The organism is Luteococcus sanguinis (assembly GCF_039527675.1).
Lineage (GTDB): Bacteria > Actinomycetota > Actinomycetes > Propionibacteriales > Propionibacteriaceae > Luteococcus > Luteococcus sanguinis.
Map to the genome: position 1 here is coordinate 12069 of NZ_BAAAKI010000024.1, position 57389 is coordinate 69457.

The 57389-nt window shown below is 68.1% G+C and carries 55 protein-coding genes, 1 tRNA gene and 1 pseudogene (1 of these 57 only partly in view); 21 read left to right on the top strand and 36 right to left on the bottom strand.

What is annotated here, in order from left to right:
• The 4 genes from ABD089_RS12410 to ABD089_RS12425 form a co-directional block, all read right to left on the bottom strand.
• The coding region (locus tag ABD089_RS12410; protein WP_343886746.1) for a type 1 glutamine amidotransferase domain-containing protein at positions 1-720 on the bottom strand (720 nt) is incomplete at its 3' end.
• A gap of 126 nt (positions 721-846) precedes the next feature.
• Positions 847-1551: a DUF5134 domain-containing protein gene (locus tag ABD089_RS12415; protein WP_343886747.1), complete on the bottom strand. Its 705-nt coding sequence runs from the start codon at positions 1549-1551 to the stop codon at positions 847-849.
• Positions 1552-1636: 85 nt separating this feature from the next.
• Positions 1637-3133 (bottom strand): HAMP domain-containing sensor histidine kinase, encoded by a 1497-nt coding sequence (locus ABD089_RS12420; RefSeq protein ID WP_343886748.1) that lies wholly within the window; start codon positions 3131-3133, stop codon positions 1637-1639.
• Positions 3134-3799, bottom strand: coding sequence for a response regulator transcription factor (locus tag ABD089_RS12425; protein ID WP_343886749.1), 666 nt, complete (start codon positions 3797-3799; stop codon positions 3134-3136).
• Between the two features lie 142 nt (positions 3800-3941).
• On the opposite strand from ABD089_RS12425, the gene ABD089_RS12430 reads away from it, so the two are divergent.
• From ABD089_RS12430 to ABD089_RS12445, 4 genes are all read left to right on the top strand, one after another.
• Positions 3942-5255, top strand: a complete 1314-nt coding sequence (locus tag ABD089_RS12430) for a sensor histidine kinase (protein ID WP_343886750.1) — start codon at positions 3942-3944, stop codon at positions 5253-5255.
• Between the two features lie 30 nt (positions 5256-5285).
• A complete protein-coding gene (locus ABD089_RS12435) occupies positions 5286-5954 on the top strand; it encodes a response regulator (RefSeq protein WP_343886751.1) in 669 nt (222 codons plus the stop codon).
• A gap of 289 nt (positions 5955-6243) precedes the next feature.
• A complete protein-coding gene (locus ABD089_RS12440; RefSeq protein ID WP_343886752.1) occupies positions 6244-7125 on the top strand; it encodes an ABC transporter ATP-binding protein in 882 nt (293 codons plus the stop codon).
• On the top strand, positions 7122-8288 hold the full coding sequence (locus ABD089_RS12445; RefSeq protein WP_343886753.1) for an ABC transporter permease: 1167 nt from the start codon (positions 7122-7124) through the stop codon (positions 8286-8288). The genes ABD089_RS12440 and ABD089_RS12445 overlap by 4 nt, the downstream gene beginning before the upstream one ends.
• 64 nt (positions 8289-8352) lie before the next feature.
• Here the strand turns inward: ABD089_RS12445 and ABD089_RS12450 are convergent.
• The 7 genes from ABD089_RS12450 to gnd all read right to left on the bottom strand — a co-directional run bounded on the left by ABD089_RS12450 (position 8353) and on the right by gnd (position 17450).
• A tRNA-Ile gene (locus ABD089_RS12450) sits at positions 8353-8426 on the bottom strand.
• Between the two features lie 144 nt (positions 8427-8570).
• Positions 8571-9257 carry a DUF3566 domain-containing protein gene (locus ABD089_RS12455; RefSeq protein ID WP_343886754.1) on the bottom strand — a complete coding sequence of 229 codons (687 nt, stop codon included), beginning with the start codon at positions 9255-9257 and terminating at the stop codon, positions 8571-8573.
• Positions 9250-11997 carry a DNA gyrase subunit A gene (gene gyrA / locus ABD089_RS12460; RefSeq protein ID WP_343886755.1) on the bottom strand — a complete coding sequence of 916 codons (2748 nt, stop codon included), beginning with the start codon at positions 11995-11997 and terminating at the stop codon, positions 9250-9252. The genes ABD089_RS12455 and gyrA overlap by 8 nt, the downstream gene beginning before the upstream one ends.
• 199 nt (positions 11998-12196) lie before the next feature.
• A complete protein-coding gene (gyrB, locus tag ABD089_RS12465) occupies positions 12197-14182 on the bottom strand; it encodes a DNA topoisomerase (ATP-hydrolyzing) subunit B (protein WP_343886857.1) in 1986 nt (661 codons plus the stop codon).
• Positions 14183-14495: 313 nt separating this feature from the next.
• Positions 14496-15086: a DciA family protein gene (locus ABD089_RS12470; RefSeq protein WP_343886756.1), complete on the bottom strand. Its 591-nt coding sequence runs from the start codon at positions 15084-15086 to the stop codon at positions 14496-14498.
• Positions 15079-16371 (bottom strand): DNA replication/repair protein RecF, encoded by a 1293-nt coding sequence (gene recF, locus ABD089_RS12475; protein WP_343886757.1) that lies wholly within the window; start codon positions 16369-16371, stop codon positions 15079-15081. The genes ABD089_RS12470 and recF overlap by 8 nt, the downstream gene beginning before the upstream one ends.
• A gap of 74 nt (positions 16372-16445) precedes the next feature.
• Positions 16446-17450, bottom strand: coding sequence for a phosphogluconate dehydrogenase (NAD(+)-dependent, decarboxylating) (gene gnd, locus ABD089_RS12480; RefSeq protein WP_343886758.1), 1005 nt, complete (start codon positions 17448-17450; stop codon positions 16446-16448).
• 358 nt (positions 17451-17808) lie between these two features.
• Here gnd and ABD089_RS12485 point away from each other — a divergent pair, with 358 nt between their 5' ends.
• A complete protein-coding gene (locus tag ABD089_RS12485; protein ID WP_343886759.1) occupies positions 17809-18342 on the top strand; it encodes a YbaK/EbsC family protein in 534 nt (177 codons plus the stop codon).
• An 84-nt stretch (positions 18343-18426) separates the two neighbouring features.
• Here ABD089_RS12485 and ABD089_RS12490 read toward each other — a convergent pair whose 3' ends face one another.
• The 3 genes from ABD089_RS12490 to dnaN all read right to left on the bottom strand — a co-directional run bounded on the left by ABD089_RS12490 (position 18427) and on the right by dnaN (position 21774).
• On the bottom strand, positions 18427-18912 hold the full coding sequence (locus ABD089_RS12490) for a DUF779 domain-containing protein (RefSeq protein WP_343886760.1): 486 nt from the start codon (positions 18910-18912) through the stop codon (positions 18427-18429).
• A complete protein-coding gene (gene exaC / locus ABD089_RS12495; RefSeq protein ID WP_343886761.1) occupies positions 18912-20435 on the bottom strand; it encodes an acetaldehyde dehydrogenase ExaC in 1524 nt (507 codons plus the stop codon). Before exaC ends, ABD089_RS12490 begins: the two co-directional genes overlap by 1 nt.
• Positions 20436-20613: 178 nt before the next feature.
• Positions 20614-21774: a DNA polymerase III subunit beta gene (gene dnaN / locus ABD089_RS12500; protein WP_343886762.1), complete on the bottom strand. Its 1161-nt coding sequence runs from the start codon at positions 21772-21774 to the stop codon at positions 20614-20616.
• A gap of 386 nt (positions 21775-22160) precedes the next feature.
• Here dnaN and ABD089_RS12505 point away from each other — a divergent pair, with 386 nt between their 5' ends.
• Both ABD089_RS12505 and ABD089_RS12510 read left to right on the top strand, forming a co-directional pair.
• Positions 22161-22352 carry a hypothetical protein gene (locus ABD089_RS12505; RefSeq protein WP_343886763.1) on the top strand — a complete coding sequence of 64 codons (192 nt, stop codon included), beginning with the start codon at positions 22161-22163 and terminating at the stop codon, positions 22350-22352.
• Between the two features lie 31 nt (positions 22353-22383).
• Positions 22384-23007 (top strand): TetR/AcrR family transcriptional regulator, encoded by a 624-nt coding sequence (locus ABD089_RS12510; protein WP_343886764.1) that lies wholly within the window; start codon positions 22384-22386, stop codon positions 23005-23007.
• 39 nt (positions 23008-23046) lie between these two features.
• On the opposite strand, the gene dnaA is transcribed toward ABD089_RS12510, so the two are convergent.
• The gene (dnaA, locus tag ABD089_RS12515; RefSeq protein ID WP_343886766.1) at positions 23047-24495 is read right to left on the bottom strand and encodes a chromosomal replication initiator protein DnaA; all 1449 of its coding nucleotides are present in this window, start codon (positions 24493-24495) and stop codon (positions 23047-23049) included.
• A gap of 489 nt (positions 24496-24984) precedes the next feature.
• Between dnaA and rpmH the strand changes: the two genes are divergently transcribed.
• The 5 genes from rpmH (at position 24985) to ABD089_RS12540 (ending at position 27594) form a co-directional block, all read left to right on the top strand.
• The gene (rpmH, locus tag ABD089_RS12520) at positions 24985-25122 is read left to right on the top strand and encodes a 50S ribosomal protein L34 (protein ID WP_343886767.1); all 138 of its coding nucleotides are present in this window, start codon (positions 24985-24987) and stop codon (positions 25120-25122) included.
• 9 nt (positions 25123-25131) lie between these two features.
• A complete protein-coding gene (gene rnpA / locus ABD089_RS12525; protein WP_343886768.1) occupies positions 25132-25500 on the top strand; it encodes a ribonuclease P protein component in 369 nt (122 codons plus the stop codon).
• Positions 25497-25886, top strand: a complete 390-nt coding sequence (yidD, locus tag ABD089_RS12530) for a membrane protein insertion efficiency factor YidD (RefSeq protein WP_343886769.1) — start codon at positions 25497-25499, stop codon at positions 25884-25886. The genes rnpA and yidD overlap by 4 nt, the downstream gene beginning before the upstream one ends.
• On the top strand, positions 25880-26995 hold the full coding sequence (gene yidC, locus ABD089_RS12535; RefSeq protein WP_343886858.1) for a membrane protein insertase YidC: 1116 nt from the start codon (positions 25880-25882) through the stop codon (positions 26993-26995). The genes yidD and yidC overlap by 7 nt, the downstream gene beginning before the upstream one ends.
• An 83-nt stretch (positions 26996-27078) precedes the next feature.
• Positions 27079-27594, top strand: coding sequence for a Jag family protein (locus ABD089_RS12540; protein WP_343886771.1), 516 nt, complete (start codon positions 27079-27081; stop codon positions 27592-27594).
• Between the two features lie 139 nt (positions 27595-27733).
• Here the strand turns inward: ABD089_RS12540 and ABD089_RS12545 are convergent, their stop codons facing one another.
• Positions 27734-28567, bottom strand: a complete 834-nt coding sequence (locus tag ABD089_RS12545; protein ID WP_343886773.1) for a uracil-DNA glycosylase — start codon at positions 28565-28567, stop codon at positions 27734-27736.
• Between the two features lie 418 nt (positions 28568-28985).
• Here ABD089_RS12545 and ABD089_RS12550 point away from each other — a divergent pair, with 418 nt between their 5' ends.
• From ABD089_RS12550 to ABD089_RS12570, 5 genes are all read left to right on the top strand, one after another.
• Entirely contained in the window at positions 28986-29111 is a 126-nt protein-coding gene (locus ABD089_RS12550) for a hypothetical protein (RefSeq protein WP_343886774.1), read from the top strand.
• A 136-nt stretch (positions 29112-29247) separates the two neighbouring features.
• Positions 29248-29850 carry a TetR/AcrR family transcriptional regulator gene (locus ABD089_RS12555; protein ID WP_343886775.1) on the top strand — a complete coding sequence of 201 codons (603 nt, stop codon included), beginning with the start codon at positions 29248-29250 and terminating at the stop codon, positions 29848-29850.
• Between the two features lie 26 nt (positions 29851-29876).
• The gene (rsmG, locus tag ABD089_RS12560) at positions 29877-30485 is read left to right on the top strand and encodes a 16S rRNA (guanine(527)-N(7))-methyltransferase RsmG (protein ID WP_343886776.1); all 609 of its coding nucleotides are present in this window, start codon (positions 29877-29879) and stop codon (positions 30483-30485) included.
• 210 nt (positions 30486-30695) lie between these two features.
• On the top strand, positions 30696-31472 hold the full coding sequence (locus ABD089_RS12565) for a ParA family protein (RefSeq protein WP_343886859.1): 777 nt from the start codon (positions 30696-30698) through the stop codon (positions 31470-31472).
• On the top strand, positions 31462-32391 hold the full coding sequence (locus ABD089_RS12570) for a ParB/RepB/Spo0J family partition protein (protein WP_343886777.1): 930 nt from the start codon (positions 31462-31464) through the stop codon (positions 32389-32391). Before ABD089_RS12565 ends, ABD089_RS12570 begins: the two co-directional genes overlap by 11 nt.
• A 99-nt stretch (positions 32392-32490) precedes the next feature.
• Here ABD089_RS12570 and ABD089_RS12575 read toward each other — a convergent pair.
• The 4 genes and pseudogenes from ABD089_RS12575 to ABD089_RS12590 all read right to left on the bottom strand — a co-directional run.
• Positions 32491-32823: pseudogene (locus ABD089_RS12575) on the bottom strand (DUF3817 domain-containing protein); the annotation flags it as partial.
• A gap of 30 nt (positions 32824-32853) precedes the next feature.
• Positions 32854-33552, bottom strand: a complete 699-nt coding sequence (locus ABD089_RS12580; RefSeq protein WP_343886778.1) for an SURF1 family protein — start codon at positions 33550-33552, stop codon at positions 32854-32856.
• Positions 33549-34520, bottom strand: a complete 972-nt coding sequence (locus ABD089_RS12585; RefSeq protein WP_343886779.1) for a D-alanine--D-alanine ligase family protein — start codon at positions 34518-34520, stop codon at positions 33549-33551. Before ABD089_RS12585 ends, ABD089_RS12580 begins: the two co-directional genes overlap by 4 nt.
• Positions 34521-34531: 11 nt before the next feature.
• On the bottom strand, positions 34532-35848 hold the full coding sequence (locus ABD089_RS12590) for an aminotransferase-like domain-containing protein (RefSeq protein WP_343886780.1): 1317 nt from the start codon (positions 35846-35848) through the stop codon (positions 34532-34534).
• A gap of 66 nt (positions 35849-35914) precedes the next feature.
• On the opposite strand from ABD089_RS12590, the gene ABD089_RS12595 reads away from it, so the two are divergent.
• Entirely contained in the window at positions 35915-36499 is a 585-nt protein-coding gene (locus tag ABD089_RS12595; RefSeq protein WP_343886781.1) for a hypothetical protein, read from the top strand.
• A 237-nt stretch (positions 36500-36736) separates the two neighbouring features.
• On the opposite strand, the gene ABD089_RS12600 is transcribed toward ABD089_RS12595, so the two are convergent.
• From ABD089_RS12600 to ABD089_RS12635, 8 genes are all read right to left on the bottom strand, one after another.
• Entirely contained in the window at positions 36737-37324 is a 588-nt protein-coding gene (locus ABD089_RS12600; protein WP_343886783.1) for a transglycosylase family protein, read from the bottom strand.
• A 217-nt stretch (positions 37325-37541) separates the two neighbouring features.
• Entirely contained in the window at positions 37542-37949 is a 408-nt protein-coding gene (locus tag ABD089_RS12605) for an OsmC family protein (RefSeq protein ID WP_343886784.1), read from the bottom strand.
• 51 nt (positions 37950-38000) lie between these two features.
• On the bottom strand, positions 38001-38606 hold the full coding sequence (locus tag ABD089_RS12610; protein ID WP_343886785.1) for a hypothetical protein: 606 nt from the start codon (positions 38604-38606) through the stop codon (positions 38001-38003).
• Positions 38607-38609: 3 nt separating this feature from the next.
• Positions 38610-38933 (bottom strand): thioredoxin, encoded by a 324-nt coding sequence (trxA, locus tag ABD089_RS12615; RefSeq protein WP_343886786.1) that lies wholly within the window; start codon positions 38931-38933, stop codon positions 38610-38612.
• A 36-nt stretch (positions 38934-38969) separates the two neighbouring features.
• On the bottom strand, positions 38970-40127 hold the full coding sequence (trxB, locus tag ABD089_RS12620; protein ID WP_386769761.1) for a thioredoxin-disulfide reductase: 1158 nt from the start codon (positions 40125-40127) through the stop codon (positions 38970-38972).
• Positions 40128-40353: 226 nt separating this feature from the next.
• Positions 40354-40626, bottom strand: coding sequence for a hypothetical protein (locus ABD089_RS12625; RefSeq protein WP_343886787.1), 273 nt, complete (start codon positions 40624-40626; stop codon positions 40354-40356).
• Between the two features lie 118 nt (positions 40627-40744).
• A complete protein-coding gene (locus ABD089_RS12630; protein WP_343886788.1) occupies positions 40745-42493 on the bottom strand; it encodes an alpha/beta hydrolase in 1749 nt (582 codons plus the stop codon).
• A 173-nt stretch (positions 42494-42666) separates the two neighbouring features.
• The gene (locus tag ABD089_RS12635) at positions 42667-43644 is read right to left on the bottom strand and encodes a sugar-binding transcriptional regulator (RefSeq protein ID WP_343886789.1); all 978 of its coding nucleotides are present in this window, start codon (positions 43642-43644) and stop codon (positions 42667-42669) included.
• 149 nt (positions 43645-43793) lie between these two features.
• On the opposite strand from ABD089_RS12635, the gene glpK reads away from it, so the two are divergent.
• A complete protein-coding gene (gene glpK / locus ABD089_RS12640; RefSeq protein WP_386769784.1) occupies positions 43794-45293 on the top strand; it encodes a glycerol kinase GlpK in 1500 nt (499 codons plus the stop codon).
• 261 nt (positions 45294-45554) lie between these two features.
• Here glpK and ABD089_RS12645 read toward each other — a convergent pair whose 3' ends face one another.
• The 6 genes from ABD089_RS12645 to ABD089_RS12670 form a co-directional block, all read right to left on the bottom strand.
• Positions 45555-45866 carry a hypothetical protein gene (locus ABD089_RS12645; protein WP_343886792.1) on the bottom strand — a complete coding sequence of 104 codons (312 nt, stop codon included), beginning with the start codon at positions 45864-45866 and terminating at the stop codon, positions 45555-45557.
• Positions 45863-46549, bottom strand: coding sequence for an RNA polymerase sigma factor SigM (sigM, locus tag ABD089_RS12650; RefSeq protein WP_343886793.1), 687 nt, complete (start codon positions 46547-46549; stop codon positions 45863-45865). The genes ABD089_RS12645 and sigM overlap by 4 nt, the downstream gene beginning before the upstream one ends.
• Positions 46546-48420, bottom strand: a complete 1875-nt coding sequence (locus ABD089_RS12655; RefSeq protein ID WP_343886794.1) for a protein kinase family protein — start codon at positions 48418-48420, stop codon at positions 46546-46548. Before ABD089_RS12655 ends, sigM begins: the two co-directional genes overlap by 4 nt.
• 8 nt (positions 48421-48428) lie before the next feature.
• The gene (locus tag ABD089_RS12660) at positions 48429-50453 is read right to left on the bottom strand and encodes a DUF6049 family protein (protein ID WP_343886795.1); all 2025 of its coding nucleotides are present in this window, start codon (positions 50451-50453) and stop codon (positions 48429-48431) included.
• Positions 50454-50462: 9 nt separating this feature from the next.
• Positions 50463-51905 (bottom strand): CCA tRNA nucleotidyltransferase, encoded by a 1443-nt coding sequence (locus ABD089_RS12665; protein ID WP_343886796.1) that lies wholly within the window; start codon positions 51903-51905, stop codon positions 50463-50465.
• Positions 51906-51967: 62 nt separating this feature from the next.
• The gene (locus tag ABD089_RS12670) at positions 51968-52840 is read right to left on the bottom strand and encodes an EamA family transporter (protein ID WP_343886798.1); all 873 of its coding nucleotides are present in this window, start codon (positions 52838-52840) and stop codon (positions 51968-51970) included.
• A 437-nt stretch (positions 52841-53277) separates the two neighbouring features.
• Here ABD089_RS12670 and ABD089_RS12675 point away from each other — a divergent pair, with 437 nt between their 5' ends.
• Positions 53278-54405 carry a calcium:cation antiporter gene (locus ABD089_RS12675; protein ID WP_343886800.1) on the top strand — a complete coding sequence of 376 codons (1128 nt, stop codon included), beginning with the start codon at positions 53278-53280 and terminating at the stop codon, positions 54403-54405.
• Between the two features lie 33 nt (positions 54406-54438).
• Here the strand turns inward: ABD089_RS12675 and ABD089_RS12680 are convergent, their stop codons facing one another.
• Positions 54439-55236 (bottom strand): SH3 domain-containing protein, encoded by a 798-nt coding sequence (locus ABD089_RS12680; RefSeq protein ID WP_343886801.1) that lies wholly within the window; start codon positions 55234-55236, stop codon positions 54439-54441.
• Between the two features lie 116 nt (positions 55237-55352).
• Positions 55353-56216 (bottom strand): mechanosensitive ion channel family protein, encoded by an 864-nt coding sequence (locus ABD089_RS12685; RefSeq protein ID WP_343886803.1) that lies wholly within the window; start codon positions 56214-56216, stop codon positions 55353-55355.
• A 108-nt stretch (positions 56217-56324) separates the two neighbouring features.
• On the opposite strand from ABD089_RS12685, the gene ABD089_RS12690 reads away from it, so the two are divergent.
• Positions 56325-57389, top strand: partial view of an asparagine synthetase B family protein gene (locus tag ABD089_RS12690; RefSeq protein WP_343886804.1) — the start only. The gene runs 1350 nt beyond the window's last position; 1065 of the gene's 2415 nt are visible here — the first part of the coding sequence; the start codon lies at positions 56325-56327; the stop codon falls past the right edge of the window.

Genomic DNA, 57389 nt, shown 5'->3' on the forward strand with positions numbered 1-57389 from the left:
GGCGCGCAGTTCCTCGGCGGCCTCGGCCTGTTCGGCCTTCTCGGCGCGGACGAGCGTCGTCAGGATCTTGACGACCTCCTTGGCGACGCCAGCAGCGGAAGCAGGGTTCTGGCCGGTGACCAGGTTGCCGTCGACGCTCACGGCCTCCTCGAAGTCCTCGCGGGCGGCGACCAGCTCGGCGCCTTGGGCCTCCAACTCGCTGGAGAGCAGGAAGGGGACGGCGTCGCTGAGGCCGATCGCGGCTTCCTCGGAGTCGGTGAAGGCCGAGACCTTGCGTCCCTCGACGATCCGCAGGCCGTTGGTCAGCTCGACGTCCAGCAGGCCGGACGGGCCGTGGCAGACGGCCGAGACCACACCGTCGGTCTCGAAGACCTCTCGGACGAGGCGCTGCAGGTGCGGGTTGCCGCGGAAGTCGACCATCGTCCCGTGTCCGCCGACCAGGTAGATCGCGTCGTACTGGTCGGCCTCGACGAACTCGATCTTGGCCGTGTTGCGCAGCCCGGCCTGGACGGTGGCGTCGTTCTCGTAGAGCTCGGTGATCTCGTCGCGCTCGCTGTTCGGGTCGATCGGCGGGGTGCCGCCCGTGATGGACGCGAAGTCGACGGCGTGGCCAGCGTCGCGGAAGACCTTCCACGGGTCTGCGGCCTCGCTGAGCGTGTAACCGGTGGGGTGCCCCGACATGTCGTCGGCGCTGGTCAGGACAAGCAATACCTTCTTCATCCCTCCAGCCAAGCGGGTCGGTGTTCGGGGCGAAAGGGATTCAGCGCCCCGCGAAGTTGCTTTCGTGGCGCTCGCCGACTGGTTGGCCAGAGTGCTCGGGCAAGGTGGTTGACCGGACCGACAAGCTCAGAAGGAAAGGTGGGCGAAGGCCGGGATCAGCGTCACCATCAGGCCGGTTGACATCCAGAACATGCCGAAGTTCATGGCGAAGTCGTTCAGGTCGGACGGGCGGTTGACGGACGAACGGATCGCCCGCACCAGCGCGGACAGACCGGCCCACAGCAGCCACGCCATCAGCGGGAGGCCGACGACGGCGATCCACCAGGCGCTGGAGTGGCCGCTGGCCATCGCCGAGGAGTGGTGCATGCCATGGGCTGCGGTGGCTGACGCGGACGGGGTGGCACCCATCGACGCCATGGCCGGCATCGAGGGCATCGGGCTCATGGACGAGCCGACAGGAATCGAGGCCATGGAGTGCATCATGATCGACATGCCGACCAGGTGCCAGACCATAGCTGCGAACATCAGCGTGCAACCGGCGGCATGGGCTCGGTGGCCCGGCTTGGCCTGGATCGCGCGCCACGCGAACCACACGACGCCGATCGCCATCAACGCGATGAAGACCCACAGCGGCACCACCTTCACCAGCGGACGCCAGACCGAGCGCGGCACCATCACCAGCATGACCAGCGCCATCAGCAGGTGCAGGCCGTGGGAGACCCGTCCCGCTCCCTTGGCTGTCGCCAGCGCCCGTGACTCCCACAGCGTGGAGAAGAGGAAGAGGACGAGCAGTGAGACGAACTTCACGGGGATCGCGGTCAGGGTGAACATCGGGTCGCTTCCGGACGGGGACACTGGTCACCCAGTAGTCGTCGGCAGGGTCGGCAAAGTTCCCAGGACTTTCGCGGACGTGCGCTCAGACCCCGGTTTCGGCGTAGCGGGCGGATGTCTCCGGATGTTCCGCCGCCCCCACACTCGCCTCGACCGGTGAGACCTCGTTCACGGTGGCGGGCATGGCACGCGGCAGGAAGAACTCGAAGACGGCACCCGTGGGCGGGATGTCACCGTCCTCGTCGCGGGGAAGCTCGAAACCGGTCGCGTCCAGGCACACCACGTCCCCGCCGTGGGCTCGGGCATAACCACGGGCGATCGGAAGTCCCAGGCCGGATCCCTTCGTGGTAGAGGCCGTGGCCGCCAGCCGCACCAAGCGGTCGAAGACACGCTCGCGGTCGTCCGGGGCGATACCGGGGCCCGAATCGACGACGCGCACCACGGCCATCTCCTGCTCGGCGATCGGGTCGACGCGGCTGGACAGATCCACCACCACGGTCCCCTCGGGTCCAGCAGCCCGTGCGGCATTGTCGACCAGGTTGCGCAGCACCGAGGTGATGCCCTGCCGGTCGCCCTTCACCAGCAGGTCAGGTCCGCGGACGAGGAAGCGCAACCGCGGCATCGTCAGCGACATGCGTCGGCCCTCGGCTGAGGCAAGGTCCGCCAGGTCTAGGGTCTCGGGGCGCAGCTCCGGGCCGGCGTCGACGCGGGCCGCCTCCAGCAGGGAGTTCACCAGTTCACCGCCCCGATGCGCCTCGCGCGCCAGCAGGTAGGAGAGCTGTTCGCGCTCCTCCACCGCATCCTCCGGCAACTGGATGATCGACTCGGCCGCCGCCTTGATGCCCGCGAGCGGGGTCTTCAGCTCGTGGGCCGCGTCCGAGAGGAAGCTCTTGGTCTGCTCGGCCGACGCACGGGCCTGCTCCTCGGCTGACCGGGCGCGGATCTCGGCGCCCTCCAGAGCGTCGAGCATCTCATCGATGGCGGCCGCGGTGGCACCCACCTCGGTGGTCGTCACCGGCGAGGCCATCCGCAGTCCCCGCTCACCGTCGGCGATGCGGTTGGCACGCTCCACCATCGTCTGCAGCGGCTTCAGGGCCACGTCTGTGATCGCGATCGTCAGCAGGGAAGCCCCAGCCAGCCCGATGATGCCGACGATCATCAACGTGGTGTCCAGTGAGCGTCTGGTGCCGTCGAGTTCGGCGGTGGTCGTCCAGACCTCCACCGTGGCTCCCTGCAGGGCCGGCTGCGTGGTGTCGAGGATCTCGACGACGGTACGAGCGTCCTGCTCGGGCGGGTGACCCATGGTGCGGCCGTCGGCGAGGGTGATCTCGACGAAGACGTCATCGCTGCCACCGAAACGGATCGTCGGCTCGACGTCGGCCATCAGCGCCTCTGCGTCGGTGGCCGTCCGCGCCTTGTCCAGGACATACGACGCGGAACGGTCGAGTGAATCGTCCAGTGCCTGGCTCTGGCGGTTCATGAACAGGGCGTCGACGATGATCCCGACCGTCAGCAGGTTGACGAACAGGACGACGAACATGGCGCCCAGAACTCGCGCCCGGATGGACCGGGTACCGATCATCTACGAGATGCCCAACCGGTAGCCTCGGCCGCGCACGGTGTGGATCAAGCGCGGGCCGTGCGCCTCCAGCCGACGCCGGAGGCTGGAGATGTGAACCTCGACGATGTTCTCGTCGTAGCCGTCATAGCCCCACACTGCCGTCAGCAACTGGGTCTTGGAGACGACACGGTCGGGGTGGCGGGCCAGCTGGGCCAACAGCCGGCGCTCGGTCTCGGTCAGGTCGACAGTGGCGCCACCACGGGTGACGATCGCGGCGTCGTCACCGATCGTCATGTCACCGATCGTCACCGAGCTACCCACCGCCCCGGTGCGGCGCAGGATCGCCTCCACCCGGGCCATCAGCTCGACCATGGCGAAGGGTTTGGCGAGGTAGTCGTCCGCACCTTGGGAGAGGCCGCGGATTCGATCGGTCATCTCGTCGCGGGCGGTGAGCATCAACACGCCGGCGCGCGACAGCTTGCGCACCACGCCCAACAGCTCGAAACCATCCCGGCCACCGGGCAGCATCACGTCGAGGATGACGAGGTCGGGCTGGTTGGCGGTGATCGCCCGTTCCAGCTGGATGCCATCGGCCAGCGCGTGGGCGAGATGGCCCTGCGAGCGCAGCGCTGACACGACTGAGGCGCGGATCACCTCGGAGTCCTCCACGATCAATACCTTGCTCACACAGACATTGTGCCTCCTGACAGTGGAGTCCCGCCATGTGCCATCCACCATTGGGTCAACAGTCCACGAAGCACCTTCCCCCGCGTGGATTCCCCCTCCAGACGGAGGTGGCGGCCCATACCTGACCATAATGTTTGCTCCCGTGAGCTGGTTGGAGTGGTTTGGCGGGGCCGACGGGTGGGTGCGCCCGCGCCCCTCGTTGGCGCGCGCGGATATCGTCACCGGGGTCTTGGTGGCGCTGGGCCTGACAACGACGCTGGAACTGATGCGTTCCTTCGCCGATTTCGAAGGCGCGCGGCCCCACTGGGTCGAGTACCTGGCGCTGGGCACCGTGTCGATGCTCGTCGTGCTGCGGCGGCGCTGGCCGTTGACGGTCACGGCGCTCGTCTTCGCGCACTTCTTCGCGGCCTCCTCGTGGGTGCCCGAGGTGGGCTACACGATGACCTACCAGATGGTCGTCTTCTTCCTGCTCTACTCCGGCGTGGCGTGGGCAGCCGACCGAAGGGTGGTGGCCGTACTGGTGTTGGCGCTGGCGCTGGGCTTCACGGTGTGGCTGGGCTGGGACTTCGCCGTCGGACAGGGCATCTCCCGTGCCCGCGAGGCCTACGGCATGGCCCGTGGCGGCTTCCTGCCACCGGTCACCGCCTATGTCCTGTTCACCGCCTTCGTCAATGCCCTCTTCCTGCTGGGTTCCCTCGCCATGGGCCAAGTGGCCTGGCGGCAGGCAAGCGGCGAGGCCCGGTTGGCGGAGCAGGCGGAACTCATCTCCACGCAGGCCGCTGGCCTGCGCGAACAGGCCGTCGTGGACGAGCGCCTGCGGATCGCCCGCGAACTGCACGACGTCGTCGCGCACCATGTGTCGGTGATGGGGATCCAGGCCGCGGGCGCCCGCCGCTTGATCACCAAGGATCCGGAGCGGGCCACCGAGGCGCTGGGTCATGTGGAGCAATCCTCACGCACGGCTGTCACCCAGATGCGCCAGCTGTTGGGTGCCCTGCGTGGTGCGACCGAGGCAGGCGGGCACGAGAGCAGCGTCGGTGGGTCTGGACGCGACCCCCAGCCCACCCTTGACCAGCTGCCGAAGCTGGTCGACCAGTTGCGGGCCGAGGGTTTCGAGACCGACCTGCAGCTGGTGGAGCACCCTCAAGGGGCTGCCGCGCAGCTTCCGCTGCCCGTGCAGTTGTCCCTCTTCCGGACGGTCCAGGAGGCGCTGACGAACGTCCGCCGGCATTCCACGGCCCACCGGGCCCAGGTGGTGGTTCGGGTCGAGGGGAGTCGCCATGCCGAGGTCGAGGTGCTCGACGAGGGGCGTCCGCGCGGCGGCACCTCGGGCTCAGGCCTGGGGCTGCTGGGGATGCGCGAACGCGTCACCTCCCACGGCGGCGAGAGCGAGATCGGCCCGCGGGTGACCGGGGGGTACCGCGTCCGGGTACGGTTCCCGTTGACGCAGGTGTGAGGGGTGACGCAGGTGTGAGGGGGGCAGGCCATGGTCACGGTGTTGCTGGTGGACGACCAGCCATTGGTGCGCACGGGTTTCCAGATGATCTTGGCGGTCGAGGACGACATCCAGGTGGTGGGCGCCGCCGCGAACGGTGAGGAGGCCGTCGAACTCGCCCGCCGGGAGCGCCCGGACGTGACGTTGATGGACGTCCAGATGCCCGTGATGGACGGGATCGAGGCGACCCGGGCCATCGTCGGCGAGGACCTCTCCCGGGTCGTCGTGCTGACCACCTTCGACCGGGACGACTATCTCTTCGACGCGCTGGGCGCCGGAGCCTCGGGGTTCCTGCTCAAGAATGTCGAACCCGACCGACTGGTGGAGGCGATCCACTGCGCCGCGAACGGCCATGGCCTGCTGTCACCGGAGGTCACCCGCCGCGTGATCGCCCGGATGAGCCCGTCCCAGCAGGAGACCGTGGCACCCGGCGCCCATGTCGCGGCCGCCGGTCAGGTGCACGTTCCCGATCTCACCGAGCGCGAGCGTGAGGTGTTGGCGCTGGTCGCCGAGGGTTTGAGCAATGCCGAGATCGCGGCCCAGCTGTTCGTCGGCGAGGCGACGGTGAAGACGCACGTGTCGAACCTGCTGGCCAAGTTGGGCCTGCGTGACCGGGTGCAGGCGGTGGTCTGGGCCCACCGGGCTGGGTTGGCTGGTTGATCTGTTGCCCCCTTGGTCGAGGGTGGGGCGCAGGGACCGCCGCCCGGCCCTCCCCTCACACCAGCGGTTCTCCCGTGGTTGGGAGCTGGTTCCCCAGTCCGGACTCGCCCGTGGCCACGCATTGGGTGGCGAAACTGCTGTGGTCGGCAGAAAGTCCACCCAGTCCGGGGGCGAGGCTCTCCCGTCCCCCATCTCCATCTGACGGCGGAGGTGGCAAGCTCCGTCCCCCGGCTGATCCCTTGGACCCTCGGCGCTGGTTGGCTGGAACCAGCTCGAAAAGGGAGGCTCGATGCTCGAGGTCAGAAACCTCACCCGCCGTTACGGCGACAATGTGGCCGCCGACGACATCTCGTTCGAGGTGCCGCGCGGCCAGATGATCGGTTTCGTCGGAGGCAATGGTGCCGGCAAGACCACCACGATGCGGATGGTGATGGGGCTGTTGGCGCCCGACGCCGGCGAGGTCCGCTGGGACGGACACCCCGCCACCATGGAGGACCGCTCCCACTTCGGCTACATGCCCGAGGAACGCGGCCTGTACCCCAAGCAGCCGATCCTCGACCAGCTCGTCTACTTGGCCCGGCTCAAGGGGGCCACAACTTCCGACGCGCGTTTGGAAGCAGTCGACATCCTGACCCGCTTCGGTCTGGGTGAGCGCACCAAGGACAAGCTGGAGAAGCTGTCGCTGGGCAACCAGCAGCGCGTCCAGATCGCCGCCGCCGTGATGGCCAACCCGACCTGCCTGATCCTGGACGAACCCTTCAGCGGACTCGACCCCGCGGCGATCGACGAGATGGCCGATTTGCTGCGCGCCCGCGCGTCCGACGGCATCCCCGTGCTGTTCAGCTCCCACCAGCTGGAACTGATCGACCGGCTCTGCGACGGGTTGGTGATCCTGTCCCGGGGACGTGTGGTCGCCAACGGTTCGAAGGCCGATCTGGAAGGACGTGGACGTCTGCGACACCGCCTGGTGGCCAGCACGGACGTCGGCTGGGTGCGTGACCTGCGCGGGGTGCAGGTGGACGACGTCGCGGGGCACACCGCGATCGTCGAGTTCCTCGAGGAGGGCGCCCAGCGGGCACTGCTGGAGGAGGCGCTGCGTCGCGGCGAGGTGTACGAGTTGGGCAGGCTGCGCCCCAGCCTGTCGGAGATCTACCGAGAGGTGACGGCATGACCACGAGGAATGCCTGGCGCATCGTCGCCATGCGCGAGATGTTGGTGAAGCTCACCGACAAGACCTTCATCCTGGGGACGCTGAGCACGCTGGTGCTGGTCATCGTCGCGTCCCTGTTGGGCGGTTTCCTCTCCGACCGGACGACGAGCGTCGACCTCGCCGTCACCGACCAGGCCGGCATGACCCTGGCGCAGGAGGTCGGCCGGAACGCGGGCGAGAAGACCCACGTCGTCCCCCAGCAGGTCGCCGACGTGGCCGCTGCCGAGAAGATGCTGCTGGATGGGGACGTGGACGCGTTGCTCGCCAAGGACGCGTCCGGCGCTTGGCAGCTGACCTTCAAGCGGGAACCGAACGACACCCTGCTTGCGACCACCCAGCAGGTGCTCCAGACCAATGAGCTGACCGCGCTGGCCGACAAGGCCGGCACCGACCTGCCGACGGTGATGTCGCGCAGCGTCGTGCAGACGAAGTTGCTGCAGAGCTCGCAGGACCAGGTGATGGCCAGCCGCGTGCTCGGCTTCGTCTTCGGGATGTTGTTCATGATGTCGGCCCTTACCTACGGCATGCAGATCGCGCAATCGGTGATCGAGGAGAAGCAGTCACGGATCGTGGAGATCCTGACCGCCGCGATCCCGGTGCGGCAGTTGTTGGCCGGCAAGGTGATCGGCAACACCGTGCTCGCGATGGGGCAGATGGTGCTGCTCTCGGTCGTCGGACTGGTCGGTGCCAGCTTCACCCAGTTGGGCGACATGTTCACCGGGATGGCTGGTGCCGTGGCGTGGTTCCTCGTCTTCTTCCTGGCTGGCTTCCTTGCGTTGGCGTGCATCTGGGCCGCCGCCGGGGCGATGGGAACCCGCAACGAGGACCTGCAGCAGACCTCCCAGCCGCTGATCTGGATGTTGATGATCCCCTACATGGCTGGCTTCCTCGCCACCGGCACCTGGCGGGTGATCCTGAGCTATGTGCCGATCGTCAGCTCGGTGCTGATGCCCGCCCGGATCGTCGCTGGCGGCCTCGCCTGGTGGGAGCCGGTGCTCGCGCTGCTGATCAACCTGGTGTTCGCGGCGTTGACGATCCTGGTCGGGGAACGGATCTACCGCCGGGCGTTGCTGCAGACGCAGGGCCGGTTGAGCTTCAAGGACGCCTTCCAGCTCGCCCGCTGAGCGCTGCGGACAACGTCCCAGACGCAGAAGAACCCCGGTCGATGACCGGGGTTCTTCTTGACTGTGGGCCTAACTGGACTTGAACCAGTGACCTCTGCCTTATCAGGGCAGCGCTCTAACCGACTGAGCTATAGGCCCGCACTTCGTTGCGAGCGAACTGGCAACGACGTGGAACTCTACCGCAGGTGGCGCCGCGCGCTCAAATCGGGCGACCCGCGCTCCCGAGCCGTGTTGTTGGAGCTGGCCGAGGGAGCCCTCGGCCACGGAACCACGACCAAGAACTCAGTCCTCGGCGAGCGTGACCTCCAACCCACCCATCACCGATGCCGCCAGGTTGTACAACCAGCTGAACAGCGTCGCGAGGGCGGTGAGCAGCACCACGTTGATGGCACCGATCAGGGCGGTGAATCCGAGCAGGCGTCGGCCGTTGATGTAGTCGTCCAGCCGGAAGCTGTTCTGCGCACCGGGAGAGGCCAGCAATTCATTGACGGCATTGTTGATGGAGTCGAAGACCCCGGACGCATTGACCAGGCCCCAGACGATCCAGGTGGCGACGAACATGATGATGGCGCCCGCGATGGAGAACAGGAACATCGTCTTCATCACCGACCAGGGGTCCAGCCGGGCCAGCCGCAGCCGGGCCTTGCGGGTGCGCCGGGTGATCGACGGCATCCGTCCGGCACCCACGCTGGCTCCGGTGGCCGCGCCGGCACCGGTGACCGCGCCGGCACCAGTGTGGGCGACGTCGTGCGGGTCGTCGTCGTCGGTGAGAGCATCGGAGACCTTGTCTGACACCTTGGCGCCAACGGCGCTGGCGGCGGTGCCGACCCCGGCGGCCGTCTGCGCCATCTTCGCGCGGGCCCGGCTCACGGCCGAGCCGAAGGACGAGGTCTCGGTGGCAACGGAGGCCGAGTCCTCGCCTGTCGCCGCCTTGGCGCCGGTCGTTGCCGCCTCAGTGGGGTCACTCACCGGATTCCTCCTGGTCGTCCTCGGTCACGTCGTCCGTGGCCTGTTCGTCCTCAACCGTAGCGGGATCAACGGCGCCCTCGGGTGCCGACTCGACGGGCGAATCCTGCTCGGTCTCGGTTGCCTCGGCCCCGCCAACCTCGCCAGCCGGCTCCTCATCGGTGGGCTCGGGCTCGTTGTGCTCGGGGTTGAGGGCGATCTGGAGCACCGTGTCGTCACCGCGGACGCCGACGAACTTCACCCCCATCGTGTCGCGTCCCTTGACTGCGACCTCGGCCACGGACGAGCGGGTGATCTGGCCGGAGGTCTTGATGGCGATCACCTCGTCGCTCTCGCTGACCACCAGACCACCAACCAGTTGCCCCCGGTCCTCGTTGAGCTTCATGGCCTTGATGCCCAGGCCACCGCGGCCCTGCTGGCGGTACTCGCTCACGGCGGTGCGTTTGGCGAAGCCACCGTCGGTGACGGTGAACACGTAGCGGTCGTCCTCGGGCATGTCCGCGTTGATGACGGCCATGCTCAACAGCTCGTCCCCCTCGCGGAACTTCATGCCGGTCACACCGGAGGTTGCGCGACCCATGGGGCGCAGCTGGTCGTCACCGGCGCCGAACCGGATCGCCTGGCCCTTTCGGGAAATCAGCAGCACGTCGTCCTCGGCGCTGCACAGGGCGGCGCCGATCAGCTCGTCGTCGTCCTCGCGGAAGTTGATCGCGATGACGCCGGCCTGGCGGGTCGAGTCGTAGGCCGAGAGCTCGGTCTTCTTGACCAGGCCACGACGGGTGGCGAGCAGCAGGTGACTGGCGTCGGAGTAGGAGCGCAGGGTCAGCACCTGGGCGATCTTCTCGTCGGGCAGGAAACTGAGCAGGCCGGCCACGTGGCCGCCCTTCGCGTCGCGTCCGCCCTCGGGCAGCTGCCAGGCCTTGATCCGGTAGACCCGGCCGCGGGTGGTGAAGAAGAGCACCCAGTGGTGGTTGGTGGTGGTGAACAGGTGCGCCATCTCGTCGTCGGAGCGCAGCGTCGCCCCCTTCACGCCCTTGCCGCCGCGCTTCTGGACGCGGTACTGGTCGCTCTTGGTGCGCTTGGCGTAGCCGCCGTGGGTGATGGTGACCACCACGTCCTCGTCGGGGATGAAGTCCTCGTCTGAGAAGTCGCCGTCAGCGGCGATGATCTTGGTACGACGCTCGTTTCCGTACTTGTCGGTGATCTCCTGCAGCTCCGCGGCGATGATCTCGCGCTGGCGGGTCTCGTTGGCGAGGATGTCTTCGAGGTCGGCGATGTGGGCCTCGATCTCGGCCAGACGGGCGCGGATCTTCTCGATCTCCATCGCCGCCAGGCGGCGCAGCTGCTGGTCGAGGATGTAGGTGGCCTGCTTCTCGTCGATCGAGAGCAGCTGCATCAGCCCGTCGCGGGCGGCCTCGGCGGTGCGCGACGAACGGATCAGCGCGATCACCTCGTCCAGCCGGTCGAGGGCCTTGACCAGTCCGCGCAGCATGTGGGCATCGGCCTCGGCCTTGGCCAGCTGCCAGCGGGTGCGGCGCTGGATGACCTCGACCTGGTGCTTGACCCAGTAGGAGATGAACTGGTCCAGGCGCAGTGTGCGCGGCACCTCGTCCACCAGAGCCAGCATGTTGCAGCCGAAGGTGTCCTGCAGCTGGGTGTGCTTGTACAGGTTGTTCATCACCACGCGCGGCTGGGCGTCGCGCTTGAGGACGATGACCAGGCGCTGGCCGGCACGGGCGGACGACTCGTCGCGCAGGTCGGCGATGCCGTTGATCTTGCCGGCGTTGACCAGGTCGGCGATCTTCTCGGCCAGGTTGTCGGGGTTGCACATGTACGGCAGCTCCTTGGCCACCAGCAGGGTGCGTCCGTTCTTGTCCTCTTCGATCTCGATGATCGCGCGCATGGTCACCGAGCCGCGGCCGGTGCGGTAGGCGTCCTCGATGCCGTTGCGGCCGACGATCGTGGCGCCGAGCGGGAAATCGGGGCCCTTGATGCTCTCCATGCAGGCCTCGAGCAGCTCCTCGGGGGAGGCATCAGGGTGGGCCAGTGCCCACTGTGCGGCGTCGTTGACCTCGCGCAGGTTGTGCGTGGGGATGTTGGTGGCCATGCCGACCGCGATGCCCGTCGAGCCGTTGACCAGCAGGTTCGGGAAGCGGGCCGGCAGCACGACCGGCTCCATCTCGCGGTTGTCGTAGTTGGGGCGGAAGTCGACGGTGTCCTGGTCGATCTCGCGCACCATCTCCATCGCCAGCGGCGCCATCCGGCACTCGGTGTATCGCATGGCGGCGGCGGGGTCGTTGCCCGGGGAGCCGAAGTTGCCCTGGCCCTGGACCAGCGGGTGGCGCATCACCCAGGGCTGCGCGAGGCGCACCAGGGTGTCGTAGATCGCCGAGTCACCATGCGGGTGGTACAGGCCCATCACCTCGCCGACGACGCGGGAGCACTTGTTCCAGCCGCGGTCGGGGCGGTAGCCGCCGTCGTACATCGCGTACAGGACGCGACGGTGGACGGGCTTGAGGCCGTCGCGGACGTCGGGCAGTGCCCGGCCGACGATGACGCTCATCGCGTAGTCCAGGTAGGACTTCTGGATCTCGTCGTTCAGGTCGATCGGCTCGGTGCGCCCGTGGTTGGGCGCCTCGATGTCGTCAACGGTGCTGACGACGTCTCCGGTTGCGGGCGCGGCGTCACCAAGGACGTCATCGGCCGGATCGGTGCCCTCGGGCCCCTGGGGGGTCTCACTCATGCGTGTTGTCCCTTGTCAGTTGCGTGTTCTGTGAAGTTCGCTGGTCTCCCCGCCTGGGGAGCAATTCCGTTGTCTGTCGATGCCCACCCCGGTCTCTTCCTGACACGAGCGCGGCTCCGAGCCTGCGAGGAGCGGTGCGCGCGAGTGCCGCGGGGGGTGCAAGGGGGGTCGTCCCCCCTCGCCCCGAAGGGGCGCGGGACTAGATGTCCAGGAAGCGGACGTCCTTGGCATTGCGCTGGATGAAGTTGCGGCGCTGTTCGACGTCCTCGCCCATCAGGATCGAGAACATCTGGTCGGCTCGAGCGGCGTCATCGAGGGTGACCTGCAGCAGGATGCGTCCGTCCGGATCCATCGTGGTGTCCCACAGGTCGGAGGCGTCCATCTCACCGAGGCCCTTGTAGCGCTGGATCGGGTTGACCGTCGGCAGCTTCTTGCCGCTGGCCAGGCCCTCGTCGCGCAGGGCGTCGCGCTCGGCGTCGTTGTAGGCCAGCTCGTGCGGCGAATTGGTCCAGCGGATGCGGAACAGCGGCGGCTGGGCGAGGTAGACCTTCCCCTGTTCGAGCAGCTGCGGCATGAACCGGAACAGCAGCGTCAGCAGCAGGGTGCGGATATGCGCGCCGTCGACGTCGGCGTCGGCCATCAGGACGATCTTGTGGTAGCGAAGCTTGTCGATGTCGAACTCGTCCTGCACGCCGGTGCCGAGCGCATTGATGATCGCCTCGACCTCCTTGTTCTGCAGGATCTTGTCCAACCGGGCCTTCTCGACGTTCAGGATCTTGCCGCGGATCGGCAGGATCGCCTGCGTGCGCGGGTCGCGCCCACCCTTGGCCGAACCACCGGCGGAGTCGCCCTCGACGATGAAGACCTCGCACTCGAGCGGGTTGTTGGACGAGCAGTCGGCCAGCTTGCCGGGCAGCGATCCCCGTCCGAGCAGGCCCTTGCGGCTACGTGCCATCTCGCGCGCCTTGCGGGCGGCGATGCGGGCGGTGGCGGCGGCCTGCGACTTGCGGACGATGTCCTTGCCCTCGACCGGGTGCTCCTCGAACCAGTCGGAGAGCTTGTCGTTGACGACGCGCTGGACGAAGCTCTTTGCCTCGGTGTTGCCGAGCTTGGTCTTGGTCTGGCCCTCGAACTGGGGCTCGGCGAGCATGATCGAGATGATCGCGGTGAGGCCCTCGCGGATGTCGTCGCCGGAGACACGGTCTTCGCGCTTCTTGATCATGCCCCAGGTCTCGCCCCACTTGTTGACCGTGTTGGTCAACGCGGCGCGGAAGCCCTCCTCGTGGGTGCCACCTTCGATGGTGTTGATCGTATTGGCGAAGGTGTGCACCGAGGTGGTGTAGGAGGTGTTCCACTGCAGCGCGATCTCCACGCCCATCCCCTGCTCGGGCAGGTGGGCCTCGACATTGATCACGGTCGGGTGGATCGGCTCGCGAGTGCCGTTGATGAACTTCACGTAGTCGACCAGGCCGTCGTCGTATCTGAACGAGTCGTGCAGCTGGTCACCCTCGGCGTCGACGTGCTCGGGACGCTCGTCGGTGAGGGTGAGCTCGAGGCCCTTGTTGAGGAAGGCCATCTCGCGGAATCGCGTGGCCAGGGTCTCGTAGGAGTAGTTGGTGGTCTCGAAGATCTCCTTCGAGGCCCAGAAGGTGACCTTGGTGCCGGTCTCGTCGGTGGCCTCGAGCTGCTTGAGGTCGTACTCGGGGACGCCCAGGTGGAAGGTCTGCTCCCAGCGGTAACCGTCGCGCTTCACCTCGACGCTGAACTTCTCCGACAGCGCGTTCACGACCGAGGAGCCGACGCCGTGCAGGCCGCCGGAAACCTTGTAGCCGCCGTCGCCGAACTTGCCGCCGGCGTGCAGCACGGTCAGGGCGACGGTGACGGCGGGCTTCTTCTCGGTGGGGTGCATCTTCACCGGGAAACCACGCCCGTGGTCCTCCACGGAGACACCGCCGTCGGCGAGGATCTTCACGTCGATCCGGTCGCCGTAGCCAGCCAGTGCCTCATCGACGGAGTTGTCGACGATCTCGTAGACCAGGTGGTGCAGGCCGCGCTCACCGGTCGAGCCGATGTACATGCCGGGACGCTTGCGGACGGCCTCAAGGCCCTCGAGCACCTGGATCTGGCCAGCGTCGTAGGCACCCTCGGCGACCGAGATGTTGGACGTGGCCTGGAGCCCTTCCAATCGTTCGGTGTCGCCCTCGCCGAGGGCGGGGTCGAGCTCGTCGTAGGCGTCCTCAGTGATGATGGCGTCGCTCACCGGTTGCGCTCCTTGGTCGATCGGGGGCTGGGCAGGTGCCCAACCTCCAGAATTCTACCGCAAAGCACCGGGTCACCCCAGCCTGGAGGGGTGTCGCGGGCCCACGAATACCCTTCAAAGCCCCGCGGTGGCCTCGTGGACGGCCCAGTTGGCCCTGATCCGTGGTCCCCTTCGGGCCCCGGCCCGTCAGAGCCTCTGTGAGCCGTTCCGACACCCGTACCCACCAATCCGCCCGGGCCTAGCCGTAGGTGTCGCGGGGTCCGCGACCGTCGCGCACGGACCGGGGCCCGTGGTTCCAGCTGGGGGCATTGGGGCCGAGCACCTGGATGCGGGTGACGGTTCCCTCGCCCAGTTCCTTGTTCAGCTTGGCCACCAGCGAGGGCGCCAGGGTGCGCAGCGAGGTCGACCACACCGTGGCGTCGGTGCGGATGGTCAACACCGTGTCGGCATAGGCCTCGGGGTGGGAGTGCGCGGCATTCGTCGGCCCGACCAGCGCAGGCCAGCGGTCCAGCAGCAGGCGCAGGCTGACCTCCTTGGCCCAGCCGCGGTCACGCATCAGGTGGTCGAGGGCGGCGCCGAGCAGTTGTGGGTCGCGGGCGTCGGGCCCCGAACCGGAGCGGACGTCCGGGTCGACCGGACGGCGCCGACGCTTCGGCTTCGCCCGCACGCCCCGGGGTGGGGGCAGCATCGACATCGTCCCGCGGGCGATCTGGCTGGCCAGGTCCAGCCCGAGCGGGTCGTGTGCGGCCGCGATCTCGCGCTCCTCCTCGGTGGGTTCGCTCGGTTCCTCGTCCCAGGTCGGCGGTTCGGCGTCCCAGGGCTCACTCATCCACAGCCTCCGGACGCTCATCCACAGCCTCCGGACGCTTGTCCACAGGCTGCGGCGCTGGTTTGGTTTCCTCGTCCTCGTCGGGATCTGGTTCCAGCGGTTCTCCGTCCACACCGGCAGGGACGACCGTCCCGGCCCGGACGCGGAAGCGACGCCCGGTCGGCTGACCGGTCTTGGGGTCGGTGGTCAGCAGCTCTGGCACGTCGGTGGGGACGGCCGCGGTCACCAGCACCTGGTCGGCCCCGCGAACCGACTCGGCCAGCCGCAACCGCCGGGTGGCGTCGAGCTCTGCGAAGACGTCGTCCAGTACCAGCACGGGTTCGATCCCGTCGGCGCGCAGCAGGTGGAAACTGCCCAGGCGCAAGGCCAGCGCCAGCGACCAGCACTCACCGTGGGAGGCATATCCCTTGGCGGGCAGCTCACCGATGAACAAGGTGGCGTCGTCGCGGTGCGGACCCACCAGCGAGACCCCGCGCACCAGTTCGTCCTTGCGACGATCGAGCATCGCCTCGCGCAACCGGCGCTCGAGGAACTCTCGTCCGGGTTCCTCCGCCGCGCCGGGGGTGATGTCCAGCGAGGTCTTGTACTCGGCGGTGGCGACATTGTTGGTCGGCGCGATGGACGCATAGGCCTCGCTGGCGCGTGGCATCAGCTCGGCCAGGGTGTCCAGGCGGGCGCTCAGCAACTCCGCGCCGACGCGCGCCAGGTGCTCGTCCCAGACCTCCAGGGTGATGAGATCAGACTCGTCCACGGACCGCGACCCCTTGCCAGCAAGTGACTTCAGCAGGGTGTTGCGTTGTTTGAGCACGCGGTCGTAGTCGCTCTTCACGCCGGCCATCCGGGGCCAGCGGGTGATCACGAGCTGGTCGAGGAAGGCGCGCCGGTCGGCCGGGTCGCCCTTGACGATCGCCAGATCCTCGGGGCTGAACACCACTGACCGCAGCACCCCGCAGATCTCCCGCGCCCGCGGCAGCGCATTGCGGTTGATCCGGGCACGGTTGGCCTTGCCGGGGTTGACCTCGATCTCGAGCAGCAGCTTGCGGTCGTCCTCGACGGAGGCCTGCACCCGCCCCCGGACGATCGCCTGCCCTGCCCCGGCGCGCACCAGAGGCGCCTCGGAGGAGACGCGGTGCGATCCCATCGACGCCAGGTACTCCACGGCCTCGACGAGGTTGGTCTTTCCCTGCCCGTTCTGCCCGACGAAGATCGTCACGCCCGGCCCGATCGGCACCTCCGCGGACGCATAACAGCGCCAGTCGACGAGGCTCAGGTGGGTGACGAACACGCAGGGAGTCTATGCGTGGACGCGCGGCAGCCCCCGGCATGCACCGGGGGCCGTCGGCCTGGACGGTTTGGCGATCAGTGGTTCTCGGTGGTGGCGTTCGGGTCCTTCGCCTGGCCGATCGTCTTCATGTCGGAGTTGATGACGGGGTTGCCACCCTCGCCCGCACGGACCGGCTTGCCGGGGGTCTTGGCTGCGTGGCCGTCGGCAGCGGTGACCACGGCGTGGCCGCCGAACTCGTTGCGCATGGCCGCGATCATCTTCATCGCCGGCTTGTCCTCCTGCTGGGAGACGAAGCGCGCGAACAGCGAGGCCGCGATGGTCGGCACCGGGACGCCGAGGTCGACGGCCGCGTTGACGGTCCAGCGACCCTCGCCGGAGTCCTCGGCGATGTCGTCGATGGCGTCCAGGTGCGGGTCCTTGTCCAGCGCGTCCACCATCAGGTCAAGCAGCCAGGAACGAATGACCGTGCCTTCCTTCCAGCTCTTGAAGGTGGCCGGGACGTCGTTGATCATCTCGGCCTTCTCGAGCAGCTCCCAGCCCTCGGCGTAGGCCTGCATCAGCGCGTACTCGATGCCGTTGTGCACCATCTTCGCGAAGTGTCCGGCGCCGTGGTCACCGGCGTGGACGAAGCCGTACTCACCTTCGGGCTTCAGCGCGTCGAAGATGGGCTGGACTATCGCGACGGCCTCGGCGGGGCCGCCGACCATCAGCGCGTAGCCGTTCTGCAGACCCCAGATGCCGCCGGAGACACCGGCGTCCAGGAAGTTGATGCCCTTCTGCGCGAGCTGCGCGGCGTGGGGCTTGTCGTTGCTCCACTTGGAGTTGCCGCCGTCGATGACGACGTCACCGGCCTGCAGCAGGTCGCCCAGCTGCTCGATCGTGTCGTCCACGAACTTGATCGGGAGCATCACCCAGACGACCTTGGGGCTGTCGCCGAGCTGGTTGACCATGTCCTCCAGCGAGGACGCGTCCGAGACCTCGGGGTTGACGTCGTATCCGATCACGGTGTGGCCGGCGCGGCGGATGCGCTCGCGCATGTTGCCGCCCATCTTGCCCAGGCCGACGAGTCCGATCTGCATGGTGGAGCCCTTTCATGGGGAGACCGCTGTACGTCAATGAGCGTATTGCGCCCCGGGGCAACGCGGCGCGCAGTTCGCCGCCCGCGCAACAGGGGGCCGGGTTACCGCTGGCAGCGCACTTTCAGCTCGTCCAGGCCCGCTACGAGGACGATGAAGTCCGCCGACCTCGACCCAGCACGGGAATGGGCGGTGCAGGTGGCGCCTGTCCACCGCTGCTGGACTTCGATGCCGCCAGCGAGCTGATGAGCCCCTCGGACGTGGTGAGGACGGGGCGCTGCCCGCGGGCATCAGCAGCTCCCACGGGTGCAGCTGGGTGGATGATGGCCGCGTGCCTGACCGACTGGGTACCGTCAAGGTCATGGCAACCCCCGAAGGAAACCTGACCTGGACCTCGCTCACCGATTCGCTGGATCTCGTCGCTGCCCCGGTGGCAGCGGCGGCCGCAAGGGTGCCGGGAGCGCGGGTGGCAAAGGTGGACCCGGCCCTGGCGGACACCGCCGCCTTCTGCGAGGCCTACGACGTCGCACCCGGGGCCAGCGCCAACTGCGTGGTCGTGGTCGGACGCCGGGGCGAGGACATCCGCTACGCCGCGGTGATGGTGCTGGCCGTCGACCGGGCCGACATCAACAAGACCGTCCGCAAGGCGCTCGACGTGCGCAAGCTCTCCTTCGCCGACCAGTCCGACGCGGAACAGCGCACCGGCATGACCCAGGGCGGGATCACACCCGTCGGGCTGCCGGACGACTGGACGATCCTGGTGGACGAGGCGGTCGTCGCCGCGGGTCCGGTGGTGATTGGCGGCGGTGTGCGGAGCAGCAAGCTGCTGGTGGACGGCGCCGAGCTGGCGGCGCTCCCGAATGCCCGGGTGATGGGCTTGGCCCTGCCTCGCTGAGGTCACGTCGAATCATTGGGGAAACCCACCTACCACCAGTGGAACCGAGTTTCCCCAATGATGCAGGGCCGGCCCCTAATGGATTCACAAGCCAGCTTCGCTCTCCCGCAACAGCCGCGAGCGGGTCAGGAAGCGCAGGCCCTCGGGTGACTCCAGGCTGAACCCGGACCCTCGCCCGGGCACCGCGTCGATCGTCAGGTGGGTGTGGCTCCACGCCGGGAACTGCGCGCGCGAGATGTAGACCGGCACCGTCTCCGACAAGCCCGGGACGTGCACGTCACCCAGGTGGACGTCCGCATCCCCAAGAATCAGGTCGCCCTGTGGATAACACATCGGCGCCGACCCATCGCAGCAGCCGCCGGACTGGTGGAAGATCACCGGTCCGTGCCGATCGACCAGCCGGACGAGCAGATCCGCCGCCTCCTGGGTGAGCCCCACCCGGGAGGGCTCGGGGGCGGGCAACTCCGTCCACCAGGCTTCGGTGGACGGGCTGCACGCCTCCGGTGATCCCGCGACAGGCTCGGGGAGCGTTGAACTCGGTTCGGGGATCGTGCGTGGGTCGGGGTCCATCAGAAGAAGCCCAACTTGTCGGGGGAGTAGCTGACGAGCAGGTTCTTGGTCTGCTGGTAGTGGTCGAGCATCATCTTGTGGTTCTCGCGGCCGATGCCCGACTGCTTGTAGCCACCGAAGGCGGCGTGGGCGGGGTACTGGTGGTAGCAGTTGGTCCAGACACGTCCGGCCTGGATCGCCCGTCCGATCGTGTAGGCGCGGTGCATGTGACGCGTCCACAGGCCGGCACCCAGGCCGTAGATGGTGTCGTTGGCAATCTGCATCGCCTCGGCGTCGTCGGCGAAGCTGGTGAGCGCGACGACGGGGCCGAAGATCTCCTCCTGGAAGATGCGCATCGAGTTGTTGCCCTCGAAGATCGTCGGCTGGATGTAGAAGCCACCGTTCAGGTCGCCACCCAGTTCGGCCTTGTCGCCGCCGGTGAGCACCTTCGCGCCCTCCTCGCGTCCGATCTTGAGGTAGCTCATGATCTTCTCGAGCTGGTCGTTGCTGGCCTGGGCACCCATCATCGTGTCGGTGTCGAGCGGGTTGCCCTGCTTGATCGCCTCGACGCGCTTGATGCCGGCCGGGACGAACGTGTCGTAGATGCTCTTCTGCACCAGCGCGCGGCTCGGGCAGGTGCAGACCTCGCCCTGGTTGAGCGCGAACATCGCGAAGCCCTCGAGCGCCTTGTCGTAGAAGGCGTCGTCGGTCTCCGCAACGTCCTCGAAGAAGATGTTGGGGCTCTTGCCGCCGAGCTCCAGGGTGACCGGAATAAGGTTCTGGCTGGCGTACTGCATGATCAGCCGGCCCGTGGTGGTCTCGCCGGTGAAGGCGATCTTGGAGATCCGCGGGGACGAGGCGAGCGGCTTGCCCGCCTCGACGCCGAAGCCGTTGACGATGTTCACGACGCCTGCGGGCAGCAGGTCACCGATGATCTCGAACAGCTTGAGGATGCTCCACGGGGTCTGCTCGGCGGGCTTGAGGACGACGGCATTGCCGGCCGCCAGGGCCGGGGCCAGCTTCCACACGGCCATCAGGATCGGGAAGTTCCAGGGGATGATCTGCCCGACCACGCCCAGCGGCTCGTGGAAGTGGTAGGCCACGGTGGTGTCATCGATCTGGCTGAGCGAACCCTCCTGGGCCCGCAGACAGCCGGCGAAGTAGCGGAAGTGGTCGATCGCCAGCGGGATGTCGGCGTTGAGGGTCTCGCGGACCGCCTTGCCGTTGTCCCAGGTCTCGAAGACGGCGATCTCCTCGAGGTGCTGCTCCATCCGGTCAGCAATCTTCAGCAGGACGTTCGCGCGATCAGCGGCCGAGGTCTTGCCCCAGGCGGGGGCGGCGGCATGCGCAGCGTCCAGCGCCTTCTCGATGTCCTCCGCGGTACCACGGGCGACGCGCGTGAAGACCTGGCCGGTGACCGGGGTTGGGTTGTCGAAGTACTCGCCCTTGATGGGGTCGACCCACTCGTTGTTGATGTAGTGGCCGTATCTCTCGGCGACGGTGATCTTGCTCTCGGAGCTTCCGGGCGCGGGGTACAGGGTCATCGTTGACTCCATCGTCAGTGGCGGACGGGAGTGCACCACCCCCGTGTGAGCAATGTCACTCTAGGCGCGGTCCGAGCGACCCACAAGGAGGCTTCTGGCACCGAAAAGGTCCCGCCCCACAATGGGACGAGACCTCGGGCCCCTCGACAAGCTCGGGATCGTGATGGGGATCGTGCGATCAGTTGGGCAGGCGCATCAGCATGATGACGTGCTTGTAGTCGGGCAACGGCTCCGCGTCCAGGTCGGCCAGGCCCGTCACCAGGCAGGGCTTGCCGTTGGCGGTGAACGAGAAGTGCGCGTAGGGGGCATCGATCGCGCTCAGGGCGTCCGAGAGGTAGTGCGGGTTGAAGCCGGCCGCGGTGATCGTCGGCTCCCCGCCAGCGTGGTTCTCGATCACGGCCTCGATGGCCTCGGTGCCCTGCGCCTGGTCGCCCGTGGCGGCCGAGAGCACGACGTCGTTCTCGTTGATCTGCATCCGCAGCGGGGTGTTGCGCTCGGCCACCAGCGCGATGCGCTTCAGGGAGGCAACCAAGTCGGCCGTGTTCACGCGCACCGAGACATTCGGCTGGATCGCCATCAGGTGACGCACCTTGGGGAACTCACCGTCCAGCAGGCGGGTGGTGATCTGGCGGGTGCCGCCGGTGCCCTCTCCCTCGAAGCCCATCAGGCCGTCGCCGGCGGTGGCATTCGACAGGCTCATCGTCACGTTCTCGCCCGAGACCATCGACTTGCTGGTCTCCGCGAGCACCTTCGCCGGCACCAGCGCGGCGCCCTGGGCCTGGGAGTTGGCGGGCTTCCAGGGCAGCTCCTTGAGCGCCATCCGGTAGCGGTCGGTGGCCAGCAGCGAGAGGGTCTCGCCCTCGATCTCGACGCGCACGCCGGTGAACACGGGCAGCAGCTCGTCACGTCCGGCCGCGACGACGACCTGGCTGACGGCCTTCGCGAAGTCCTCCGAGGTCACGACGCCGGTGGCGGCGGGCATGTCGGGCAGGTTCGGGTAGTCCGCGACCGGCAGCGTCTGCAGGGTGAAGCGGGCAGATCCACAGACCAGCTCCATCTTCGACTCGTCGCTGGTCAGCTCCACCGGACGCGAGGGGAGCGAGCGCGCGATGTCGGCGAGCAGGCGGCCCGACACCAGCGCCTCACCCTGTTCCATCACCTCGGCCTTGACGTGGATCTGGGCGGAGGTCTCGTAGTCGAAGCTCGACAGTGTGACGCCCTGGGCGTCGGCCTTGATCAGCAGGCCGGCCAGGATCGGGACGCTCGGGCGGGTGGGCAGGCTGCGCGCAGCCCAGGCAACGGCCTCGGCCATCACGTCGCGGTCCAGGCGAATCTTCACGGCGTCCCCTTCACAGGTCTCGTCGTCGACGGGTGAATCGCACCATTTGGGCTGGTCCGGGAGGTGTCGACGATCGCGCTGGCATCATATTGCACCCAGTGGCAGGGCCACCATCGTCGGACGACAAGTCTGCAGCCTCGGGTGAGGGTGACGGTGGGTCGTTGGCGTCCTGTCCTGGCGCTTCCCATCGACCCTTTTCCACACTGGGGAGGGCGCCTGACTTTGAAGAGCATTCATATGTATGTCACTTCTTCATCGTCTTCACTTCTGTGGGTTCTGTGGAGAACCGGCATCTGCGCTGGTCAGCGGCATGTTGGCCCTTGGGACAGGCTGTGGACGTCGTCCACAGGCATCGATGCGGGCTGTGGATGGAGCAGAGGGTCGGCATGGTCTTCCCACAGCCCGTCCCCAGCCCGCCGTCCACCGTCCACGGCTGTCCACAGCTGGAAGACCTGTCATCCACAGGCCCCGGACGGCTGCCGATGGCGTCCGCAAGGGGGAAGTTCGGTGCCTTCGCCACCCCGCCGCGCGTGATGAGCGTGTGGTTCGGCGACGGCGTCGTGAATACTGGACGCTGATCGGGGGCCCCGACCCAGATGGAGGTGTGCTGTGACGCACGAGCTGAGCCCGAAGGGCGACCGGCGCCGGACGCAGATCATGGACGCAGCGGTGAAACTGTTCGGTGAGGTGGGTTACCGCAGCACCTCCCTGCGCGACATCGCGACCCGCGTCGGCATCACGCACCCGGGCCTGCTGTACCACTTCAACTCCAAGGAAGACCTGCTGCTGGCGGTCCTCGCGCGGCGGGACGAGGAGGACCTCGTCCGCTTCAGCATGATCGGGCTGCCACCGGCGACCGGACTGGGTCGGCTGCTCGACCTGATCGCGGCCAATGCTGAGCGTCGGACCATCGTCGAGCTGTTCACCCAGCTCTCGGCCGAGGCGACCGATCCGGGCCATCCGGCGCACGACCACTTCACCCGCCGTCACCGCGACGTGGTGGCCGGCCTCACCCACAACCTCGAGGAGATCGGACGCGAGGGCCACCTGCGCGAGGGCATCGACCCCGGCTGCGCGGCCCGTCGTCTGGTGGCGCTGATGGACGGCCTGCAGGTGCAGTGGCTCTACGACCCGAGCGTGGACATGCACACGGTCTTCGCGCGCGCCCTGGATGACATGCTGACGGTGCCGCTGGCGGACCTGGTGCTGAGCGAGTCCACCAGGGTAGCCTGAACCGGCCGCTCCCGGGGCGCGCGACCCGCTGGGTTCAGGTCAGCTCTGCTTGATCCGGTTGGTGAGCTCGGTGACCTGGTTGTAGACGGAGCGACGCTCGCGCAGCATCTCGCGGATCTTGCGGTCGGCGTGCATGACGGTGGTGTGGTCCTTGCCGCCGAACAGCTGCCCGATCTTGGGCAGGCTCATGTCGGTCAGCTCGCGGCACAGGTACATCGCGATCTGGCGGGCGGTGACGAGCACGTGCGTGCGGGAGGCGCCGGTCAGCTCCTCCATCGTGATGCCGAAGTAGGCGGCGGTCTCACTCATGATCAGCTGCGGGGTGACCTCATTCTCGGTGCCCTCGGGGATCAGGTCCTTCAGCACGATCTGCGCGAGCTCCAGGTCGACTTCCTGTCGCTGCAGGGAGGCGAAGGCGGTGACTCGGATCAGCGCGCCCTCCAGCTCGCGGATGTTGGTCTGGATCTTGGATGCGATGAACTCGAGCACCTCGGGCCCGGCGGTGAGCCTCTCCGCGGCCGCCTTCTTCTTCAGGATGGCGATACGGGTCTCGAGGTCCGGCGGCTGGATGTCGGTGATCAGGCCCCACTCGAAGCGCGATCGAAGACGCGCCTCCAGGTGCTCCAGCGCTTTGGGCGGCCGGTCGGAGGTCATCACGATCTGCTTCTGGGCGTTGTGCAGGGTGTTGAAGGTGTGGAAGAACTCCTCCTGCGTCTGCGTCTTCGACTCCAGGAACTGGATGTCGTCGATCAGCAGGATGTCCACGTCGCGGTAGGTGCGCCGGAACTGCGCCGTTCGGTTCTCCGAGATGGCGTTGATGAAGTCGTTGGTGAGTTCCTCGGTGCTGACGTACTTCACCCGCACCCGGTCGTAGTAGGCGCGGGCATAGTGGCCGATCGCGTGCAGCAGGTGGGTCTTGCCCAGCCCTGACTGCCCGTAGATCATCAACGGGTTGTAGCTCTTGCCGGGGGCTTCGGCGACGGCTGCGGCAGCGGCGTGCGCGAAGCGGTTGGACGAGCCGATGACGAAGGTCTCGAAGGTGTACTTCGGGTTCAGCCGGTCGGCGCCGTCGTCCCCATTCACTCGAGCAGGCGGCAGTGCGACCTCCTGCAGGCGGGGGCGTTCCGCGTCCTGCTTCGGGACGAACTGTGCGGGCTCGACCTCTTCCTCGTCCTCGACGGTCTCCGGCTCGGCCAGGTTGAGCTCGAGGTCTGGCTCGACGGTGATGGCCAGCCGCATCTGCTTGTGGAAGAAGTCGGAGAGCTGTTCCTCGATCGTCCCGCGCATGCGCGTCTCGATGCGTTCGCGGGTGTACTCATTCGGGACGGCAACCATGACGGTCGACTCGTGCAGTGTCAGTGGTCTGGTGGACCGCAGCCAGGCCTTGTTCTGACCCTCGGCATTCGCCTGGACGTGCTTCCAGCCCTTGCGCAGCGCCGTGGCGGGATCGTCCGGGCTTCCTGCGGGACGCACTGCCTGATCGCTCACTGCCAACCTCAATCGTCCCCTCGGGCCGTCATCCCGACCGGGGAGGTCGAGGGCCGTGCCCGTGTGGGCGAAAGTCTCATGCCGTGCTGTCTCATGCCGTGCCCTGCCGGGCGAGTGTCCACATAGTTTTCCACAGGCTGTGCGGTCATTCCAGCTGGTCGCCCCGCGAGGGGCGGCCGGAATCGGCCCACTCAAGGGAACGACTCCCCTCAGCCTGTGGACAACCGTCGCCGAGGGTGATGTCGAAATTACTCGTCCCACGGGGCCATGGGCAAACAAACAGGCGTCTTTTCCATGCCAGCACGGCGTGTCGTCTGGACTACATGGGTGTAATTACTCGCGTCAGATCACGCCTTGTCGGGGCCGGTTTGGAGAACTGGCACGCATCCCCGTATCGTAGGACGGTCGCCTACTGTGGGCGAAGCACTTCCCTGCGCCAGTCGGTCTGGCGTTGCTGATCCACCTACGAAGAAAAAGGGAGTAATCCCCGTGAGCAAGCGCACCTTCCAGCCGAGCAACCGTCGTCGTTCGCGTACGCATGGTTTCCGCACCCGCATGAGCACCCGCGCCGGCCGTGCCATTCTGGCTGCCCGTCGTCGCAAGGGCCGCTCCGAGCTGTCTGCCTGACCTCCGAGGGTGCTGCCCGTCCAGCATCGGATGAGGTCCTCATCCGACTTCCGTGCCGCAATGCGCGGAGGCGTGCGGACGGCCAGACCCACCGTTGTCGTGCACGCACGGCACAGCCAAAGCCCCCCCACCCGGGTGGGCTTTGTTGTGTCCAAGGCCGTGGGCAACGCCGTCACCCGCAACCGGGTCAAGCGTCGCCTGCGGCATCTTGTCATTCCGTTGCTGGACGAGTGCCCCGATGCCATCGTGGTCGTCCGGGCACTGCCCCCGGCAGCGTCCGAACCCGACCGTCTGGCGTCCGACCTCAGTGAGGCCTGGGCACGGACGATGGCCCGGCTCACACAGGGCGGCAGCCCACACGCCAAGGAGACAGGGTGAAGTACCTGTTGATCGGCTTCGTGCGGCTCTGGCGTGCCCTCATCTCCCCGCTCTACGGGGATGTGTGCAAGTACCACCCCAGCTGCAGCGCCTATGGCCTGCGCGCCCTGCAGGAGCACGGGGCGATCAAGGGCAGCTGGCTCACCATCACCAGGATCCTGCGTTGCAATCCCTGGTCGCTGGGCGGCTATGACCCCGTCCCCGGCACTCAGGAGGCCCTTGCTTGGCAAGCGGAGCAGGCCCAGGGCTCGCAAGCGGAGCAGGCCCAGGGCTCGCAAGCGGAACAGGCCCAGTACTCGCAGGCCGAACAGGCCCGCACCCAGAACTCGTCCGCGAACCCTGCGGGCACCCCAGATACCCACGAGGTGGACCCATGCACCTGTTGACCCCCCTGTTGCTGTTCGGTCTCGGCAGCGCCTTCCGCGACATGATCAGCGCGATTCTGCAGCCCATCTACTGGGCCGTGTCGGGCATCATCGTCCTCGCCCACAAGCTGTGGTCGCCGCTGTTCGGCGCCGACTCCGGCCTGACGTGGGTGCTCAGCATCGTCACCCTGACCGTCGTCATCCGTACCCTGCTGATCCCGCTGTTCGTGAAGCAGATCAACTCGGCACGCTCGATGCAGCTGATCCAGCCGAAGGCGAAGGCGCTGCAGGACAAGTACGGCCACGACCGCGAGCGGCTCGGCCAGGAGACGATGAAGCTCTACCGCGAGGAGGGCGTCAACCCCGCTGCTTCGTGCCTGCCGCTGCTGCTGCAGATGCCCATCTTCCTGGCGCTGTTCCGGGTGCTCGAGGGCATTGCCCACAACCCCGACCCGATCGTGCGCGGCCACTTCTTCAAGACCAATCCCGATCTGGTCATCTCGCTGCGCAATGCAGACTTCCTCGGCGCAAGCCTGTCCGGCCGCTTCCTGCCGCTCGGTCAGGGCTTCGGCGCCACCCAGATCATGGCGCTGGTGCTGATGCTCACCATGACCGCGGTGCTGTTCATCCAGCAGCTGCAGCTGATGCAGAAGAACATGCCCCCGGAGGCCCTCACCGGCCCCATGGCGCAGCAGCAGAAGATGATGCTCTACATGTTCCCGATCATGTACCTGTTCGGCGGCGTCGCCATCCCGATCGGCGTGCTGATCTACTGGATGACCACGAACCTGTGGACGCTCGGCCAGCAGTACATCCTGATCCACAACAACCCGACGCCGAACACCCCGGCCTATGTGGACTGGCAGGAGCGCATGCGCGCCAAGGGCAAGGATCCCGAGAAGATCGAGGCCGACCGTCGCGCCAAGCGCCTGCGTCGCGTCAGCACCGGCTCCACCGGTGGGGCGACCGCGGCGACGCTCGTCGATGACGAGACCACGGACGCGAAGCCGACCGTGCAGCGCCAGGGCGTCAACCGCCAGACCGTCCGCAAGACTGCGGACGGGAAGCAGCAGACGGTCAACCGCCAGCAGCCCGTCCGGCAGACCCGCAACACGCGCAAGAAGAAGTAGCGCGCTCCCCCGTCGTCGACCTCCGGCGGCGGATCCCCTGGTTCCCGGCGCGCGGCAGTGCGCCACCCGAGAAGGAGAACACCATGAGCGAAGAGCTTGAGAAGGCGGCCGAGGCCGTCGAGGAGAAGGCCCCGCAGAGCTCGGAGGAGGCCCTCGACGCCGAGGGTGACATTGCCGCCGACTACCTGGAGGAGCTGCTCGACATCGCCGACCTGGACGGCGACATCGACACCTACGTCGAGGGTGGGCGCGCGCACGTCTCCATCGTCACCGAGGGCGACCAGCTGGTCGGCAAGGACGGGGAGGTGCTGGACGCCCTGCAGGAGCTCGCGCGTCTGGCCGTGATGACCGAGACCGGTCACCGCAGCCGGCTGATGCTGGACATCGCTGGGCATCGTGAGCGTCGCCGCAAGGAGCTGCAGGTGCTCGCCACCGACGCGATCGCCGAGGTCAAGACCTCCGGTGAGTCGGTGCGTCTGGCTCCGATGAACCCCTTCGAGCGCAAGATCGTCCACGACGTCGTCGCCGAGGCGGGTCTGGTCAGCGAGTCCGAAGGTATGGAGCCGCAGCGTCGGGTGGTCGTGCTGCCCGCCAAGTGAGCGGGTTGTCGCGATCGAAGCAATGACGTCGAAGCAATGACGTCGAAGCAATGACGTCAAGCAATGACGTGCCGAAGGGCCGGGGGATCCACTCCCCCGGCCCTTCGTCTTCCCCTGGGGTGGGCTTGTGTTGCCTCGGTCACAGGCGGCCCAGGACATCGTCCAGCATCTGTTCGGTGAGCCTGCCGGTGAAGGTGTTCTGCTGGCTCACGTGGTAGCAGCCCAGCAGCTGGATGCTGCGACCTGACGGCGTCATCAGCACCGCCGCGGCACCATGGCCGAACTTCGGAGCCGGACGCGGTACCTGCCAGCCCAGGCGGCGGGCTGCGCCCAGTACCTGCTGCCATCCGATGCCGCCCAGGGCGAGAATGGAGCGAAGGTCAGGTTCGAGGATGGTCAGCTCGCGGTGCAACCAGGGTGCGCAGGTCGCCTTCTCGATCGTCGTCGGGGCATTGTCCGGCGGGGCGCAGTGGACGGGGGCGGTGATCCGGACGCCGGTCAGGGCCAAGCCGTCGGCGGCATGCGTGCTGGTCGGCTGGTTCGCGTAGCCCGCCCGGTGCAGGGCGGCGAACAGCCAGTCACCCGAGCGGTCGCCGGTGAAGATGCGGCCAGTGCGGTTGGCGCCATTCGCGGCTGGCGCCAGGCCGACGATCAGGGAGTGTGGATGGGGGTCGCCCCAGCCAGGCACCGGTCGGCCCCAGTAGGGCTGTTCAGCGAAGGAAGATCGCTTGGTGGTCGCCACCTGCTCGCGCCACGTGACCAGCCGTGGGCAAGCCCGGCAGACCTGGACGCGGGCGTCGAGTTGGTCGAGGGTGCGCGACGATGCGGCCAGGGCCTGCACCTCGTCCGCGGTGCTGGCTTGCGGGGTCCGCTGGGTGGCCAGATCTTCCGGCCAGCCAGCGCCAGGCGGGACGGGCGACACGAACGGCTCACCGGTGCCCGGGTGTGGCAGCGATGGTCCATGAGGAGTCATCCGTCCAGCTTGCACCGCCTGTCAACGCTGCTGTCGGCTCTTGGACGCCAAGACATCCTCCGGGACCGTTCCACGTGAAACGTCGGCCGCCTTGGCTGGGCGCGGCCAGATCGTAAAGCTCAGCGCCCACAGGGCCTCGGCGACCACGACGACGGCATCCAGCGATGGGTGCGCGACAGCGCCGCTGTCGCCTGGTCGGAGTCGGCGAGCACGATCATCCCGGCCGTGGGCACCGTGGTGACCGCGGCGGCGAGCACCCTCCGCGCCAGATCACGCCAACAGTTCACCGTGTATGCGCGCCGATTGGCGCGAACCGCGCCGCTCCCCCACTGACCAGATGGGCGAAGCGGACGTCAGCCCAGCGGATGAGCACCCTTCCACAGGCCACGGAGAAGCCGATGTAGATCGGAGCCAGCGCGTGCGCAAGACCAAGGGGGTGCCCCTGCCGTGCGCTGACTGCGCTGGCGACGAGCAACACCAGGTCGATGCCCGGTGCTGCGGCGAGGAGCGCCAGCCCGGCTGCGATGCCCAGCGAGGTACCTGACGGACAAGCCGACCAAGATCAAATACCAAAAGGCGATTTCGCACCCGAGAATCAACCAGACCATGACAAGAGAGCCTCGTTTCTAGCGGGTACGTCTGTACCAAGTAAAGGGGTACGATCGTGCTAGAAGCAGCGCATGCCGAAGTTGATCGATCATCGGGCCAGGGAGGTGGCCGTCGCGGAGGCGGCGTGGCGCGTTCTTGAGCACTCGGGCGTGCGTGGACTGTCCGTGCGCACGGTCGCTGACGAGGCCGGCCTTGCGGTCGGGTCGTTGCGACGCTCCTTCCCCAGCCAGTTCGCGCTGGTGGCCTTCTGTGTGAGGTTGGTGGCCGAACGTGTGGGCGCCCGTGTACGAACACTTCCACACGATGGCGACCCCTTGGTCATCGCGCAGCAGACCCTGGAGCAGCTGCTCCCGCTGGACTTGGAGCGCAGGCTGGAGGCACAGGTCTGGTTGTCCCTGTCGCTTGAGGCGCTGGCCGACGATGATCTCCGAGTGGTCTGCGATGGTCTCGACCACGAGTTGAGGCATCTGGTCTCCTCGGTGGTCTCGCGACTTGTTGGGTCGAGACCCTCCGGGCAGGCGCCTGAGGAGTTGTACGCAGTGGTGGATGGGCTGGCCCTGCACCTCCTGCGCCAGGATCCTGAAGAAGCCACCGACTGGGCCCTAGACGTCCTGCACAGAACACTGGAAAGAATTGTCGCCGATGTTTCACGTGAAACAGAGTCGGTAGACTGAGGGGCCGTACAACCGAGGAGTCATCAATGACCGTCATCGCCCAAGAGGTGTTCGGCGCCGGCTACGAGCTGGCCGAACGCTACGAGCAGATCCTCGCCACGAAGGGCATTGAGTGGGGCCTGATGGGGCCGCGTGAGACCGACCGTCTCTGGGATCGCCACGTCCTCAACGCCGTGGCGCTCAGCGACTTGATCCCTATAGGTGCGACCGTCGGTGATGTCGGCAGCGGCGCCGGCCTTCCCGGCATTCCTCTCGCCATCAGGCGCCCTGATCTGGAGATGACGCTTATCGAGCCCTTGCTGCGACGGTACAACTTCCTGCGGGAGACGATCGACGAGTTGGGCCTGGGAGACCAGGTCCGCGTACAACGACTGCGCGCTGAGGACTGCGACGAGGTCTTCGACATCGTTACCTGCCGTGCCGTTGCTCCCCTGCCCAAGCTTCTCAAGTGGTGCACCCCCTTGTTCTTCCCCGATGGACAGTTGGTGGCGCTCAAGGGCTCATCCGCCGCGGCTGAGGTTGAGGAGGCGCAGCGCCAGCTCTCCGCCTCCAGGATGCACGCCGAGGTGCGCCAGATCCGCGCACACGCCGACACGGAGCCGACCCAGGCCATCGTTGTGGGAGCCCTCCACTAGACTCGGCAGTCCGAGGCATTCGCGGCACCGTGTTTCACGTGAAACGGCCAGTCTCGGCGACGGGAAGTCTCTGTTTCACGTGAAACGGAGCAGGACGAAAGGACCCCGCCTGCGATGACAGCCAGTGGCACCGAGCGAGTTCCTGGAACCCCCCGCATCATCCAGCGCGAGAAGGAGCGGCCTCTCCCCCGTCCCCACGAGACACGCGTCATGGTCGTCGTGAACCAGAAGGGTGGAGTGGGCAAGACGACGACCACCGTGAACCTCGCGACCTGCCTGGCCCAGGGTGGGCTCAGGGTGCTGGTGATCGACATGGACCCGCAGGGCAATGCCTCCACCGCACTCGGCGTCGCGCACTCTGCGGGAACTCCCGGCACCTGGGAGGTGCTGCTGGATGGAACCCCGATCGCCGAGGTGGTGCAGGACTCACCTGAGGCCGAAGGTCTCCACTGCGTCCCTGCCACGGTCGATCTCGCGGCGGCTGAGCTGTCGCTGGTCAACCTGGTCGGACGAGAGCAGCGCCTCAAGCGAGCCGTTCGTGGATACCTCGCAGAGAATGAAGTCGATTACATCCTCTTCGACTGCCCGCCGTCCCTCGGGCTCCTGACGCTCAACGCCCTGGTGGCCGCCTCGGAGATCCTGATTCCGATCCAGTGCGAGTACTACGCACTGGAGGGTGTCTCACAGCTGATGCGCACGATCCAGCTGGTCACCGACGAACTGAACACCGACGTCCGGTTGTCCACGGTCTTGTTGACCATGTTCGACGCCCGCACCAAGCTCTCGGCCCAGGTGGCCCGAGAGGTGCGCAACTTCTTCGCCGAACAAACCCTCGATGCGCAGATCCCGCGATCGGTGCGCATCGCGGAGGCGCCGAGCTACGGCCAGACCATGCAGAACTTCGACCCCATGTCCGCAGGCGCGAAGGCATACCGCCGCGCCGCCATCGAGATTGCCAACCGTGGAAAGGCCGCTGATGCCCGCTAAGAACCAGTCAGGACTTGGACGTGGACTGGGGGAGCTGTTCCAGCGGACCGATGTGCCGGCCAAGCAAGTGAACAACCCCGTCTTCGGAGAAGATGATCATGGTCGTGAGCGGTCCCAGCCCTTGTCAGACGGTTCTTATCTGGAGTTGATCCCGGTTGGCCAGATCCGGCCCAACCCGAAGCAGCCCCGCACCGTTTTCGACGAGGAGGCACTGGACGAGCTGGTCGAGTCGGTCAAGGAGGTCGGCGTCCTGCAGCCGATCGTCGTGCGCAAGGTCGGTGACGAACAGTTCGAGTTGATCATGGGGGAGCGGCGCTGGCGGGCATCCACGCAGGCGGGCTTGGAGACCGTGCCGGCCATCGTTCGCGGCACCGAGGACGAGGACCTGCTCCGGGACGCGCTGCTGGAGAACCTGCACCGCGCGCAACTGAACCCGCTGGAGGAGGCCGCTGCCTACCAGCAGATGTTGGTGGAGTTCGGCTGCACCCAGGAGGAATTGGCCCAGCGGATCAAGCGCTCGCGTCCGCAGATCTCCAACACCATCCGGTTGCTGCGGCTGCCGGCGCTGGTGCAGCGGCGGGTGGCTGCCGGGGTGCTCTCTGCCGGGCACGCCCGGGCGCTGTTGATGGTGGAGGATCCGCTCGCCCAGGAGCAGTTGGCGCAGCGCATCGTCGCCGAGGGGCTGTCGGTGCGAGCCACCGAGGAGATCGTGGCGATGGGAGCCGCGGACGCGCCGAAGCAGCGAGCGCGGGGGAGCAAGGACCCCTCGCCACGCGCGATGGAGCTGGCCAGCAGCCTGTCCGACCACTTCGACACCCGGGTGAAGGTCGACATCGGCAAGAACAAGGGTCGGATCACCATCGAGTTTGCCTCCGAGGACGATCTGGAGCGGATCCTGGGGATCGTCAACGGGCGGTAGACGTCACCGGGCGTCCGTCAGGGTGCCGGAGGTGCCCCTCGGCAGCCTCGGAGAGCGTGATGGTCACGCTCGGGGGAACGCGAGGAGTGCGGCCAGGGCTCAGGCGTCGTGCTCCATGGTCGCCAGCTTGGACAAGACGTCCTTGCGGGCGAAGTGCTCTGCCACGAAGGACAGGAAGGGGATCGTTCCCGCCAGCGCGATCGAACCCAGTTGCAGCCAGGACCACTTCACGCGTCGTCCCAGGTCGTAGGCCGTGATCAGCAGGATCATGTAGAGCCAGCCGTGTGGCATGCCGGTCCAGGTGACGACGCGCGAATCATCGTTGAGGTACTTGAGCGGGACCCCCACGCACACCAGGACCACGAGCAGCGTGCCGACCAGGTAGGCCATCACGCGGTAGCGCATCAGGGCGCCACGGATGTCCTGGATTTCCTTCTGGGTGTCTTCGTTCACCGGTCCAGACTACGTGGCCGCGTCAGTGGCCTTCTCCCCGGCGCCGATCCGCCGGACGCCCACCCAGGTGAGCACCAAACCGAAGAGGGCGAACGACCACCACTGCAGGGCATAGCCCTCGTTGCGGACATTGCCGCGCTGGTCGGGGACGATCACCGGCGACTCGCCCAGTCCCTGCGCCGCGGACGCCGTGGCGGGCTGCGTGAGGTAGGCGTCGAAGAGGGGAGCGGGCCACTCCTGCGCCAACACGTCCAGCTGCACGGCCCCCAGGCTGCCTGCTGGGAGGTCGGCCCCGACGGGTGCGGACGACTGTGTCGGCAGCAGCACCCCGGTCACCTCCTGGATGCCGGCGGGCGCGTCGGCCACCTTCTGGCCAGCGGTGACAGTGCCCCGGGCGACGCCGATGACGCGCCCACCATCCGTGCGGAAGGCCTGGACCACCCGCGCCGGGTAGCCCTCACCGACCAGCACCTGGTCGTCCAGCCACTCACCGGAGACACTGACCGTGCGTCCGTACAGCTCACCGGCCGTCGTGCCTGACGCCAGCTCCTGCTCCAGACCCACGAGGGGCTGGCTGGCAAGTTCGTCCACCGACTGCTGGCCCTGGCTGCGGAAGACCTGCATCTGCCACAGCCCGAGGAAGACGAAGACGCATGCGACCAGCACCCCGCCGAGGCCCAGCAGGAGTTGCTTGAGCCCGGTGCTCACCTCCCGGTCCCGGTGACGGCGGCCTGCACCAGCCGGCTGCACACCTCGCCCAGGTCCAGGCCAGCGGCCTGCATGGCCAGCGGCACCAACGAGGTCTCGGTCATGCCGGGGGCGACATTGGCCTCCAGGAACCAGGGCTGGCCGCCCCCATCGATGATGAGGTCGACGCGCACGATGCCGGTCAGGCCCAAGCGCTCGACCACGGCCAGGCTCAGGCTCTCGGACCGCTGGCGAGCGTCCTGGTCAATCTTGGCGGGGACGATGAAGCGGGTGCTGCCGGCGGTGTAGCGCGCCGCGTAGTCGTAGATCCCAGATTCTGGCTGGATCTGCACCGGGGGAAGCACCTCGCGGTCGTCCCCCTCGACGATGACGGTGATGGCGACCTCGGTGCCCTCGACGTAGCGCTCAACGACGGCGGTCGGATCGTAGGCGAAGGCGGCGACCAGGGCCTGGGGGAGGGCATCCGCGCTCTCCACCTTGGTGGCACCCAGCGCGGAGCCTGACCTCGCGGGCTTGACCATCAGCGGGAAACCGAGCCGCTCGCCGAGCGCAGCAACCAGCGGACGGGCACCAAGCTCGCGGAAGATGTCGTGCGGGAGCGCGACCTGCTCGGGGACGTTCATCCCGGCGCGCGCGACGACCGTCCCGGCGATCGACTTGTCGAAGGTCACCCGGCAGGCGTGCCCGGACGATCCGACGAAGCCGACGCCCAGCAGGCCCAGCACCTCACGCAGCGCCCCATCCTCACCGGTGGCGCCGTGCAACATCGGGAACACCACCGGCTTCGTGTCACCGCTGGTCACCAGGGGGACGAGGTCGGCGGTGAGGTCGGCCTCGGTCACCTGGTGGCCGACGCGGCGCAGGGCGGTGGCCACGCGACGTCCCGAACGGATCGAGACATCGCGCTCGTGCGACAGGCCACCGGCGAGGATGACGACGGGCGCAAGGGGAATATTGCTCTCGGTCATGGTGAGCTCCCTCAGTTCTGGTCGGGGACGGGTCCCACGGCACCGCCGCCGTGGTGCATCGGGGAACGGTCGAGGCCGAAGGTCTGGTGTAGTTCGAACTCGTGGTTGACGACCTGCGCCAACCGCCGGACTCCCTCCCGGATCCGTTCCGGGGTGGGGAAACAGAAGGACAGGCGCATGTTGCGCGAGCCCAGCCCGTCGGCGTAGAAGGCAGTGCCGGGGGTGTAGGCCACGCGGGCGGTCACGGCCCGCGGCAGCATGGCCTGCGAGTCCAGGCCCTCGGGCAGCGTCACCCAGACGAAGAAGCCGCCGGCGGGCTGCGTCCACGTCGTCCCCTCCGGCATGTATTCCGCCAGCGCATCCAGCATCGCGTCGCGCCGGGCGCGGTACATGTCCTTGAAGGCGACGATCTGGCGGCGCCAGTCCTGGGTCTCGAGGTAGGACGAGACGGCGTACTGGCTGAACACCGGCGGGCACAGCGTCGCCGATTCCTGCGCCAGCACGAGCTTCTCGCGCACGGCGTGCGGTGCGAGTACCCAGCCCACCCTGAAGCCGGGGGCGAAGGTCTTGGAGAAGGAGCCGAGGTAGATGACCTGCTCGTCGTCCAGGGAACGCATCGCGGGCACCGGATCGGTGTCGAGGTTGAGCAGACCGTAGGGGTTGTCCTCGACGACCAGCAGACCCACCTCGCGGGCGACCGCCAGCAGTTCGTGGCGACGCTCGATGGGCTGCAGGATGCCGGACGGGTTGTTGAAGTTCGGGATCGTGTAGAGGAACTTGGCCTTCTTGCCCGCTGCCCGGCAGGCCAGTGCGGCCTCCCGCAGTGCCGAGGGGACCAGCCCGTCCTCGTCCATCGCGACGTGGACGACCTCGCACTGGTAGCTGCCGAAGGTGCCCAGTGCCCCGACGTAGCTGGGCGCCTCGGCCAGGATCACGTCGCCGGGGTCGCAGAAGATCCTGGTGACCAGGTCGAGCGCCTGCTGGGAACCGGCGGTGACGGTGACGTCGTCGGGATGGGCGACGACGCCCTCCAGTGCCATCACCTCGCAGATGTGCTCGCGCAGCATCGGCTCCCCCTGGCCGGAGCCGTACTGCATGGCCTGGATCCCCTTTGTCAGCACGAGCTCCTTGAAGGTGTCCGCCAATGCGTCCAGGGGGAGGTCGGCGATGTTCGGCATGCCGCCGGCCAGGGAGACGACCTCGGGTCGGTTGGCCACGGCGAACAGCGCGCGGACGGCGCTGGCTCGCATGCCGTTGGTGCGTTCGGCATAGCTCGACACATAGCGATCGAGGCGGGTGTCCTGGCGGGTTGGTTCGGGCAGACTCACTCCACCCACTTTGCCATGACGCGTGCGTAGCATGGCTGCAGGGCACTCATTACGAGAGGGGGCGCGGTGATCGGACGACGTGTGCGAACGCTGCACCCCGACGCGCTGGCCAGGTTGTCCAGTTGTGGCGCCCCCGGCAGCGTGCCGAGGGCCGGCGACCAGGCTTGGGCCTGCGCGGCCGCCGAGCAGTGGGGGATGTGCGGGCTCGCCCTCGTCCACAACGACCATGTCGTCGCCCATGCCCTGGTGTGCCCGACCTTGAACCTGCCCCCGGACCATCCGCTGGCGCGATGGTCCCGCTCCCCCGAATCGGCGGCGCTGATCGAACTGCACCGCACCGATGGGGCCCCGGATGATGCGGAGAAGGTGCTGGTGCAGTCCTTGGCCGCGCGCCTGGAGGGACGTGTCGGAGGCCTCGAGGCGGCGGGCGCCCTCGGTCGTCCGAACTGTCACCAGCCAACCTGCAGATGGCTCGAGGAGGTCGGCTTCCTACCGGTCCCGGGCGCCGCAAGCCCCACCGGACGACGGATGCGGCTCGACCTCGCGTCCACGGTGATCTGGCGTCCGGGCTTGCGGGGAGCCTGGCGGGCGGTGCACACGCTCGTCGAACGTCCCCTGGGCGCCGAACCGACGGGCCGCGGGCAGCACTGAGCGCTGCGAACCCACTGCACCCACTGCACCCACTGCCCCCACTGCACCCACTGCACGGCTTGCTCCGGGCGGTCGGTGCCGCCAAAACGCGCACCATGCCGTGATCCGGTCTCGTGGCGGGACCGGATTGCTCGGAGGCGGCGATTTTGGCGGAGATCTTGCGACGTGACATGACGAAGGCCCCGGAGTGCTCCGGGGCCTTCGTGCTGAATGTGGTCGGTGCTGGTGGTCAGGGGGTCAGCGGACGCGGACCTTCTGGCCAATCTTGATCATGTTCGGGTTCTTGATGGTCGACTTGTTGAGGCTGTAGATCTTGCCCCAGGTGGTGCCCTGCCGCTTGGCGATCTTGGCGAGGGTGTCACCCGAACGAACGGTCACGTAGACGGCACCCTTGGTGGTCGTCGTGCGCGTGGTGGTGGTCTTCTTCTTGGTGATGACGGTCTTCACGGAGGACGTGGTGCCGGTGGAGACGGCCAGGCCGTTGGCGCGGGTCAGGCCAGCGCGGACCGAGCAGACGGGCCAGGCGCCCGGACCCTGCGAGGCCAGCGTCTTCTTGGCGATCGCGATCTGCTGCGCACGCGTGGCGCCGTTCGCGTTGTAGGCGTACTTGCCGCCGCCGTAGCCGATCCAGGTGGAGTGGCTGAACTGCAGTCCGCCGTAGTAGCCATTGCCGGTGTTGATGCTCCAGTTGCCGCCGGACTCACACTGCGCGACGCGGTCCCAGACGGTGCTCGCGGCATCCGCCTGCGGGGTGGCGGCGAGGCCGATGCCGGCGCTCAGCGCGGTCGCAGCAGCGAGGGTGATGATGCGGTTGGTCTTGGTCATGGAGAACAACGTAAGAGCAGTCTGAGGAATTCTCAAAGAGGCCCCAACCAGAATTCTCTCAGAATCTCTTCTCCGGTTCCCTCCTGGGGACGCCGAATGCCGTTCCACAAGGTGAGTTCCTGGACGCACAGCTACGGAGTGAAGTTTTTCACTGAGCCCATGTACTCAGGCTGTCGGTGACAGCGGGCTCATGGGCGACGCCCAGCTCGTCACCAGCTCAGAGGCGGACGAACTCCACGTCCGTGGGGTGCTCGATGGTGCGCGAGACGGTGCAGTCCTTCTCGTGGCTGAGCTGGATCAGCCGGTCGACCAGACCGCGGGCCTGGTTGCCCTGCTCGTCGTCAGCGAAGTCGACGTCGAAGGCCAGCCGGACGTTGTCGAGGCGCTTTCCGCCGTCCTCGTCGGTGACCTTCTCACCGGACGCGGTGAGCTCGAAGCGGGTCGGCTCGGCACGGCGGGAGGTCACCACGTCGACGTCGATCGCCGAGCAACCGGCCAGCGCGGCCAGCAGCAGGTCGACGGGGGAGAACTGGCCCTCGCCGCCGAAGTCGATGGTGGCGCCGTCGGCATTGGTGGCGGTGTACTCGCCGGTTGCGCGCCGGGTGAGGGAGATCGTCTTGCCCATGGTGATTCCTTCCATGCTGCAGTTCGGTGTCGGGTACACGCGGCAGGGGGGTCAGGCGGCGAGCTGGTCGCCGAACTGGTTCGCCAGGTCCATCAGCTCGACGCGCGACAGGCCCACCAGGTCGACCACCGCGATGGCCGTGTTGTCGCGGATGACCGCGCAGCCATCGTGGTTGTTGTCGGAGCTGGTGCCGCAGAAGCCGGAACCCTCGGCGATGATCGCATTCATGCCCATGTCGGTCATGAACTTCTTCGCGTCCGTCTCGGGACGGCTCATCAGCAGCACGACCGTCGCCTGACCGCCCTTGGAGTATGTGGCCGTGATGGTGGACTTCTTGGTGTTCGGGTTCATCGACGGGGTGTCCGCAGAGTTCGCGTCGCGGGAGTACTCACCCATCGACAGCGGCGGCATCAGCCCCCACGGCGTCCGCGAGGGCCCGATCGTGATGACCTCGGTCGGCTTGTTCGCGTTGTAGCGATAGGCCGCGTAGCCGCCCCCGCCGAGCGCGAGCAGCACCAGGAGCGCCCCCACCAGGGGGACCACCCAGCCGGGGAGACCGCCGGTGTGGATGACGGGGCCCGCCTCCAGCTCGTCCGGACCGGTGGTCCGATCGCCCTGGAGGTGGCCGTCCTTGCGCCTGCTGCTGTGTGCGGGCATGGCTCAGAGGTACTCGTCCAGCGCCTTGAGCAGCGCACCCTTCGAGCGCGCCCCCTGCAGCGACTTCACGACCTGGCCGTTCTGCCAGACCTGGAGCGTGGGCAGCGAGAGGACACCCTGCTCGGTGGGCACCTTGGGGTTCGCATTGGTGTCCAGCTTCACGAAGTTGATCTTGTCGCCGTGACTGGTGGCCAGCTCGTCGATGATCGGGGAGAGCTGCTTGCAGGGGCTGCACCAGTCGGCCCAGTAGTCCACCAGGGTGGGCTTGGAGGAGTTGACGACGAGCTCGGCAAAGGTGGCGTCGGTGACCTCGGTGACGTTCGACATGGCGATCCTTTCGGGAGTCTTGCTTGGGGTGGGGTGTCAGGCCTGGACGTTGACGTCCGCGAGGTCGGCGAGGAAGCGCTCGGCGTCCAGCGCCGCCTGGCATCCCGAGCCGGCCGCCGTGATGGCCTGGCGGTAGGTGTGGTCGACCAGGTCGCCACAGGCGAACACGCCGGACAGGTTGGTCTTCGTCGAGTGCGGCTCGACGAGCACGTAGCCGGCGTCGTCGAGGTTGACCTGGCCCTTGAAGAGCTCGCTGCGGGGGTCGTGGCCGATGGCGATGAACAGGCCCTCGACGGGCAGCTCGCGCTGCTCGCCGGTGACGGTGTCGGCCAGGGTCACCGACTTCAGCGAGGGGTCACCGGACATGCCGACGACCTGAGAGTTCCAGGCGAAGGTGAGCTTGGGGTCGTTCTCGGCGCGGGCGATCATGATCTTGGATGCGCGCAGCTCGTCACGACGGTGGATCATCGTGACCGACTTGGCGAAGCGGGTCAGGAAGGTGGCCTCCTCGACGGCGGAGTCACCGCCGCCGACCACGGCGATGTCCTTGTCCTTGAAGAAGAAGCCGTCGCAGGTGGCGCACCAGCTGACGCCGCGGCCGGAGAGACGGTCCTCGTCGGCCAGGCCCAGGCGGCGGTAGCCCGAGCCGGTGGCCAGGATCACCGCGTGGGCGCGGTGCTGCTTGCCCTCGGAGTCGGTGACGACCTTCACCGGACCTGTCAGGTCGACCTCGGTGACGTCGTCGGCGACCAGCTCGGCACCGAAGCGCTCGGCCTGGGCGCGCATGTTGGCCATCAGGTCGGGGCCCATGATCCCGTCCCGGAAGCCGGGGAAGTTCTCCACCTCGGTCGTGTTCATCAGGGCGCCGCCGGCATCCAGCGCGCCCTCGAAGACGAGCGGGTTCAGCTGGGCGCGCGCGGCGTAGACGGCGGCGGTGTAACCGGCGGGGCCGGAGCCGACGATGATGACCTCCCGGACGGGCTCATCGGTTGCGGTGGCCTTCGGTGCCGCCTCGGGAACGCTGTCCTCGAAGGAATCCAGCGAGATGTTCGGCAGGCTCGCGCCTCCCAGCGAGATGCCACCCAGCGAGATGCCGCCCATGTTGGGCAGGTCGATTTCAGCGGGGCTGGTCGTGGTTCCGGCCGTGGGGCTGGTAACGGCTCCGCCGGCTGGGCCGGTTGTCGTCTCGGTCATGGCGTCCTCTCACCGGTGTGATGCACCGGCCACTCTACTGATCTGGCGCCTGGGCGGACGTGCGCGCGTCCGGTGGCAGCGTAGTCAGCCCAACCACCGGACGCGTGACTTTGTTCCCGGCCGTCGACAGGCTCGGGGTTCGTGGAGCCCCCGACTCGGGGGATCATGTTCCCACCCGGGGATCATGGTGGACCCAAGGACCATTGAAGCCGGGACGGGATCGTCCCTACTTGTCGTGACCGCCGCAGCCACAGCCGCAGCCGCCCGACGACTTGCCGGCCAGCGGCAGCTCCTCGCGCACCTGGCCTGCGACCTCGACCGGGTCGGCCGGAGCCTGCTCGTCGGAGCAGGTGCACACGCCCGTCTCCGCGCAGCCGCAGTCACAGGCCACGCCGCAACTGCAACCGCAGGGGCAGCCGATCGCATCGGGGGCGTCGACGACGATGTCGGGGGTCTCGGTGCCCTGGGTGGTCTCGGTGCCCTGGGTGGTCTCGCTCATGTCTTCCTCCTGAGTTTGGGGGTGGCGAGCTCATCGGGGAGCTGCGCCCAGCACCGATGCTACGGCCCCTCCTGCCGGAGCAGAAGGGGCCGCAGCAAGCGTCCAGCAGGCGACTGGCTCACTTGAGCCGGGCACCCGGCTTCGGTGCCATCCGCACCCCCGCGCGCTGGGCCACGGAGAGCAGCACATCTTCGGCGGGGTCGTCGCGATCGCTCAGCTTGATGCTGAAGGGCTGGTAGCCGTCCTTGCAGGTCGCCCCGGCCGCCGGCAGCTTCCCGTAGACCAGGTAGGCCTCGATCGCGTCCGTCGAGCACCGGCCGGTGCCGTAGGCCGTGTGCCCCCAGTTGTTCGAGGTCAGCAGGCGGGCGTTGCCGAGGCGGCCGGCCGCGGCCTTCGCGCTGGCGTAGCTGGTGGCCGGGTCCCACAGCGATCCGACGACCAGGATGGTGGCGGAGGTCTTCTTGTTCCACGGGCCGCGGTAGGCGTCCTCGTCGATGGCCTTCCAGTCATTGGATGCGCACCACGGGGACGACCATCCCCAGGCCTGGGCGAAGGGACCACCGGTGCGCACGCCGCGTGCGACGGCGGACTTCCAAGCCAGCGCACTGCCCGGGTTCAGCGAGTCGGTGCACATCACCGAGGCATAGGCCTCGATGTCGTTGGAGTAGCTGAATGCGGACGAGGTGAACCGACGGGCCGCTGTGGCGGTGTGGGTCGTGCGGAACTCGGTGTGCAGCGCGCGGAGCTTCTTCAACGCGGTGGTGCCCTCGGCGGGCGTGGTGGGCCACAGGGCCCCCTCCAGGGCTGCGGTCTCGGCGGCCACCCAGTCCATGCCGTCGGTGGAGTACAGCATCCCAAGGGTGCTGTTGATGAACGTCGCGTAGCCGTAGCTGATCTGCTTGCCGGTGAACAGGTCGGTGCTGACCAGTGGGTGCTGGACGAGTTCGCGTGCCACCTTCGACCACCGACCCATGGCATTGCCGCTGATGGCGCAGTACTCCTTGCCGGCCGCGTCGCAGCGCTTCATGCCCTCCTTGAGCGCGCCCCAGGCCCCCTCGGCAGAGCCGAGGCGCAGCGTCACCGGCACGTTCTTGGTGGCCTGGGTTCCCGCCCAGGCGACCGGGTCGATGGTCCCGTCGATCGCCAGTGCACGGATGCGGTCGGGGAACATGTTGGCGTAGACCTGCCCCAGCTGGGTGCCGTAGCTGAAGCCGAGGTAGTTGAGCTTCTTGTCCCCGACGGCACGGCGCAGCACGTCCATGTCTCGCGCGACCTCGGCCGTCGAGGCGGTCGAGGAGAGGGTCTTGCCGGTGGTCGAGCAGCCCTGGGCCAGCTTCTGGGCGCTCTTCAGGTAGGCCGCCCGCTCCCCGTCGTCGATCGGGAAGGGGATGTCGAGGCCAGCCAGGGCTCGCGTCTGCGCCTTGAGGTCGGTGAAGCACCTGACCTGGTCGGTGAAGGCGACACCTCGGGGGTCGATGCCCACGATGTCGAAGCGTGACGTGACGATCGGGTTCGCGATCATCCCCATCATCGCGGCCATCTGCGTTCCGGAGCCGCCGGGGCCGCCGGGGTTCACGAAGAGCGTGCCGATCTTGTGCACCTGGTCCTTGGACGGCACCTTCAGCAGGGCGACCTCGGTGGTGGCGCCCTTGGGCTGGTCGTAGTCGACGGGCAGCCGCGTGCTGGCGCACTGGTAGGCGCCGTAGCACTCGAACCAGTCGAGCTTCGGCGTGGGAATTGAGTCGACGCGCTTTGCCTCGATCGCGGACGTCTTGGCCGGGGTGGCTGCCTGCGCGGTCGACGGTGACACGAGCGGGACGCCGATGACGGTGGCCAGCATCGTTGCGGCCAGGGCTTTGAACCTCATGGGTTTCTCCTCAGGGGCAGAGTGGGTGTCGTGAAGAGATGGTGCGCGACCCTGGAGCAATCCAGTGCGGCGCCGCCACTTCCAGAGCGTGCACCCTGTGGGCACCAAGGTGAAGGCCCTGGCGTCGATTGAGGGTAAAGTCCAGCCGATCGGCCAGTTCTGCGGCGCGGGGGCTACGACTGGGGTCGCGGGGAGCCGACCTGCAACTTGGCCAGCACGGCCTTGGCCGTTGCCTCGTCCACCACGACCTCAGTGGCCAACCTTGCGCGCAACAGCCCCAACAAGGGTGACGCCTTGCCGACGCCCGCCACCACGCACAACCGGCGTGGGATCCGCTGCAGGTCAGGAGGAGTCATGCCACTGGCGCGCTGGTTGAGGGCGATGTCGGCCCAGGTTCCGTCTTCGCGCAGCAGCACCGTGTTCACGTCCCCGACGGCCCGGTCTGCGCGCAACTGGGCCATGTCCGTGTCGTCGAGGTAGCCGGCCGAATAGACGTGCGAGGGGACGGCCGAGGCCAGGGAGCCAACGCCGAACAGGGCCAGGTCTGCCTTGCGTTGGCAGCGGCGGACGTTCTGCACGCTGCGCTCCCGGAACATGGCCTGCCGGGTCTCCGGGTGGTCGAAGAAGGCAGGGACGGGGAAGTCGACGACCTCCGCCCCGAAGGAATCCGCCATCTGGCTGATGATCGAACCGACGTAGGGGGTGCCGAAACCGGTCATGTTGCCGCCGCCATTGAGCTGGACGAAGGAGACGCCGTGCAGGTCCCGCGGCCGGACATAGGGCACGACCGCCGACAAGGTGGTGCCCCACGCGGCCCCAATGGTCATGTCGTCCTCGACCATGGACGTGATGAGCTGCCCGGCAACCCGCGCCACCCGATCGAGGCGGTGCACTTCGGTGCTGCCCTCCCGGACGGCCACGATGTGCGCGATGACGCCGAAGATCCGGGCGAAGGTGTCGGACAAGGCGGCGTCCTGGCCCGACGGATTGCGCAGCGTGATCGTCACCACGCCGGTGTCCCTCGCGTCCCTCAGCAGCCTCGAGACCGTCGAGCGCGAGACGCGCAACTGCCGCGCGATGGACTCCATCGTCTCACCCTGCACGTAGTACAGGGAGGCGGCCAGGTACATCTGGTCAGATCGCTCGTGCATGGTCCTCCCTCATCGGTTGCACGTACGTTCACCATCATGGCCGAAAGCCCGGCCGTCTGGTGGAGTTCCACAGGTGGGGAGCCTCCGCGACCCTGCACTACGACAAGACACGATGAGGTGTGGAAGTGACGGACGACACGAAGTACATCATGGCCATCGACCAGGGGACGACGAGCTCCCGGGCGATCATCTTCGACCACTCCGGCAAGATCGTCGCGACGGGCCAGAAGGAGCACGAGCAGATCTTCCCGAGGGCCGGCTGGGTGGAGCACGACCCTGCCGAGGTCTGGGACAACGTGCGCGAGGTCGTCGCCAGCTCGCTGAGCCAGGCGAACATGAACCGCCACGACATCGCCGCGGTCGGCATCACCAACCAGCGCGAGACCACGGTGGTGTGGAACAAGGAGACCGGCGAGGCCGTCTACAACGCCATCGTCTGGCAGGACACCCGCACCCAGAAGATCGTCGAGGAACTCGGCGGCGGCAATCCTGACAAGTACAAGGACAAGGTCGGCCTGCCACTGGCCACCTACTTCTGTGGCCCCAAGGTGAAGTGGATCCTCGACAATGTCGAGGGCGCCCGCGCCGATGCGGAGGCCGGCAAGCTGCTGATGGGCACCATGGACACCTGGGTGCTGTGGAACATGACCGGCGGCGTGAACGGCGGCGTGCACGTCACCGACGTCACCAATGCCTCCCGCACCATGCTGATGGACCTCAAGACCCTCGACTGGGACGCGGACATCGCGGCCGACATGACGATCCCCATGAGCATGCTCCCCGAGATCAAGAGCTCCGCCGAGGTCTACGGCAAGGGCGACCAGGGCGGATTCCTGATGGACATCCCGATTGCCGGCATCCTCGGCGACCAGCAGGCTGCGACCTTCGGCCAGGCCTGCTTCGAGAAGGGCATGGCCAAGAACACATATGGCACCGGCTGCTTCATGCTGATGAACACCGGCGAGGAGATCGTCCCCAGCAAGAACGGCCTGCTGACCACCGTGTGCTACCAGATCGGCGACAACAAGCCGATCTACGCACTCGAGGGATCCATCGCCGTCACGGGATCCCTGGTCCAGTGGCTGCGCGACAATCTGCGGATGTTCGACAGCGCTCCCGAGGTGGAGGAGCTGGCGGCCTCGGTGGAGGACAACGGCGGCGCCTACTTCGTGCCCGCCTTCTCCGGCCTGTTCGCGCCCTACTGGCGTGCTGATGCCCGCGGCGCGCTCGTCGGCCTGACCCGTTACGTCAACCGCGGCCACATCGCCCGCTCGGTGCTGGAGGCCACCGCCTACCAGACCCGCGAGGTGCTGGACGCGATGGAGGCCGACTCGGGTGTGCAGCTTGAGGAACTGCGCGTCGACGGTGGTATGACCGCCAACGAGACGCTGATGCGGTTCCAGGCCGACCAGGTGGGCGTCCCCGTCGTCCGTCCGGTCGTCGCCGAGACCACCGCGCTGGGCGCCGCCTACGCCGCCGGCATCGCCGTCGGTTACTGGAGCGGTGAACAGGACGTCATCGACAACTGGGCCGAGGACAAGCGCTGGACGCCTGCCATGGAGGACGCCGAGCGCGAGCGCCTCTTCCGCAACTGGAAGAAGGCCGTCACGAAGACCTTCGACTGGGTCGATGAGGACGTCGAGGGCTGAGTCTCCTCGCACCCACGCTCAATAAGATCACGCTGGACCCACGCTGACGGCGGGGCCGAACCCTTGATGGTTCGGCCCCGCTGCCGCGTGTCTGAAGGCCTGTCAAGCACGACTGACTGCCACTGCCGTCAGCGGATCGGCGGGATGCGGCCCGCGGATGGAGGCTGGAAGCCGTCGTTAGCAGGAGCGCCCAGCGCAGCCTGCGCACCCTCAACTCGAGCCAGCGTCAGATCAAGCAATTGCTCGCGGTGCACGAGATCGTCAGCGCAGCATGATCCCGGCGTCCGGTGTGACGGCCGAGGACTCGTCCAGGTTGGCGCCCAGGGACTCGTCAAGTTCTTCGGGGGTGGCCCCGGGGTGGAAATCCCTGCGTGCCTCGCGCTGTTCTTGTTCGGCGCGCAGGGCACCGGTGATGGCTCGGGACACCGCGGCGGGGATCTCGACGTCCGTCTGGCCCGCGAGCACGCCCGACAACCACGCCAGGTCTTCTTCGCTTGGCGCGTCCGTCGGGCCGGTGCTGCTGGGGCCGGTGCTGCTGGGGCCGGTGATGGAGCGCTCGTCGGGTGTGCTCATCGGGAACTTTCCTCGGTCTGCGGGGATGCCGTGCACGCGGGCCCCGGCAAGGGATTGGACGTCGAGCGCCCCCCATCCGGTTCCCGCAGGTGCTGCAGCAGCGGAACCAGCCGGGCGCGACCGCGGGAACAGCGGGACTTGACCGTGCCGGTGGGGCAGCCGAGCAGCACGGCCGCCTCCTCCACCGAGTAGCCCTCCATGTCGACCAGCACGATCGCCGCGCGCTGGTCGGGCGAGATCTGGCCCAGGGCGACCTGCACGGCATCGCGCGTCTCGGCCTGCTCGATCTGCTCCGTCCCGTCGCCCAGCGCCAGGCCCAGGTCCAGGTCTGCGTTCTGGGGGAGGGCCTCGGTGCGGCGCACCGCATTGCGCCGGATCCGGTCCAGGCAGGCATTGACGACGATCCGGTGCAGCCAGGTGGTGACCGCGGCCTCGCCGCGGAAGCTGCCAGCACGCCGGAAGGCCGAAATCATCGCCTCCTGCAGCGCATCGGCCGCCTCGTCCGGGTCGCGCATGGTGCGCAGGGCGATGCCCCACAGGCGGTTGCGGTGCCGGGTGAACAACTGGGCGAAGGCGTCCGGGTCACCCGCGAGATGGGCCTTGAGCAGGTCGTGGTCACTGGCCTCGACGTCAGCGAGGTCTGGGTCGAGGATACCCGTGCCGGCGGCGGTGGCCTGCGTCACGACTTCACCTCGATCTCGTTGATGCTGGCCTGGTACTTGTTGGACCCGATGTTCGGCAGGCTCGTGACGTAGACCAGCAGGTAACGCGTTGTCACCGGCGAGGCGGGCTTCAGTTGCGCGGTGGTGCCGGCTGCGTCGATGCTGGCCACGGTCTTCCAGGCACTCGCCTTCGTCGTCGGCGCGCTGGTGGCGCCGGTGTCGTTCGGAACCCGCAGCTGGATGCCCGTGGGGGTGCCCTTCAGCCGCACGTTCACCTCGCCCACGCTGGCCTGCTGGCCCAGGTCGACAACCAGCCCGACGCCGGGCTTGAGCTTTCCGAACTTGGCCGAGTTCAGGTAGACGAGCGTCTGCCATGCCGTGGCCGGGTTGCCGTCCCAGGCGTACTTGACCAGGTTGGGGTTCTCCTCGCCGTTGCCGTTGTCGGCGGTGGGGTCGAAGTCGTCCACATTGGTGGGGGTGTAGGTCTGCACCTCGTCCTCGCCAAGGATGCTGCCCGTGCCATCGCCGGTGGCCTTCTGCCAAGCGAGCCGCAGCAGCGACGCCACCAGCACCAGCAGCACCAGGCCAACCAGTGCCACCAGCCACGGACGCTTGGTCGGCCGGGGCCGGGGACGCATGATCGTGGCCCCACGCACGACCGTCGGGGCATCGGTGGGGGTGTGCGGGGACGTGGCGCGTGGCGCCGGGGCGGGAACGGCGATGGGGTGTTCCGTGGCGGCTGCGGTGGCACCGGCGAAGGCGACGCCGGGAAAGGTGTGCTCCAGGGGAGCGAGCCGCCCGGTGTCGTCACCACTTTCGTAGGCGTCCGCGGCGTGCACCGGAAAGCGCATCCGGCGTTCCAGGTCGGCGGACGCATCGGCTGTCCCCAACACCTTGTTCAGGGCTCCCACGAGCTGGTTGGCGGTACGCAGGGGCAACTCGTTCTGGCGGGGGGAGGCCGACAGCACCTGGTCGCAGATGGTGTCCAGCGCCGGGCTGACCCCTGAACGCACCTGGCGGGGCGTGAGCCAGCCGCGCTGGTCCACCGGGGCCGGTGGCATGCCCCAGGGCCGGGCCTGGTCTGCTTCGTGCAGCTGGCCGGGCTCGGCCGGCCACCGGTTGACGAGGCTCGCGTAGAGCACCTTGCCGATGGCACGCACGTCCGCCTCCTCCCGCTCGGACCAGGCCAAGATGCCCTGGTCGGCGTCCGGATGCAGGGCGGCCTCGATCAGGAAGCCCACGACCTTGACCGCACCGGTGGCGGTGATGATGACCGTGTCGGGGTTGATCCGCTGGTGGAAGAGCCCCTCCGCGTGCACGGAACTCATCGCGTCGGCCAGCTCACGGGCGACCCAGGCCGCCTCCAGCGCGCTCAGCGGACCCTGCCTGAGCAGCTTCTCCATGCTCTCGCCAGGCGCGAACTCGCAGACAACCACAGCGGGTTCGTCGCCGGCCGGCTCGACGGCGTCCAGCACCCTCAGGAACCGCGCATCGGTCGCGGTGGCCGCCTTGCGGGCCGCGTCCAGGGCGTCGGAGGTGCGCGGATCATCGGCGCCCAGCAGGTGCACCAGCACCGAGCGGGAGAGCTTCTGATCAAAGGCGCGCCAGGTGGCCGTCCCGCCGCGCTCGGCGAGTTGCTGCTCGAGACGGTAGCGGTCGGCCAGGACGTGCCCGACGTGGGCGAGCGGCCCCTCGGATCCCGCGTGGCTGCCGGTCGGGGTGTTGACCGCCATCGCCGGGGGGAGGTCTTCGGTGTCGACGCTCCCATCAGACGAGAGCACGTCGGTGCCGAGGGTGTCCTCCTGGTCGGGGCCCTCGTCGGCCACCGTTGGCATCAGCTCGGTCTCCAGGGCGTCCACCTCTGCGTCGCGGTCGGTGTTCTCGGCGTCCATCGGTCCCCTCATCGTCGCGGCTGGCCCAAGTCTGCCACCGCCTGTTCGGCCCGGCGCTCACGCTGGACCTGTCGGATTCGCATCGCAGTCGCGCCCAGCAGCACCACGCCGGAGCCCACGATGATGATCCAGCCGATGCGCCCCATCGAGGTGGCGGTGATGGTCATCGACTGGGCCTCCCCGATCGGACGTCCCGACTCGGTCACCAGCTGGCCGGTGACGCCCACCTTGCCGTTGGCCTTCGCCTGGATCGTCACGCGGATCGTCTCGGTACCGCCGGCCGGGATCGACTCCAGCTCGGAGTCGGCCACGACCAGGCGCTGCGGGTTCTCGCTGGTGAAGGTGGCCTTGACGCTGACGGCTCGGTCGAGGTGGTTGGTCACCGTCACCGGCACCTCCTGCTCGGCGGCGGAGGTAACGATGTCGGGGGTCACCGAGAGGCTGACGCCCTGACCGGTGGCGGCATTGCCGTAGGCCGAGCCCACGGCCTTGGCCCACCGCGCGGCGGCCGGACGACGCCCGCCCCAGGCCTGGCTGATGGCACGCGGCAGCATCTTGCCCAGCGCGGTGGCGGCGGCCTCCGGTTGGTTGGTCAGCTCGCCCCAGACGGTCACGTCACCGCCCGCGCGGTCGACCTGGTCGAGCCAGTTTCCGACCTCGACCGGCTCGATCTTCGCGAGCTCTGCGGTCGGTGGGTTGGTGATGGCGGCGACCCGCTCGTCCAAGGGTTGCCAACTGCGCCACGGGGCGGTGGCCGTGCTCAGGGCGGCCTGTTCCGCGGTGGTCACGATCGTCACGGTGGGCGTGACCAGTTCGGTGGCCTGCAGCCGCCCGACCTTCTGCGGCGCGGTCGTCGTCGGGTCGGGGCCGGGGCCGCCGTCGTAGGCGTCGGCGGCGTAGCGAACGATCGTGGTGCCGTCCACCGTGGCGACCGGCGCGCTGCCCAGCTTGCCGGCGACGAGGACGAGCGCGGGGTCGAGGTCGGCGACGAAGGCAATCAGGTCTGCGTCCGCGGCCCCGTCACGAGGCGCGATGGCCAGCGGCAACTTCGCCAGCGCGTGGGTGCTGGGGACGGCGGCGGTTGCCTGGTCGAGGACGTCGTGTCGTCCGGCGGCCTCCAGCAGGGCGATGTCGGGGTCGCCATAGGGGGTCCGGTAGGCGTCGCCGCGCTCGATGAGGGTCCCCAGGTCGGCCAGGAAACTCTTCGCAGCGGCCTGCCCGGCGGCGGTCGAAGCGGTCGAGCCCTGGACGGTGTAGCCCTGCGCCATCACGGCCACGTCGTCGTAGAGGGCGGGGTCGATCAGCGCGGTCGCACCACTGGTCAGGGCAAGGTCCATCAGGGTGCGCAGGCGCCCGTCCAGCTCGGTGGCGAGGTGGTCGTCGGCGAACATGCTGCCCTGCAGCAGGCCGGGACGAGAGCCGATCCGCACCACGACGGTGCTGGTCACCGAGTTGACTGCGGCGACCGGCAGCAGGGCCCGCGCGCGACCCAGGACGCCCGCCCGCCCGGCGACCTTCACCTGGAGGCCGACCAGGTAGGCGGCCGGGGTGGTGGTGAAACCGAATCCCTTGGCACCGGCCAGGTCGCCCGCGACGGTGAAGTCGACGCTCTCACCGGCGTCGAGGGAGGTCTTCCCGGCGCTGACCTGGGAACCCTCGGCGGAGGTGGTGGTGATGTTGAAGTAATTCTTCCGGTCTTCGTAGAGGCGGGCACCGACCGGGTTGAAGGCCGCGCTGTCGAGCGCCGCGGCCAGGCTCGGGGCGTCGCGGATCGGGTCCGTCGAGCGCCACAAGTAGACCTGCACCCCGCTGAGCGCCTCGGTGCCGGTGTTGCGCGCAGTGCCGCGGATGACGACCGTCCCGGTGCCGGTGGTGCTGGCCGGGGTGATGGAGGTGATGGTGAGCTGGACCGGTTCGGTGGTCTCGTCGGCCTGGGCGGGGAGCGCGAAGCTGGCCAGGAAACCGAGGAGTCCCGCGAGCAATACCGACAGGGCGCGCCGGGCGCGTGGGTCGGTCACTCGGGCGGGGATCACCCGTCCAGCCTAGTTGGACCGGGCCTGCCACCAGGCGAGCAACTCGTCCCTCGCCTGCTCGGGCCCGAGTGGGCCCGATTCCATCCGTCGTTCCAGCAGGAAGTTGTAGGCCGCGCCCACCTCGCGTCCGGGACGGATGCCCAGCAGCGCCATGATCTCCTCGCCGTTGAGGTCGGGGCGGATGGCGTCCAGCTCCTCCTGCGCCGCCAGGACGGTGATGCGTTCCTCGAGGTCGTCGTAGGCGGCGCGCAACCGGGCGGCCTTGCGCTGGTTGCGCGTGGTGCAGTCGGAGCGGGTGAGGATGTGCAGGCGCTCCAGCTGGTCACCGGCATCACGGACATAGCGGCGCACCGCCGAATCGCTCCACTGGCCCTCGCCGTAGCCGTGGAAACGCAGGTGCTGCTCGACGAGCTGGGCGACGGCCTTGACCTCATCCGAGCTGAAGCGCAGCGCCTTGAGCCGCTTGCGGGCGAGCTTGGCGCCCACCAGGTCGTGGTGGTGGAAGGTGACGGTGCCGTCGTCCTCGAACTGGCGGGTGGCGGGCTTGCCGATGTCGTGCAGCAGTGCGGCCAGCCGCAGCACGAGGTCGGGGGCGTGCCCGCGGGACTTCTCCAGCTGGATGGCCTGGTCGAGGACGGTCAGCGAGTGCGCGTAGACGTCCTTGTGGCGGCGGTGTTCATCCGTGGTCTCCTTCATCGCCGGCAGTTCCGGCAGCACGCGGGCGGCCAGGCCGGTGGTGACCAGCAGGTTCAGGCCAGGGCGGGGGTGATCGGTGAGCAGCAGCTTCGACAGCTCGTCGCGGACGCGCTCGGCACTGATGATCTCGATCCGGTCGGCCATGTCGGTCATCGCACGCTGCACGTCGGGTGCGACGGTGAACTGGAGCTGGGACGCGAAACGGGCGGCCCGCATCATCCGCAGCGGGTCGTCGGAGAAGGAGAGTTGCGGGGTGGAGGGGGTGCGCAAGGTTGCGGCGGCGAGGTCCGCGAGGCCGCCCCATGGGTCGACGAAGGTGGCATTGGCGACGTCGTAGGCCATTGCGTTGACGGTGAAGTCGCGGCGGACGAGGTCGTCGGCGATGGTGTCGCCGAAGCTGACCTCTGGCTTGCGGGAGTCGCCGCGGTAGACATCCGCGCGGAAAGTGGTGACTTCGACCTGGTACTCGACGCCATTGCTGGTCTTCTTCGCGCCGATGGTGCCGAAGTCCTTGCCGATGTCCCACACGGCCTTGGTCCAGCCACGCAGCAGGGCCTCGACGTCGTCGGGGCGGGCGGAGGTGGCGAAGTCGAGGTCGTGCTGGACGACGCCGAGCAGCGCGTCGCGCACCGGACCGCCGACGAGGTAGAGCTCGTGTCCTGCCTGCTGGAACAGGGTCGCCAGTTCGGCGACCACGGGGGTTGCCTGCAGCATCTGGGAGACCTGCTCGGTCTGGGTCTGGTCAAGCTCTGGCACGAGGTGCGAGTCTACCTTTTGCCCGGCCCTGTCGGGCTCGGGTGGAGCTCAGGGCGAGCCCGTCAGCCCGCGGAGCGGGTGGCGCCGATGGAGGCGGCGATCACGCAGGCCATCGCCACCAGGTCGGTGGGGCTGAGGCCCTCGCCGATGATCACCAGCGCGGCGAGCGCCGCGGCGGCCGGTTCGAGGCTCATCAGGATGCCGAAGACGCGTCCGGGCAGCGTGCGGAGCGCGGACATTTCCAGCAGGTAGGGGATCACCGAGCTGAGCACGCCGACGCCGGCGCCGGCGATGAGGACGTGCGGGCGCAGCAGGACGTCCCCGGAGCTGTGGATGGCGGGGGCGGCGAGGGCGACCCCGCCGATCGTGCAGGCGAGCATCACGGCCTCGTGGCCGGTCCAGGTGAGGCCCGCGCGGGCGCCCATCTTGATGTAGCCCGCCCAGCAGACCGCTGCGGCAAGGACGAAAGCCACGCCCACCGGGTCGAGGTGGGTGGGGGTGAAGCCGAGCAGGGCGACGCCGGCGAGGGCCAGCAGGGGCCAAGCGATGTCGCGGGCTCGGCGGGTGGCGGCGACGGCAACAGCCAGGGGTCCGAGGAACTCGATGGTGACCGCCAGGCCCAGCGGAACCCGGCTCGCGCCCTCGTAGAAGGTGGTGTTCATGGCGACCAGGCATACGCCGTAGGCGAGCCCGGCCTTCCAATTGCGGGGCGGACGCCCGTTCGGCTGATGGGTGGAGCTTCCCCGACGGGCGACGATGAGCGTCCACAACCACAGCACCACCGCGGCGGAGACCAGACGCAGCCAGGCCATGGAGATCGGCGTGGCCTCGTCCATCACCGTCTTGGCCACGGCTGCACCCACCTGGACGGACATGATCGAGCCCAGCACCAGCCAGATGGCGCTGGTGGTCGGGGTCCGGGGGGTCCGTTGCACCTGAGCAGGCTAGTCGGCTGGGCTCTTGCGCCCTACCCGTGCCCGGCCCGGCGCCGGGGATCGCGCCTTCCGGGAGCCGATGGTGCACCCTTCCTGCACAACTTGATCTGGGGTGGCGATTCGCACAGCCCGCCAAAATCGCCACGTCAGGGCAATCTGGTCCCGTGGTGGGACCGGATTGCCCTGTCGCGCGCGTTGTGGCGGACTCGAGGGACTGACCCGTCGGGGAGGTCGGCGCGCGGCACGAGTGCCGGCTGGTAAAATCGGGGACGACCGATTGGCTGGGCCAGGCCCCCGCGGTCGCGCTGAGGGGATGTCCTTCGTTCCCGGTCTGTCATGGGGGCCGCCAGAACCGTGCACCGCCTGTACCAAGCACCATCACGACCGTGCACCACCCGAACCGAGCACCATCACCGCCCAATATCCAGGAGGCCCTGTTGACGACCTCAACCGCCACCCGCCCGATCGTCCGCCACCTTCTTGACTGGCGCATGTTGATGCCGCTCGTCGCCGCGGTGCTGCTGGCGTTCAACTGGGGCACCAAACCCAGCTACCTGATGGACGCGGTGTTGGCGGTCGCGCTGGTTGGGGCGATCCTCGCGGCTGTCCACCACGCCGAAGTGGTCGCCGAGCGGGTGGGCGAACCCTTCGGCTCGCTGATCCTGGCCGTCGCCGTGACGGTGATCGAGGTCGGACTGATCGTCATGCTCATGTCCGGCGGGGGAGAGGCGACCCTGGCCCGCGACACCGTCTTCGCTGCCGTGATGATCACCACCAACCTCATCGTCGGGCTGGCGATCGTCGCCGCCGTCGGAACCCACCGCGCCGAGAGCCCCGGCGGCTCGGCCTGGTTCAACCCGGAGGGCGCTGGTGGCGCGCTGGCCACCACGCTGGTCGTCACGGTGCTCTGCCTGGTGTTGCCCTCGGTGACGACCTCCTCACCTGGCCCGGTCTTCACGCCATCCCAGCTCGCCTTCGCCGGAATCTTCTCCCTGGTGGCCTACATCTTGTTCGTGGTCACGCAGACGGTGAAGAACCGCGACTTCTTCCTGCCCGTCGACCGCAACGGGGACGTGCTGGACGCGAACGACCATCACACTCCGCCCACGAGCCGCGCCGCATGGGTCAGCGTCGGGCTGTTGATGGTGGCGCTGGTCAGCGTCGTCGGGCTGGCGAAGCTGATCTCACCCGCCCTGGAGAAGGGTGTCGCCGCCGTCGGGCTGCCCGCACCCTTCGTCGGCGTGGTGATCTCCCTGGTGGTGCTGGCGCCGGAGACCTTGGCGGCGGTGAAGAATGCCCGCTCAGGACGCCTTCAGATCAGCCTGAACCTGGCCTATGGGTCGGCGATGGCGAGTGTGGGGCTGACCATTCCGGTGCTGGCGGCGATCAGCCTGTTCGCCTCGCTGGAGCTCGAACTCGGCCTCAGCCCCCTGCACATGGCCCTGCTCGCCCTCACCGCCGTCGTCAGTGTGCTGACGGTGATGCGCGGACGGGTCGTGCGGCTGCACGGCGGGCTGCACCTGGTGATCGCGGCAGCCTTCGTCTTCCTCTCCGCGATGCCCTGACGGCTGGGTTTGGTCACCCCGCGGTAGTGGGGGTCAACGGACGCTGACGTGCACGTGATTCTTGTGGTTCGCGTTGTCGGAGCCCCGGTTGGGCATCTTGCGCCAACCCTCTCCCGAGCGCTGGACGCTCCAGATGCGCTGGTTCCAGATGACATAGGTGATGCCCAGGCGGGAGGCATTGGCGCGCAGGTGCTCGGCGATGGCCTGACCCAGGGCGGCATTGCGCTTGTAGGCGGGGATCATGATGTCGACGGCGCGGCCGCTGTAGTGGTCGGACCCATAGGACGCGCGGGCGCCCAGCATGGTGGTGATCCACGGGAACTTCGCCCGGACCTCCTGCGCGACCAACCTGCCGTTGCGCACGACCCCGCCGGGCATCGCGACGTGCGAGGCGAGCGGCAGGGTGGTCGCGACGGCGATCGCGCCTGCAGGGGTTCCCTGCACCACCTTGGGCGCCACGGCCGTCGCGGTGTTCGCCGACGAGGTCGTCTTCGAGGTCGTCTTCGATGACGCCGCGGACGTCTGCAGCTTGAGGTACCTCGACGAGATCCAGCCGCTCGTACCGGCGGTCGTGACCTGCATCCACTTGCCCGAGGTCTTGCCCGTCAGCGTGACCTTCTGGCCCTTGCGCAGAACCTTCACCGCACGGAACTTCGTCCCCGCACCCGAACGGACGAAGACACTGCCGAGCGTGATGGCGGTTGCCTTCGCGGTCTTCGCGGTCTTCGTGGTTGTGGTGGCCTGGGCCGTGGTGGGCGCGGCGAACTCCGCGACGACGAGGCCGCTGACGGCCAGCGCGGAGGTCAGGACGGTGCGACGGGTGAGGCTCATTGAGGGCTCCTGCAAAGGCTTGGTGTGGCCCCTATCGTCGCCTTTCCTGAGAGACGAAGCCTTCTTCTCTCGTCTTCTCCTCAGGATTGGTTCAGCTTTCTCCCCGCTCCAGACGATCAGGCCGGCCCTTGGACCCCTGCCGCATCGAGCAGCACCTTGGCGCGTTCCCGGATCTCTCGCGCGACGCCGTACTGCTGGTTGGCGGCGCATTTGGCGCTCACCCGCAGCGTCATCGCCTGACCGACGATCGACTCCACGCCCAGCACCTTTGGTCGCTCGAGCAGCAGGTCGTGCCAGCGCGGGTCGGCGTCCACCTCGTCCGCAGCCTGCTGCAGCGCGCGCAGCGCGACGGCCGGGTCGGTGGAGTAGTGCACGGGGATGTCGATGGTCGCGATCGACCAGCCCTGCGAGATGTTGCCCAGCTTGCTGATCTCGCCATTGCGCAGGTGCCACAGCATGCCGTTCGCGTCGCGGATGGACGTGGTGCGCAGGCCAACCTCCTCGACCGTCCCGGTCACGTCGCTGACCGTGATCACATCTCCGACGCCGTACTGGTCCTCGACGATCATGAAGACCCCGCTGATCACGTCCTTCACCAAGGACTGCGCGCCGAAGGCCAAGGCGACGCCGCCGACCCCGGCCGAGGCGAGGACGGGTTGCAGCGGCAGGCCGATCACGTCGAGTGCGGTCAGCAGGGCGACGCCGAAGATGACCACGCTGGCCGTGGAACCGAGCAGCTGGGCGACGGTGCGGGTGCGCTGGTCGCGGCGCTCGTGGTCGAGCCCGGACGCCCGGGCCAGGATCTGACCCGGGCGTCCGAGCCGCTCCAGATGCTGCTGGGTGCGGATGGTCGACGCGAGCACCGTCCGGCGGATCGCCCAGCCGACCAGCCCGCGGACGACGATCGCGACCAGCGCGAGCACGACGAGGTGGATGGGGGTGTCGGGCCAGGCCCAGACCAAGGAGTCGAGCGTTCTCACTGGGCCATTCTCACCCGTTGCGGGCATAGGTACCGGACACCTAGCTGGACGAGTGTCCGCAACGCGTGTCCACAGCTTTCCCAGAAGCGGGCCAACTAGCCTGATGGGGTGCCCATCACACACATCCCGGAGACAGCCCTTCCCGCGATCCCCGCCGGTCGCGAGCCCCGCGTCCACGAGGTCGTCACCGTGCAGGGGGTCGGCGCCGGACGTCCCCGCTTCGGCTCGCGCCAGCTCTCCGACTTCCGCCCGATCAGCCTCGGCGGGCTGGTGGCTACCACCTCGGGCACCCACGACGTGACGATGGGTTCCGAGCCCACGGCACTGACCAAGCAGACGCTGGCCGACGCGGTGCTGTGGACGGGTGAGTGGTTCGGCGCCTTCGAGTCGTCCGACAAGCAGGCGCTGGTGATCTGCTCGGACTTCTTCGGCTACTGCCCGGTCACCTGGGCCCTGCACGCCAGCGCGGGGACGGAGGGGACGCTGCATGCGTCCAGCTCCCTGCGCGGTATCGCGACCAGCCTGGCCCGGGCCGGGTACGATTCCAGAGTCGCCTGGCCCACGGCCATCCCCTCCCTGGTGAGCAATGCGACGATCTTCATGCAGCGCTCCTCGCCGCGGTCCCTGCGCGAGGGGGCCCAGACCCTTCGTCCGGATCAGTTCCTGCTCGTCACCGCGGAAGGCGTCGAACTTGTCGACCGGCCCTTCTTCTCCGACCCACAGGGACGCAGCTTCGACGAGTTGGTCGCCGCCGGCACCGAACGCGCCGCCGCCAGCCTCCGCGCCGCCATGGACGACGGCCACGGCTCCTTCAACCTCAGCCTGTCCGGCGGGAAGGACTCCCGCGGCGTGCTGGCGCTCGCGTTGGCAGCAGGCGTCCAGGACCGGTTGGAGGTCTACTCGGCCGACCCGCGGACCGCCGCGCCGGCCAGTCGTCCGGTGATTGCCCGGGACCTGCCGTTGGCCGCGACGATGGTCGCACGGTACGGATTGACGTGGAAGGGCAACGACCCGGTACCGCAACGCCGGGTGACCTTCGAGGAGACCCTCGACCTCTTCCAGGACTACCGCGGCGGGCAGAGCTATGAGTTCCGGGCGCCCTTCATGCTGGGTGAACCAAGCGGCCCGACGATGCTGAGCCTGCACGGCGGCGGCGGGGAGCTGTACCGCAGT

Bases quoted from the DNA above. Each gene is read 5' to 3' on its own strand.
- ABD089_RS12415 (WP_343886747.1), bottom strand. From the start codon at position 1,551: ATGTTCACCCTGACCGCGATCCCCGTGAAGTTCGTCTCACTGCTCGTC.
- ABD089_RS12420 (WP_343886748.1), bottom strand. From the start codon at position 3,133: ATGATCGGTACCCGGTCCATCCGGGCGCGAGTTCTGGGCGCCATGTTC.
- ABD089_RS12435 (WP_343886751.1), top strand. From the start codon at position 5,286: ATGGTCACGGTGTTGCTGGTGGACGACCAGCCATTGGTGCGCACGGGT.
- ABD089_RS12440 (WP_343886752.1), top strand. From the start codon at position 6,244: ATGCTCGAGGTCAGAAACCTCACCCGCCGTTACGGCGACAATGTGGCC.
- ABD089_RS12445 (WP_343886753.1), top strand. From the start codon at position 7,122: ATGACCACGAGGAATGCCTGGCGCATCGTCGCCATGCGCGAGATGTTG.
- gyrA (WP_343886755.1), bottom strand. From the start codon at position 11,997: ATGAGTGAGACCCCCCAGGGGCCCGAGGGCACCGATCCGGCCGATGAC.
- ABD089_RS12470 (WP_343886756.1), bottom strand. From the start codon at position 15,086: ATGAGTGAGCCCTGGGACGCCGAACCGCCGACCTGGGACGAGGAACCG.
- gnd (WP_343886758.1), bottom strand. From the start codon at position 17,450: ATGCAGATCGGACTCGTCGGCCTGGGCAAGATGGGCGGCAACATGCGC.
- ABD089_RS12485 (WP_343886759.1), top strand. From the start codon at position 17,809: ATGGCAACCCCCGAAGGAAACCTGACCTGGACCTCGCTCACCGATTCG.
- ABD089_RS12490 (WP_343886760.1), bottom strand. From the start codon at position 18,912: ATGGACCCCGACCCACGCACGATCCCCGAACCGAGTTCAACGCTCCCC.
- exaC (WP_343886761.1), bottom strand. From the start codon at position 20,435: ATGACCCTGTACCCCGCGCCCGGAAGCTCCGAGAGCAAGATCACCGTC.
- ABD089_RS12505 (WP_343886763.1), top strand. From the start codon at position 22,161: ATGGTCTTCCCACAGCCCGTCCCCAGCCCGCCGTCCACCGTCCACGGC.
- ABD089_RS12540 (WP_343886771.1), top strand. From the start codon at position 27,079: ATGAGCGAAGAGCTTGAGAAGGCGGCCGAGGCCGTCGAGGAGAAGGCC.
- ABD089_RS12545 (WP_343886773.1), bottom strand. From the start codon at position 28,567: ATGACTCCTCATGGACCATCGCTGCCACACCCGGGCACCGGTGAGCCG.
- ABD089_RS12555 (WP_343886775.1), top strand. From the start codon at position 29,248: ATGCCGAAGTTGATCGATCATCGGGCCAGGGAGGTGGCCGTCGCGGAG.
- rsmG (WP_343886776.1), top strand. From the start codon at position 29,877: ATGACCGTCATCGCCCAAGAGGTGTTCGGCGCCGGCTACGAGCTGGCC.
- ABD089_RS12565 (WP_343886859.1), top strand. From the start codon at position 30,696: ATGGTCGTCGTGAACCAGAAGGGTGGAGTGGGCAAGACGACGACCACC.
- ABD089_RS12570 (WP_343886777.1), top strand. From the start codon at position 31,462: ATGCCCGCTAAGAACCAGTCAGGACTTGGACGTGGACTGGGGGAGCTG.
- ABD089_RS12585 (WP_343886779.1), bottom strand. From the start codon at position 34,520: ATGACCGAGAGCAATATTCCCCTTGCGCCCGTCGTCATCCTCGCCGGT.
- ABD089_RS12600 (WP_343886783.1), bottom strand. From the start codon at position 37,324: ATGACCAAGACCAACCGCATCATCACCCTCGCTGCTGCGACCGCGCTG.
- ABD089_RS12605 (WP_343886784.1), bottom strand. From the start codon at position 37,949: ATGGGCAAGACGATCTCCCTCACCCGGCGCGCAACCGGCGAGTACACC.
- ABD089_RS12610 (WP_343886785.1), bottom strand. From the start codon at position 38,606: ATGCCCGCACACAGCAGCAGGCGCAAGGACGGCCACCTCCAGGGCGAT.
- trxA (WP_343886786.1), bottom strand. From the start codon at position 38,933: ATGTCGAACGTCACCGAGGTCACCGACGCCACCTTTGCCGAGCTCGTC.
- trxB (WP_386769761.1), bottom strand. From the start codon at position 40,127: ATGACCGAGACGACAACCGGCCCAGCCGGCGGAGCCGTTACCAGCCCC.
- ABD089_RS12625 (WP_343886787.1), bottom strand. From the start codon at position 40,626: ATGAGCGAGACCACCCAGGGCACCGAGACCACCCAGGGCACCGAGACC.
- ABD089_RS12630 (WP_343886788.1), bottom strand. From the start codon at position 42,493: ATGAGGTTCAAAGCCCTGGCCGCAACGATGCTGGCCACCGTCATCGGC.
- ABD089_RS12635 (WP_343886789.1), bottom strand. From the start codon at position 43,644: ATGCACGAGCGATCTGACCAGATGTACCTGGCCGCCTCCCTGTACTAC.
- glpK (WP_386769784.1), top strand. From the start codon at position 43,794: ATGGCCATCGACCAGGGGACGACGAGCTCCCGGGCGATCATCTTCGAC.
- ABD089_RS12645 (WP_343886792.1), bottom strand. From the start codon at position 45,866: ATGAGCACACCCGACGAGCGCTCCATCACCGGCCCCAGCAGCACCGGC.
- ABD089_RS12655 (WP_343886794.1), bottom strand. From the start codon at position 48,420: ATGGACGCCGAGAACACCGACCGCGACGCAGAGGTGGACGCCCTGGAG.
- ABD089_RS12680 (WP_343886801.1), bottom strand. From the start codon at position 55,236: ATGAGCCTCACCCGTCGCACCGTCCTGACCTCCGCGCTGGCCGTCAGC.